The sequence below is a fragment of the Marinomonas sp. PE14-40 genome, from assembly GCF_051623805.1.
In the GTDB taxonomy this organism is placed as follows: Bacteria; Pseudomonadota; Gammaproteobacteria; order Pseudomonadales; family Marinomonadaceae; genus Marinomonas.
The window spans coordinates 865,073-922,743 of the sequence record NZ_CP130700.1 but is presented as its reverse complement, the minus strand read 5'-3'; the positions used below and the strand labels follow the sequence as shown (position 1 = coordinate 922,743).

Below are 57,671 nucleotides of genomic sequence, written 5' to 3'. Positions count from 1 at the left end.
GATATATATGAACTTAATAACTAACATGTTGTATTGTAACCAGAAGCATTTAACTCCGACGGTTGTGCGCAGCGTTATGTGTAATCAAACTTATGAATATAATTAAATTTTTTTGGTTTGTCCCTGGTATTGTATTACTTATAGTTATTTCAATGTGGGTATCTGTTTTCTTAATTCTATTTCCTAGCCCATACTATTTAAGTTGGATTGCACCTTTTGCCTTAGGCGTTAATATAATATTTTTAGTGTATTTATCAATAACTAAAAATCTAATCACCCTATGGAAATCATTACCTATTAGTTTAATAAGCTTTGCTCTATGGTACTTATGGTCTATTCAAACAGCTTAGCAAAAACACACATAACAAGGCCAAGCACTCGGAATCAGCACAAAGCGCCGCTTCGGTGTTGGCAGCGTTAACCCCATGATAATAAAGCAGCCAATAGGCTGTTTTTTTGCCTTAAGAAAACTCAATTTCTTCTAAATAGACAAATGTTAGGTACAGTTATCGCTAAAAACATGCAAATAACACACTCTATTTTCCGCCCGTATACCGCCCGCGGATTTTAGTGCGAGGTATTAAAAGTCATTAATAATCATATGGATAGAGTATTAATTGCCGTTTTGTCAGTAGAAAAGAAAATTGAAGTTTTACGCGCGAGAAGCTTGAAACCCTAGTTGTTAGGGGTTACATTTTGTTCACGCTGTTATTTTTGTGTTTACAGCAACCTACTTTAAAGGGCTCGCAGATTGCGGGCCTTTCTCATTTCTAAGCCCTGCATTCGTGTGGGGCTTTTTCGTTTCTGGGATTCCATATGGGTGATTTAAATTCCTTTCGAGAGCTTTTTGAAGCTCAACGTATAGAGAATAAAGAACAGCTTTCAGAGTTACGCGCTGCCACTAGTGAAATGGCTAAAGCTGTTTCTCAACTAACTGCTCATTTAGCCCGTGTTGAAGAGAGGCATTCGAACCATGACAGTGGCATGAAGCGAATTAGAGTTGTTCTAGATGATCATGAAATCTGGAGTACGTATAATACGACTATTGGAAGAAGGAGGGCATTAACTGTGATTAGTCTATTACTGCGGTTTTAAAGAGTCTCGATAAGACAACTCAGAGCTTACACAACCTAATTTGGCTATTCGAAGTGACTTATATTACTTATGAATGTCTCCTTTTGAGTGATTCGAGGTTTGTATTAAAACTCCCTTCAATTTTAATCTGTTTAAGTGTCCAGCTTAGTTTATCTAGAGCAATGTAAACTTTAAAAATCATATTTCCATGTAACTTCAAGAATTCCCTCATTTTACCTTAGTATGATAGTCTCGAAATCAACTTAGTAACTGATTGTTTTTAAACTAACCTAACTGAAATCTTGAGGCACAAATGAAACTGGAATCTATTGCGCTACACCATGGTTATGAATCTGAAGCGACTACTAAATCTGCTGCAGTCCCTATTTATCAAACAACATCTTATACCTTTGATGATACACAACACGGGGCAGATCTATTTGATCTGGCTGTGCCTGGTAATATCTATACAAGAATTATGAACCCAACGACCAGTGTGTTAGAGCAAAGAGTTGCTGCAATGGAAGGTGGGATAGGGGCATTAGCGGTTGCTTCAGGTATGGCTGCTATTACTTATGCTATTCAGTGTATTTGCCAAGTAGGTTCAAACATTGTCAGTACTAGCCAGCTTTACGGTGGCACTTACAATCTATTTGCCCACACTTTCCCTCGTCAAGGTATTGATGTACGTATGGTGAATGGCGATGATTACGAAGGCTTTGAAGCCGCAATAGATGAAAATACAAAAGCAATTTTTTGTGAATCTATTGGTAACCCGGCAGGTAATATTATCGATATTACTCGTTTGTCTGAAATAGCGCATAAACATGGCATTCCTCTTATCGTTGATAATACGGTGGCAACCCCTGTTTTATGTCGACCGTTTGAGCTAGGTGCAGACATTGTTGTTCACTCATTAACTAAATATATCGGCGGTCATGGCACTTCAATTGGTGGCATTATTGTCGATTCAGGTAAATTTGATTGGGTTGCTAATAAAGAACGTTTTGCTGTGATGAACGAGCCAGATCCTTCATATCATGGTGTTGTTTATACCGAAGCCTTTGCTGAAGCGGCTTATATTGGTCGTTGCCGTGTTGTACCGCTACGTAACACCGGCGCAGCGATATCGCCAATGAATGCATTCCAAATACTTCAAGGTCTTGAAACCCTGTGTCTTCGAATGGAAAGACATTGTGAGAATGCAGAGCAGCTTGCTCAATACCTTTTACAGCACCCTAAAGTGGATTGGGTAAATTATGCCGCATTAGAAACTAGCCCATATCAAGCGACCTGCCAAAAAATTTGCCAAGGTAAAGCGTCTGGCATTTTAAGCTTTGGTATTAAAGGTGGTATTGAGTCTGGTACTAAATTTATCGATGCGTTGGACATGATTCTTAGGTTAGTAAACATAGGTGATGCTAAATCACTTGCTTGCCATCCTGCTTCGACAACTCACAGACAACTCGATGCTAATGAGTTAGCGAAAGCTGGTGTGAGTGAGGATCTTGTTAGAATCTCTGTAGGTATCGAAAATATTAAAGATATTATTGCTGATGTAGAGCAGGCGCTTAATGCTTGCTAAAGCGTAAAAAAGCGTTTGTTAAAAAAACCTGCTACGGCAGGTTTTTTTATGCCAAATGGTTAATCATAATGTGATTTTCGGATAAGAAACTGATATAACAAAATTAGAAAATGAAAGGTAAATAATCGAAGTTAGGCCTGCTCTGCGGTAAGTTTAATGTTTTTATTATCAAAAATTATTTAAAACATAGGCTTACCTGAAAATTAATGCGGGGTAATCTATTAAATGACATAACTTTGATGTATAAGTGTGTTGAGCTATATCAGTTTAATGAATTTTTAAAAGTGCTAAACCAATCCATAAAGTTCACTTTAGAATCTAACTTTCTGCTGGACTAAAGCTGTTTGGGCCTTGTCTACGAAAATTAAAAGGGGGTTATATGTTGGCAAATATGAGTTTCAAACTAAAGTTAATTACCTTATTTGTATCTGCTATTTCAGGTTTTATTATATTAACGCTGGTTGCGTTAGACGGCTTGAAAATGTTGAATGAAGCAAATGCTGAACAAAAAATATTTTCAAATTTACAACTTAAGACTGAGCATGATTATGTTGGAATGATACGTCTTTCTGATCAATTACAAATGCTTGATGAAAGTTCTGCCCAAAGCTTTATCTCATTAATTCAAGAACGGGAAATGTCGCTAAATCTTGACAGTGGTCAGACGGCACAAGCACTGTATTCTGATGCCATGATAGATCAGCTGAACCAAGGCCAAGTATTAAGTCTAAATTACTACCAAGAACTAAAAGCTCTCGTATTGGCTAAACAAGCGTTAGGCTTTAGTCAGACAGCTGGATTAAAAGCCAGTGTTTCCACTCTGAGTGAGCAAATTCACGGTCAAATTAAGTCAGTTAGTTTTGTTCTAGCCAAATTTGATGTGATGAATAAGAAAGCAGTGAGTTATCAGCTTGATTCATCTGCAGAAAACCTAGAAATATTTATAAAATCCTATGATGACTATTTCTCTCGTTTAAAAAACTTTGGTTTATTAAAAAAGTTTGGTGAACTGCCTCCATTATACTTACAAGCCGTTAAAGATTACGGCACTGCGAATATTCAATTAGAGAGTTTGAGCCAACGCTTTATCACGACTAAAAAAGCACTTGATGAACAAAGAGACACGATCTCTATTATGCTTGCTGAGCAAGTGAAAGAGGCTGAAAAATCCTCATCAGAGCAGTCACAGACAGCTAGTTTTAGTTTGATTGTCGCTAGCTTAGTAATCGCTGCTTTTGCTTCTATTATTCTGCTTGCTATTGTGAAGAGTGTTAAATCCAATCTTAAACATCTAAGTGTTGATTTAGCAAAAGTTCAGGCCGGTGATTTAACCGCAAGAGCCAGAATAAATACAAAACGAAATGACGAATTTGATGAGCTAGCTACCTCTCTAAATGGCATGACAGATGGACTTGGACATGTGATATCAAATGTAGTTTTAACTAGCCAAGACGTTAACGCTATGGTTAAAGAGCTGGATAATGCTGTTGCTCATATTAGTGATAGCAATGGTTCAATCAGTAATCAAACAAGTACCTTGGCAACCGCTACTGAAGAAATATCTCAAAGTGTTTCAAGTGTATTTAGTGTGACACAAGATATGAAAGAGCAAGTGCAGCAGACGTATGAATCTGCACAAAATGGCTCTAAAACAATTAAAGAAGTTTTGGGTAACTTGGGTGAGACTGTTTCTATCGTGGGTGAGACAAGTGCACAGCTTGACGAGCTAGGCAAGCTTTCAGCTGATATTGATGGTGTTATCGGCATGATTAATGAACTTGCTGGCCAAACAAACCTACTAGCGCTTAATGCTGCAATTGAAGCCGCTAGGGCAGGGGATGCTGGCCGTGGTTTCTCTGTTGTTGCTGATGAAGTCCGCTCTCTTGCTAGTAAAACTGTGGATGCGACTTCTCAAATATCTTCTATCGTTGGTAGCATACAAACAGCGACAAAAGCTGCAATTGATAAAATGGCCAGCAGTCAGGATAACCTTGATGCTATAGAGAAGTTCAGTGAACAAGCTGAAATAGCCATGCATGATATCGAAACAAGTGCACATAAAGGTTCAAGTGCGAGTATTGAAATGGCGGCGTCTATTGAACAAGTTGCTCAAACAACTACAACGATGAGCCAAGACATGGAGCAAATAGCGACTCAGTTAAAAAATGATACTGGTGCAATCAATCGTATTGAAGATAATGCACGTAATATCAGTGGTAAAGTAAGTTATTTGGCTGAGCAAGCGGAAGTGTTTACCGTTTAAATCAGGTTCAGTTATACCTAACTCGTTGTAATATTAGGTAATACTAAAGATTAGCCATAATGTTTAATCTAATCATGTACAAATTAATTGTCTTTGTACGGTCAAACATTTAGACAGCTCGCCTGTGAGTTGCATGGAAAGCTCAATGAGTATGGAAGATAAATGTTTGATGGATGCAGTGGAGTTAATTAGGCATGCCCTAATTAGGTTTAAATTGTTTATATGTTGATTTGGTTGATTTACTTTTTAGGCACCTGTTTAGGTGCCTTTTTTTATGCCTGCCTGAAATGCCGTCTATCAATAACGAAAAAGTGTCAGCATATTGTATGGTTTATATTTAATAATCATTCTCATTCGTGTTAATCTCTCTTTACTCGTATTCAAAATTACAAATCTTGCTTCGTCATGAATTAAACAAATATTGTCATTATTTGAACTTTATATGACTAAAAAGCAGATTCAAACACACTGATTATCAACTTAAATAAGGTTCATACATGGCAAATTTAAACGTAATTGAACTAAAAACCTTTGTTCCTGCAAAAAGATATTCAGAATCTAAAGCCTTTTATGCAGATGTTGGTTTTACTCAAGCTTCTGATACCCATGGCGTCTCTTTTTTCCATCTTGGGGATGGAGGGGCAAGTTTTTTATTACAAGATTTTTATGAAAAAACTTTAGCTGAGAGTCTTGTTATGCATCTGTTGGTTGAAGATATAGGTGCTTGGCATAAACATTTAATCTCTTCTGGTATTAAAGAAAAATACCAAACTAGCATTACAGAAATTACAGAGCAGCCGTGGGGGATGCAAGATTTTATTATGTTGGATCCTAGCGGTGTAATGTGGCGGATTGCTCAGAATAAATAATGGTTGAAGCCTTAATTAACCCTGAAATTTGATTAGATTCAGTATCATCAGGGTATAAATGACAAGTTATTAAAAAGTCTAAGAATCAGGTTTTAGTGGTGCTATATATTGAAACTTATAAGCATATTAGGAGTGATATTTTAGTTTGAAAAGCAAAAAATTGAGTTTGCTCCATGCAAAAAAGAGCGTTTGATTAATTATTGAAATGGCCAAGAAATAATCAAAATTATAGTATGTTCAGTTTATATATAAATTAAATTGATAAGAATTAATATCGAATTAAGAATAAAAACAAGGAACGTACAATGGTCTCGCGATTAACCTCTTTATTCATCCTCAGTTTCTGTATATTTAGCGTCTCATTATCGGCTGAAACACTGGAAGAGTGGGGTATTAGAAGTCTTACTTTACAAAATAGTTTAGATAATGATGCTCCCCTTAACCAAACTACTTGGCCTGGCACACATAACTCCAATTCGAATAATGACGATGACGATATCCATGGGTTAGTGCTAAATCAAAGTCGTGGTTTAAAAGAACAGTTAGATGAAGGGATAAGATCGCTTGTGTTAGATGTTCATTATACTTGGAGTGAGGTTCGTGTTTGTCATAATAATTTAGATATGTGGGGGGCCTGCATCGAAAACTTTACAGGCAGCCGTAAGTTTGAGAATGCTTTATCAGATATTATTGAGTGGACGCAAGCGAACCCAAACAATGTTGTACTTGTAAAATTAGAGATGATGGCAAGTGCAGACGAAAACATCAATAAAGTCATCAAGAAAGTTAATAATTACGATGAATACTACTATATGCCTAGTTCTTTGGGCGATTCAAGTTTTCCTGATTTGAATGACAATGGCTGTAAAGACCTACCCTCAAAACTCACTAAGTCAAAAGTACTTGCAACAGGCAAAAGGATCATTCTTTACACTGATAAATGTTACGAAAATAGCAAAACCAGTGATCGTATTTTTTCTTTAGGTGATGTTGAAAACGCGAAAGATGAATCCGATATTATCGTTAAAGATAAGTCCTTAGTGATTCGAGTAAAAGATGGTGCTACAAAAGCTGGAGATGTTAATCCAAATATGTTGCCAAGTAATATTTCAAATTATATGGATGAAGGTATAAACATAATCGAAACATATGGTTATGGTGCGACGGGTTCTCAATGGAAGAAAAAGGGTGAATATCCTATTGCTGCGAATGACCTAGTCTGGAGTTGGGACAAGTATGAGCCATTAAGCACTGTCATAGATGGGACAGCTGTTGTTTTATCTAGTGAAACAGATAAGTTTCAAACGGAGCAAACACTGCACCTGCTTAGGCCTGCTTGTCGTAAGTTAGTCGATGAAGAGGGTGATCGAGCCGAATCTAGTTGGATAGTAGGTCCTGATATGGTGAGCTTTGAAAAAGCTGAAAATGCCTGTTTAAGTGCTAGTAATAATGAATATTATTTTGCGACACCGAGAAATAAAAGAGAGCTAAACTCTCTAATCAGTTATCGTAATAAATTCAATGCGACTGATGAAGCTATTTGGCTTAATTATCAAAAACAAGCGGGTGTGTGGGTGGCTGACATTGGTGAAGCTGATGATATGATGAATACACTGTGTCAGAATCAAGTCGCGAATGTTTGTCACAAGCTAGGTGAGTATCTGAACCTTATTAATGACAGTACAGACTTTTAATTCTAGCTTGAAGCTAACCTCGCTTATTTTGATTAAGCGAGGTTAATTTAATGACCACTAGATTATTAATTTAAAACCTTTTTATCTTTTATTTTTGCCAGTATAAAACCACTAAAGTTAGATATGCAGGCACCTATCAGAATCATTACAACAGCAATAATAATATTAATGGTCCAGCTACTTAAGCCCAGTGCAGAGAGGATCATCGCTGTGAACAATGGAGAGCAGTAGCTTAAAGACGATAAGAGTAATTGATTACCTGACTTAAGGGATAGCTGCCATAGGTAAAATGCGCCGCCAACAGGTCCTAAACCTAAAAACAAGGTACCCAATATTTGCTCTGAGTTAAATTGCCATTGGCTTGTCTCTAAAATAAAGTGTGAAGCAAGAGATAGAATACATACAAAAATAGAGAAATATCCAATTTCATGAATACTTTGTGAGAGTGACTCTTTTTGATTATTTATTCTGTGTTTCTTCATGGCCCGGTTTGAAAAATACCAAGAGTAAGAGGACCAAATCAAAGCACAACAGAATGCTAAAAGATAACCCGCTATATCATCCCAATTAAAGCTGAACATTTTTGATGGTGAAAGTATGAAACTAATACCTACAAAGCCAATGACACCACCAACAATTGCTTGTAATTGCTTATCTTTTGTTGCGACAAAAATTGCAAACAATAGGGGCCATAAATAAGCGATCAAACTAACTTCTAATGGCTCAGCATATTTAAGTGCTATAAAATAACAAAAATGAAATCCATAAAGTCCAAATATACCCACCAGCCAATCTCTTAAGCTTAAATCTGTTTTGACTATACGATAATTTCTCGTTACTGCCTTGTAGAGGAGAAATATTAAGCTTGAGATAAAAAAACACATGAATAGTAACTGGAATGCTGGTATTTCTTTAGTAAAAGTACCAAGTAGCGCTAATACTCCCCACATAATGATTGCAATAAAACCGTATAATGTCGCCATAACCCTTACTTCTTTTCTCTTAATTGAAGACATCATGGTATAGATAAAGGATATTTAAAATGTGCTGTAAAGACGGTTTTTAACGTGATAAGGACGTACTTTTTAGCTCGTAAGAGGTGTTCAGATAATTTTAGATAAGGTTTTAGGCGATTGGCCGAAGTAATCTTTAAATTTACGGCTAAAAGCAGAAGCATTTTGATAGCCAACCTTTTCACCTACAAGTTGCACTGGCATATCTGAATGTACGAGTAGGGATTTGGCCTTTTCCATCCTAAGGCTTGTGATATAGCCTTGCACTGTCATTTGAGTATTTTCTTTAAATACTTTTTTAAATTGGGTCAGGCTTAAATAAGCGATTTTACTAAGGTCGTCTAGGTGATGTTCTAAAGCGATGTCTTGGTTAATAAACTGGATGACTTTTTCGATACGCTTATCATAAGTTTTATGACAAACCTGTTGGGCAAGTAAGTTTTCAAATAAGCAAACGCTAGATTTTTCTATTTCGGTATCTACTTGATGCTCAAGTTGGATATCAACAAAGTTTAGAAATGCTAACAAAGGCTTAGAAATGGTAAAAACAGCAGAAGTCGCTTCCATTAAGGGTAGGGGTAAACTATGCAAATCTGCGACAATAAAGCGGGCATTTTCATGCGCTTTAAAGCCATGTATTTCATTTGTTTTGATAATAAGACACTGCCCAATTTCTACAAAACCTTGATGCCGGTTTGTATTAATATCTAACGAACCTCTTAAAGGAAAAACCAGTTGATGATAATCATGGCTATGTTGTTTTAATGTTGGGCTATAGTGTCTGATGGATAACGTATTTTGAAACATAGTTTGATCTATAATGCTCAATAAAATCTTGATTTGATGAAACTACGTTTTAATCTAAGGTGCAAGTTTAAATGGTTCCATAGATATTGCTGTAAATGGGCCCTTTTTATTAAGCTCTTTACATTCTATTCAATTGGCTAAAAGCTCAAACTCTTGGTAACCATAATCGTCACCATTAATTCTGATAGAAATTGCATGTTCCCCCACATGGTACTTCCTTGTTGTGATGACCTTAAAAGAGTGGGCTTTATCAAAGGTTTGTAATTGATTGCTAGCAAGAGTGATACTTTTCCACTTAAATACCTTAGGGGTTAATTGACCATTAGCTTTTTTGTGATGAATTAAATAATCAATAATGAGTTTTTGAGGTTTGCTTGAAAGAGAGCTAAGCGTAATTTCAAAGTTAAGACTATCTCCAATTTTAAGGTGTTTATTTAATATGACAAGATCTGCTAAATGGACATTTGGTTTATGAATGCCAAACGCTTCTAAGGCTCTTGTATGGCCTTGTTTAATTAAGGTACGGCAGGCATGTTTTACTAATTTTTCTCTGTTCTTTTGCGTATTTTCAGTTACTCCACCTTCGTTTATCCATTCGTGAGCGATATCCGCTACAAGTTCAGGATGATCTTTGGCGATATCATTCAAGTGATTCGCAACAGAGCGTCTTACATATTCTTCTTTGTCATCTTTAAGAGCTGATAAAAGAGGAATCATAGGTGAAGGGTCTATAATAAGTTCAGGTATTTGCATTGCCCAAGGTAGCTTAGGTCTGGTGCCTTCACTTAATAATCTACGTACATGATAATCCGGATGATTAACCCAATCAGACATGATAGAGAGAGCTTTAATCTGATCTTTGATAATGAAAGGGCGAACATCAAATTCGCAGCTAAAATATGCTGTCATATCTTTTAATAAACAAAGACTTTTTTCAAAATCAGCCAGTCCATGTTTGGCGACAATAGGGCCTATACACATCATTGCCCAACCGCATAAGCCATTTTCATCACTTTGTTGAGATACTTTTAAGTTAGCGTGTGGGCGAGTATGTAACATACCTCTTATGATTTGATATCTTAATGTTAAATCACTTGGTAGCAATTGATGAATTTCATCTGAAATAAATTCAGCTCTTTGTTTTAGTTCTAGTGCCTCAAGTTTATTGGAAACCCTTTGACAAAACTTGTCTTCATTAAAAGGTGAGAGGCATTCTGAATCATCATTTTCAGTGTTACTTAAAATTAACAAATCGAATTGTTTAGCTAAATGAAAGGCTATGATTTTTACTAAAGACATAGATAGTTTGTTTTTGAATGCGTCCATTAACGACTCTTTATATAAGTTAATAAATTAAGGTTAATGCGGAGCATAAAAATACTCCGCATTTATCAAATCTTACTAGGCTGAATGACTCGATAGAGATTGATAGATAGGCATTGGTGAAGCAAGTTCTTCTTCAGTGAATGACATTAAAGCAAAAAAAGCTTGGCAAACAGGATGATTTTGCTCTTTTTTCATTATCTCGTAGAAACTTTTCTCATCAGTGAACTGTACTATATCAAGGTATTCAGTATCGCTTTTTTTAACGAGCTCTCTTCTCAAAATGCACGCTTCTTGATCGACAAATTCTTTTTGAAAGGTTTCTGATGCGGCTAACAAGTCTGTTTCAGTTACCCCTGGGGCAAGTTTGATTGGCGCGAGTATTGTCACTGGATTTGACATGATATTTTCCTTTTTAAACATGGGTTAGTGTGTCATCTCATTCGCGAATTAAGAGAGCAAATTCAGTTTATCGACAAATAAGACATTTAATGTCATATTTGTTTTATGAAAAGATCAAACACTTTAGAACGACTGCAACGCTTGGATATTTTAAAAGCCAGAATAAATTCAGGTGATGCTATGACGGTTGCTCTGATTGCAGAAGAATTTAATGTTAGTGCTAGAACCATTAGTCGAGATATTCAAATTTTACGTGATCAAGGTTTACCAATTGATGCAGATAGAGGGAGAGGAGGTGGTATTCGATTACAGCAGAATTGGTCAGTTGGTCGAATAAAGCTTACTTATACCGAAGCGGTAGACTTGATGATCAGCCTGGCTATCGCAGAGCAAATGCAATCGCCCATCTTTATGGCAAGTTTAAAGTCTATCCGGCATAAATTGATGGCATCCTTTTCTGCGGATATGAAGCATAAAGTAACAGGGTTAAAAGAAAGAATCAGGATAGGACAGGGTGTATCGTCTATGGTTCTGGCAACTCTGGTCACCAATGAAGTTCATTTAGTCGAACAATTACACCAAGCTTTTTTAATGCAAACTGCTTGTGAGATTGAATATCAGGACCAAGCCGGAAAACTAACAAAACGAACGATTCAGCCACATTATTTATTATTAAATTTTCCAGTTTGGTATGTGCTTGTTTGGGACGAATTAAGACAAGATGTTAGAACCTTAAGATGCGATAGGATTCAAAAGCTGAGCTTAATGGAAGATGAGTTTAAACTTTTACCTATTTCTCACTTTGAGTTTTGTCTTGAAGGTGTTGATGCAATTTAAGGCATGTTTGCTTGAAAGCAACGCCTTGCTGACTGATTATTTATTAAACAAATTTGACTCATTTTCTGCTTTCACGCATTTTATTACTTATGAAGAAATAAATATGAATGAGAGCTAGTTGATAAGCTCTCATTCCATGACTGTTATATGATGACAAGGAATGTACAAGATGATGACTAAGTTTAATCAGTACCCTTTCATGTTTTGTCTTGCTCTAATTTCTCAAGATGCTTTTGCTAATAATGTAGAGCCTGATGATCAGTTGGTTGTTAATAGAAGCCATATTCTTTATGTTCCTAAAACCCCTCATATCAGGGCATTCATCGAGCCAGGAAGCATATTAAAGAAAGTCGAAGTTGATTATTTTGATAGATACAAAGGGCGTTCACGTGTCATAACTCAAGGTGGCATCATGGGTGAGATGAAAAGCCGTGACTTAACCCTATATGACGATATTAGTAAGCCATTAGCCTATTTGAGAAGGCCTCTTAAGTTAGGTGAGTTAAGTTTTAGTCCAAGAGATGTATTTAAATTAGAAATAGTTGAAAACCCTCGAACCTATGAGGACGAATATAAAATTATCTATCCATCTCCATATTACAGTTTTAGAGACAATGCTTATTATGTTGCTCATGACAATCAGGTATACAGTGAAAAAATCTTTAATTACCATTTTAATTTGATTCAAAATTTAGAGCAAAAGCCGCGTTTTCCTTTTTGGCCAGAGCGATCAACAGAGTCAATACAATGGGGATGTGAAGATTCAGAGGAAAATAAAACCCGCATTCACCTTGGTGCCGAAGGCAAGATAAGCACTGGATTTTCACTGTTTAAAATTTTTAATACAGAAGCGAGTGCAACTGCAAATACGGATAAAGAGAGTATCAGAACAAAATTATTAAAAGATGAGAGCTTTTATCACAAAGTATCAAGATGGGTTTTATATGCATCTTACGATAATCGTACTCCCATCCTAGAAATTGCGTTAGAGAAAACCTGGCCTTGTAACAATAACGGTTCTCATGAGTACAATTACACATTACATTTCCAAGAAGAGATGGATATTAATCCTATCGTCATTAATCGTGTTTGGTCGCATAAAAAAGGGATGAGCGATGGCGGGGCGTCTCCTGTGGGTTTACATACGTTAGAAGATTACCGCAAGTTCGAAGAAGCGTTAAAAGATTTCAAATTCCATCATTATATTCAAGGTTACGACATGAGCTATATTCTGAAACATTTTCTCATGCGCTTTACTGTTAACTTATCAACTCCCTAATAAAGTGATTCAAATTGTTTCTAAAGTTTTTAGGAAATGTGAAAAGAAATCACAATCAGCATAATTTAAGCCTAAACAGCGAGCTCAGTGTAGGAATTTCTATAAAAGCCAATTAGGATCAAGATATCTACGCTGTTTATGGCGTCGAAATGATACGAATTGACATAGTGTACTTTACGAACACTGATGTTACTGGACTGCTTGTTAGTGCCGCAATAGGTCATCAGAATTCATTGGTAGAAGTGAAAACCTTGCTGGACGATGACTTAATCGCATTTTCCCTAGATGATATTGATTTGAATAGTGCTAAATACTTATCTCGTCGTATCTTAGATATGGCTAAGAAAATGGCATATTAACAAGCCAATTTTAATCTATATTCAATGGAGCTGATTTTGTCAGTAATTAAAAAATCGTTATTACTACCTGTAATATTATTAATCACAATCAAGGCTGTAGCGGCTCCTAAGGATGAAATAAATCATTTGATTCAATATGTTGCTACAACGGATTGTCAGTATGAAAGGAACGGCACACGGCACAAAGGCAGTGAAGCAGTCGCTCATATCAAGAAAAAATATGATTATTTTCAAGATGAAATTAGTACCGCGGAAGACTTTATAAAGTATGCCGCAATCAAGAGTAGCTTTTCGGGTAAGTACTATAAAGTTCATTGTTCTTCACAAACAACGGTGAAGAGTGAGGATTGGTTAAATGCTGAACTAAAAGCATATCGAGCATCAAAAAATTAGTTTCATCATCTCGTTTTCTGTTGCTTGTGTAGCGTTGAATATCTCAAAACAGTCCACAGATTCTGTGTGTATTTCTTTCAAAGACTGTGGGCTGTTTTTGTGAGGTTTGTTGATAACGCTTAGAAAGACTATCTCAATGCTTAATTCGTAAATAAATTTGCCTAGAAACCATGTAATCAAGCTCGGTTGATTACATGGTTATTGGCTAATCTAGCCATGTTATGCAATGAATTTTGAGGCAAGTTTATTTAAGTTGTCTGCAATGTTAGCTTGTTCATTTGCAACATTAGATACTTCTTGTGCACCTGAGGTGACACTTTCAGACTTAACATCGATGTCACTGATCTTATGGTTAATTTCTTCGGTCACTTTAACCTGTTCGCCAGCGGTTGATGCTATTTGTTCAATCATCAAGCTCACACTCGAAACGGATGTCACTATGCTTTCTAGTGCTAATTCAATCTGTTGCGCACCTTCAATACTATCTGAAGCACGCTTTTGTGTAGCCGATACTTTATTATTTGCAGTATTGGTTTCACCTTGAAGCTTATTAATAATATCTTCTATCTCGATTGTAGAGTCCTGAGTACGTTGTGCTAATGTTCTAACCTCATCTGCTACGACGGCAAAGCCACGGCCTTGTTCTCCCGCTCGTGCAGCCTCAATTGCTGCATTTAATGCAAGTAAATTAGTTTGTTCTGCAATGCCTTTAATTACATCAATAACCTGAGTAATATTTGAGGCTGTTGAGTGTAGGCCGGATATAAGTGTTTCCACTTCCGTGACTTCTGTCACAAGATCATTAATGGTTTTAAGTGCACCACTAACAATTTTTTGACTCTCAACGGTTTTGTTATTTACTTCATGTGTTGAATTCATTGCTTCATCTGTATTTCGGGATACCTCTAGGGTAGTCGCTGACATTTCCTCAACAGCGCTAGCAACTTGAGATGTCTCATGTCTTTGACCTTGCAAACTATCTACATTGCTATTGATAATATTAGTTGATTGGTGAGCAGAAGCGGATAAGGATAGGCTATTGTTTTTAATTTCTGAAATAGCATTAGAGAAGGTGCTAAGTGCTTTATTTAAACCTTTTGCAACGACACCAAGCTCGTCATTACTAAAAACTTCTGTTTTAGCAGTCAAATCAAAATCATTATTGAGACTTTCAACCGTGCAAGACAACGCTTTAAGCTGTTTTAATAAGTTAGATAAAATGCTTGTGATTATGATTGCAGTGAGAATTAAAACTGCCAGTACAATGATGATTTTTACAATGACATCATTATTGGCAGTGTTCAAAGATGATGTTACTTTTCCTTGAATTTCTTTTGTTTGAAAATCTTCAATGCTCTTTAAAAGGTTGATCCGTGTTGTAGCATGTTTAAACCAGACTGAAGCATCTGTATTAAACGGGCCTTGTTGACCAATATCACTAAGGTGCTTTCTCATCTTCTCTACCGCAATAACGCCTGAGTCTGATAAAGTATTTTTAAACGCTGACACCGCTTCAGGTGACGCTTTCACTTCAAACTGCTCTAAATAAGTATTTTGCAATGCAACTAAAGTTGTGAACTTTTGAAAAGCAGCAGGCGAAAACTTATCTTGCACGAAACCACTACTTACAACTGCTCGCTCAATACCCGCACGCTCTTTAGCCTCAAGAAAATTGTAATAAGCGATAAAATTAGTAACCGTTTCTCTAGGACTTAAAGTCGACAATAAGCTGTTTAAACTAATCATTACCTTGTTTTGTGACGTGTAATAACCAATCGCTTCTCCCAACTTTATTGATAAGCTATCAGCTCTACTTCGGATATTATTTAGTTGAGATAGTTTATTTTTAATACCAGAGACTATCTTATTTACTTTTGAATTATCTGTATGAAAATTTTCAAGATAAGTATCAAAATTCTTTTTAGCTTTGTCTGTTAACTTACGCTGCGCTTGTAACTCTGATTTGAATTTAGTGCCATTACTGCCAAGAAATACAGCACTTGCCCCTCTTTCTTTTTGAAGCTCATGAACTAAAGCATTGTTAGCAACCGTTAAGTTCAATAGTTGTTCAATATTTGATAATTGAGTTTGAGACTCTACAAGTAAACTAATCTTTGAGTAGCTGAAGTATAAACTGGCTAGTAGAGGGAAAATTACAAGAAGAATTAATTTCTTTTTAAAAGATAAGTTGTTGAGTAAGTGCATAATCCCTCGCAGATAAGTCATATAAATAAAAATGAATCTAATAATAGCAGTTTAGATAGGTAGACACTGTTTATTCCATATAAGATTTACCGCTATCTAGTTAAAAATTGTAATTAGGTTTTACTGATTGATATCAATAAATTGAATAAAAAGCATTATGTGAAATCGAAGATACGTCAAGTTTTAGTGTTGAAACGTTATGACAATATTGGTGAGTAGTTTAAAAGTGAGTGGTTAAAACTATAAAGAATAGTATTTAGAGCATGGGAGTAAAGAAGTGTAAATTGAGGAGCCTACGAATAAGTCCTCCCGCCTAAGCGTCTGGATAAAAACGCCTAGATTTATGGCAAGAGACGCAACTTAATAATCATTCTATTAATAAGGTACTTAACGTAAAGATAGGGCTTTTAGACCACGCTCTTCGGGTCTTTGAGTAATGCCTAGGCGACATTTCAGAAAAATAACACTCTGCGTTGTCTCTTTTCATAAAGGTACTTACATCACATCAAAGTGTCGCCTTGCTTGATACTTTATCTAATAAGACTGAGAAGAGGTGGCTTAATCACAGGATCCTTAAGTCATTAAATAGGGACTATTTACTTACTTTAGTGAGAGTCTTTACCATCTTGATAAACCGCCGCGATCCTAACAAATTGATCCTCTACTGCAAGAAATGCTTTAACTACGTCTGGATCAAAATGGGTTCCATCACCCTCAAGAATAATACTTTTTGCTTTATCATGACTAAATGCAGGTTTGTAAACGCGTTTAGAAATTAGCGCATCATAAACATCTGCCAGTGCCATTAAGCGCCCTGATAAAGGAATATCTTCTCCAGCAAGTTGGTTTGGGTAACCTGCACCATTCCATTTTTCATGGTGTGTTAAAGAAATTTCTTTAGCAACACGCAAAAAAGAGCTGCTTCCAAGTTGTTTTTCAGCTGTTGAAAGCGCTTCTGCGCCAATTTGTGGATGAGTCTTCATGATTTCAAACTCTTCATCAGTTAGTTTGCCTGGCTTTAATAAAACATTGTCAGGAATCCCCACCTTGCCAACATCATGTAAGGGTGCCGACTTATAAAGCAATTCTATATAGTTTGCAGTAAGAGAAGATGCATATTTATCCGTTAGGCTTAAATGCTCTGCTAATACTTTGACGTATTCCTGCGTTCTAATTATGTGCGCGCCTGTTTCATTATCTCTGGATTCAGCCAAGGCAGACAAACTCACAATAGCGACATCACGGGTTGTTTTTACTTCTGATTGAGCGGATTGAAGGCTATCAAGCATGCTATTTGTGAGTGACGCCATAGAGCCTAGTTCATCATGTGAGAATATCGGTAATCTGACATCAATATTGCCTTGAGTGACTTGTTCTAACGAATACTCTTGGGTTAAGAGAATACGTTTTATAAGCTTACTCCAAAGTAACATGATGCTAATCGCATAACCTGCAAGTACAGCAGACAAAAAGATAAACTCTTTGATAACGCTTATTTTACCACTGCCATCTAATACTCTACCTGGGTTTTGTTCTAACCAAAAAACATCCTTAACAGCAACCATGGTTAGCATGAAAGAAAGGGTAGTAAGAAGAAGCACCACGATCCAAATCATTTGCTTAACAAGAGAGCTTCGCTGACCCACCAGATTGAAATCAAATTTTCCTGATTTATCCATCTCGTCCATCTGTAATAGTTTGCTTGAAAGCTGCAGTATTGTGCCGGTAAAAAAGCCAAATAGCGTCATGCCAAATAGTACTTTCAAATTACTATCTAATGGGAAGCTATAACTAAGGTTGTAATAAAGTGCGACAGGAATGCTTGCTATGAAGAAGAGGCTGCTGTCTAGTTTTGCTAATCGTGTTTCTTTGACAAGAGTATGCTCTTTTAATAAAAAATTACGCGTCAAGAAAAGGGTAGAAAAAATGAAGCTGACTTGGGTGAATATCTCTAATGCAGATAAACTCTCTAAAAACGGGCAAACACGACTGCCGTACAAACCAAAAATAATGCCTGCTATAACATAAAGCTTAAGTGTTAAAGATGGGTTGTAATATGTGTTAACTTTAGATGAGCTCATATAAGAGTCCGTGTTTAGTTTTACAAGAAATAAGATCGATAATTAAAGACTGTTTTAGTATGGAAAATACTTATATGCGTGGTTACATGCCTGCTTCTTCATATCGAAATTATAACAAAAATTAAATTAGCTATTCTGTAAAGACCTCGAATTCTATCTCTAGGTTCCCTCTGAGGATATAAAAAATTTACAAACTGAATGGTAATTCTACTTTTGGTGAGTTTTTGTGTACTTATTGATCAGTTATATTCTTTGTTAATGTCACCATGTCTATTTCTACAAATAATAGAAGCCTTCTATAGTTAGTTAAATGTTGCTCATAAAATTTTGGGTTAGTAATGGTTTTAATCAACCCCTAGGAGGAAGAAATGAGCTTAGTAGATATCGTTCAATCCGGATGGGAGGCGCTAGCCACAGATGACTTCGAAAGTTTAGTGAAAGATTATACTGATGAAATGACATTTGTTATGCCTGGACAAACGGATCAGTTAGAAGGAAAGCAAAACTTCAGAATGGCTTTAAATAGTGTCGACAAGATACTTCCACCGGGCTTTGAAATCATGGGGCTAAGGCATATTGAAGGGCAGGGTGAGGTCGTTTCATTAGTTGAGTGGCGATCAGATAAAGTGACAGAATCTCAATTAGTTGTCCTCTTTAAATTTGATGCCAATAAAATTTTTGAAGAGCGTTGGTTTATCGATACAGAGCAATGGAAGTCTGCTTTTTAATTCTATGGTGTCTGTCTTTACGAATATTGAATCTTAAGGGAACTTTGGGTGCCTTAATGGAATCACTAACTAGATAGATTTCAATGTTAAAACTAATAGGGGACGTTTGATGAGAACAAAACTAGAGTTTTCAAGCCAGGGACAAACACTTGCTGGTTTGCTTGAAAGTCCAGATCAGGCAATTCGTGCTTATGTACTATTTGCCCATTGCTTTACTTGTGGAAAGGATATCGCTGCCGCTTCTCGCATAAGTCGCTACCTAGTACAACATGGGTTTGCTGTTTTTAGATTTGATTTCACCGGTCTCGGTAACAGCGATGGTGATTTTGCCAATACAAATTTCTCATCTAATACTCAAGATCTATTAGCAGCGGCAAGCTTTTTAGAAGAAAATTACCAAGCACCAGAGCTTCTTATTGGCCATAGTCTAGGTGGTGCCGCTGTACTTGCTATGGCGTCAGAGTTACCAAAAGTGAAAGCTGTAGTAACGATAGGCACGCCTCATGAAGCGGGTCATGTGATTCACAATTTTGATGCGCATTTAGAGACCATTGAAAGTACAGGCGAAGCGAAAGTAAGCCTTGGTATGCGTGAATTTACTATAAAAAAACAATTCTTAGATGATCTTAATAATCAAACCACTGAGCATATTAAACATCTAAATAAAGCATTATTAGTTTTACATTCTCCTATCGATCTGACGGTTGATATTAGTGATGCTGAGAAAATTTATAAAGCAGCTAAACACCCAAAAAGCTTTGTGAGTCTTGATACTGCGGACCATTTATTATCTAAACCTGCTGATAGTGAATATGTTGCCCAAACAATTTCGGGATGGGCAAGTCGCTATATTCCTATCGCTGAGACAAAAAGGCCAGATGTAGCGAGTGGTCATGTTAGTGTGGCCGAGTTAGATCATAAATTTCAACAACAGGTCTTTAGTGATCATCATCAATGGTTTGCGGACGAACCAACTAAGGTGGGAGGGCAAAACTCTGGTCCTGACCCTTATGAGCACCTTCTTGCCGCGTTAGGTACATGCACTGCTATGACTATTCGAATGTATGCTAATCATAAAAAGCTGCCACTTGAGCATGTGGAGGTTAGCTTATTCCATGATAGGAATTATTTAGAAGATGCAGACCATGCAGCAGAAAAGGGAAGTCAGATTGAAGCATTAGTCAGGAAAGTTCAGCTAGTTGGCGCTCTAACAGAAGAACAAAAGGTAAGGTTGATGGAAATCGCTGATCGATGTCCTGTTCACAGAACTCTGCATAATAATCCAAAAGTGGTGACTCATTTAATTGAAGAGTAAAAGGCTCTGGTAAACTTTTGAGGTCGTGGCATTATGTGTTCTTGCTGGTTAGGATAACCATAAGCCACTTCTTCAGATTAAATTAGAAATTCATGAATCGTTTTGATCGCGTTACGTCCCTCTTATTGTTATTACAAACCCGTTCAGTCGTAACTGCTCGCTTTTTATCTGAGCATTTTGATGTCTCTGAACGCACTATTTATCGAGATATAAGAACCTTAGAGAATGCCGGCGTCCCTATTGGGGCAGAAGCGGGTGTTGGCTATTTTATTGAACAAGGTTATCGATTACCGCCAGTCAGCTTTACATTAGACGAAGCGGCATCTCTTTTATTAGGAGAAAAGCTTTTAGTCTCAAGCCTTGATAATGATTCCTTAAAAGACTTTAAATTTGCGCTAAATAAGATCAGATCAGTTATTGATAATGCTGATAAAGATTTCTTAAGTGCTTTTGACGGTGATATTGAAGTCTTTCCGACAGGTAGTCAGTTTCCGATGGATGAGATCCAAAAAGCAAACAAAGAAAATAATGCAGAAGTAAATCAAGGAGGCATGTTTGCGAGTGGCGATAAGTGGTTAAGAGAGTGTCGAACTGTCCTTATTCGACGACAAGTTGTAGCAATTGATTATATGGCTTTGAATAGCGATCAAATAACACTTAGAAATATAGAGCCAATTGGTTTGTTTTATTATAACTGGCATTGGCATCTCATTGCTTGGTGTCGACTACGACAAGGGTATCGTGACTTTAGATTAGATCGCGTCAGTGCTTTTCAACCTCAATCAGAGCAATTTGCTAAGCATAGTCGATTGACGTTGCAAGAGTATTTGAATGAGCAACCAGGGCGAGATGAATTAGAAGAAGTAGAGATAATATTTAGTTCTGACATGGCTCGTTTTGTGGGTGAGCAGCGTTATATGTTTGGTTTTATCAGTGAAGAAAAACATGAAAGAGGGGTGTTAATGCGATTTTTAACCCCAGTGCCAGAGTATATGGCCCGTTGGCTCTTACAGTACACCCATGATATTGAGGTAATTAGTGGCGAATCGATTAAATCAGCGCTAAAAGATTTCTCGGCGCAATTATATAAACATTGGCATTCATAAAGGCTACTGACATAGGGTTGTCAGTCGTCAGTGTCACTATTGTATCAACGCAAATATAGCGTGAAGGGTGCGGATGAAAAACTTAAACATCGCATCGATCAATCAACAATAGGAGACTCATCATGCAACGTACGGCTGTTAACCCATGGAACTGGTCACAAGCACTTGGTTATAACCAAGGTGAAATTATTCAAGACGTTAAAAGACAGTTAATCTGCTCAGGGCAAACCAGCGTTGATGATAAAGGCAATCCACAACATCTTGAAAATATGCGTATGCAAATGGATTTAGCGCTAAATAATCTAGACGCTGTATTAAATAATGCAGAGATGACACTGACCAACATTAGTAAGCTATCTATTTTCACTACAGATGTGGATGAAACGATGAAGAACTTTGATATTTTAGGTGCAAAGTTCGGGCAAGTTGGTGCAACTCCAACGATGACATTAGTAGAAGTGACGCGCCTTGCTGTACCTGGTTTGATGTTTGAAGTTGAAGCAATTGCATTCGACTAAATACAAAGTAAAGCTGGTTTCATAACAAAGTAAAACGCACGATAAATATCGTGCGTTTTTAATTAAGCATTATTTAAATTACTTACCTTACAAGCCATCACTAACTTCATTGAAAGGATCAATCTCAGGAGTAACAGACTCTATATCTTCAGCATGCTCTGGTGATTTCTAAGTAATCACGAACAAATTAGCTAAGTAGTGGCAGTAGGGCCTTCATCCGTAAAGTTCACAACAAACAGCTTGAACCATAGTTTGTGCTAACCGCTTGCCAAACATAGTAGTAGCCAAAGACTCTTCAATTTCAATCTCAGTTCCTTTCGCACGCACATCACCCCCTAAAGCTAAATGCTATTAGTTAATCGCAGTGAAAGTGATTTGTTCTGGTCTATAACTGCTTTCTACCCCACAAGCTCACTCATGTGTCGCAACCGATAAAAGGTTTTGTTAAGCCTGCCAAAACTGAGAATAGGGTACTGATTAATAATAACTTTATGCAGGAATGCTAGCGTAGGTTTGAGATCAAAGGGCGTGAATTTTAGCTGGAGGTAGTTAAGCGATTGGCCTGAATAATGGAGAGGATTACAGGAGTTTTATTTGGGGGGCGAGTTAGAGTTATAGGGACAGTAGCGTTAAAAGAGCATGGCTCAATAATATCCAAATCAGGCGTTATTGAACCATAAAGTGATATTGATATAGCTCGAATAAAATCCACCGCCCCATTTAGGGGTGTTTACTGGGATGTTATAGGCAATAGATGAAAGCCTATAACAGCCACTAATAAAAATTTAAAAAGGTTTGATATATGTATGCACAAATAGAGAAAAAAAGTAGGCCGGTAGGTAATTCAGTTTCTCATCAGAAAAGTAATCAAGTAGCACAGCTGGGGAGAACTAAAAAGAACGATAAAAAAGCAAAAATGAATGATAAAAACGCGTTTATTCATGCTCAATCTCTATTATCTGAATTACAAACGGCAGGTGTTGTGATGGGGGGGAATGCGTCCTTAATGAATCAATCAAGTTACATTGCAGCTAGGACAGGGCTTCTCGGTCTGTCTGACAGAAATTCAATAACACTGAGTGATATATCTTCATTATTGTATGATGAATTGACTTGGCTAGGGAATCTTCTGAGGATGCCTGTCGTTCAGGGCATAGCTGTGAGTGCAGGCATCATGAGTGATTTGCTAAGTGCTAGGGAGTCGTTGGCATTGTTGCGCTCTGGAAACCGTATGACTGTAGCTCGGGCATTCGAACTATTTGAAACATTACAATATGGTATGAGGGGGATGGTGAATTTAATTAGCACTTCTCTAACTATTTACCAGGTAATGCGACCTTTATTTGAACCAACTAATGAACAGGAACAAGGTGATAGCAACAATGAAGCAACATATGTTGACTCTACAATAGACCTTCTCAGTACAGCTAACCAGTACCTTACGGTGTTTACTTTTTGGGAGCAGTTTGCACGATCTGTAATTAGTTTTGGATTGTCCTATGTAACAGATGGGCCTAGTTGGATCCAGGAATCGGACTCTGACAGCGACGAGGATGACAATGACATTGAGATGAAACTTCTTCCCAAAAAATGAGTTCATTTATTTCTGAATAACCTTTTAAAGCCCATAACATAACCTAAAAGCCATTGAAAACGTCTTTTAGCCTAATTGTTATAGGCAATAGAAAAAGCCTATAACAAGGAATAAAGCCAAGTTAATGAGGCTTGAGATATGTATACATCGGCGGAGAAGAAAAAATGGTGCGTTAGGTTATTCAGTCAAGTAAAAGAAAGCGTTAATTGTGCTTGCTTAGTTATTTTTGGTGTTGGGTGTTAAGCTGGTGCAATTAATCTTGTGTATGAGGAATCAGTGCACTAAAAATAACCCGGTTAGACCGAGCATAAATATCAGCTTGTAGTATTTAATATGTTTATTTTGATTTCATTTAGGTACAGACCTTTAATTTGGCCAACTTCTAATACCAAGTTCAATTTAGAAATGCATTACACCTTTCATAATCGCTTTCCGCTGTGTTTTGGGTTTTATGATGGATGTATAATTTAATCTCCTTCTTACTTCTGTTTACAAAAACCGATCTTGCCACTTCCTACAATAATGTTAACTATCGCCATTAAATTAGAACTAACTTAACTAAATAACATCCAAGGTTAAATCTGAGCTCTTTAGTGCATTCTAAATTGCGATTGAATGAGATTAATAACTAAGAAAAGGATGTTAGATCTATGATTAAATACATTTCAGCGAGCATTTTGGCTCTCTCACTTTCTTCTGGGCTTATTGCGGATGATCATGGGGCAGGTTTAGTGAGTATTAAAAGTCAGCATACGGTGAATCAAACAGCAGATCGTTTTGAATCTATTCTAAAGAAGAAGGGGATTAATGTATTTGCTAGGGTAGATCATGAGCAAAATGCTGAGAAGGTAGCGCTTAAGTTGGCACCAACTCAGGTAATTATTTTCGGTAACCCTAAAATTGGTACACCCTTAATGCAATGTTCTAAAACCGTTGCAATAGACTTGCCGCAAAAAGCCTTGTTTTGGCAAGATGATAAAGGCCAAACTTGGGTAACTTATAATGCACCTGCTCATCTCACAGAGAGACATGAGATTAAGGGTTGTGATCAAGTAATCACTAAAATTTCTAATGTATTAGCAAACCTTACCCGTGCGGCGGCTAAATAACGGATATCAGTATTTGAAAAGGGCTTAATCAAAAACGCCTGCTCATGTGAGCAGGCGTTTTTAGTTTCAGGATAGTAAGGTTTATCGTTAGCTTTTTGGCTCGTCTTTTTTGTCTGAAAGTGCTTCTTTAGAGTCACCGTTTGAATCTAATGAAACATCATCTTGCGTATCAGGTTCTGATCCTTTAGATGCTTCTTCAGATGCTTCTGTCGCCAGTTTTTCAGATTCAGCGCTTTCTTCTTGATCGAGAGACGCTTCTTCTTCGGATTCAGTTGGCTGGTTATCATCCGAGTCAAGGTCATCACTCACTTCAACGAAAGGATCAATATCAGGAATAACTGCTTCTACATCTTCAGCATGTTCAGGTGCTTTCTCGGCGATCATTTCAACCATATCCGTAATGGTTTGTTCTACATCACCATCATCGGCAAGACGATCGGCATAACGCATTTCTTCAAGGTTAGTTGCCGCGCTCGTTGCGTAAGCTTCTGCGATCTCAACAACCACTTCTGGGTTATCTTCGATAACAGCTTCTGTTGCCGCTTCGATAATTTCCAAACTGTGTTCAGGGTCGGCTTCTGTCATCACAGTAGCAAGTTCTGCAATATCTTCAGACTCCGCTTCTTCAAAGACCATATTGACTAGGTCAGTGGTAGAGTCAGGTGTTGCTGTAATAATGGTTTGAATCAATTCTTGTTGATTATCAAGGTCTTCTCTATTAACCCTTTGATATAGCTCGGTGACATCAACCCCTTCAACCCCAGCCACCGCTTTAGCAATGTCTAGAATATTATCGGGATCCGCTTTAGCTAAGATACTTACCATTTTTAAGGCAAGCTTTGGATCTATCATGGCGATATCGACAGCAGTTTGAGCCTCTGGGCTCAAAGTAACGGTATCAACATATTCAGTACGAGGGTCAAGCTCGGTACTTACCCAACCGGTTGCACCACCTTGTGCGACGAAAGCTTCTTGTTGCTCGGTAGGAATCGAACGTCGAACTCGACTTCGGTAAACAATGAAAAAGGCAAAAACTAGCTGTATTATTGCTAAAGACGTAAAGAAGTAATCAACGCCAATATGCTGCATGACCAAACCGACAGTATAAGGCCCTATGATACCGCCACTTGCATAAATAATAATCATGGCGCCAATGGCGCTTCCCATTTCATTTTGTTGCAAACGGTCGAAGGTTTCGGCAATACCTAGCGGGTACAAACTTGAAACAATGCCACTGCTTAAACTAATTAACACCAAAGACACTATGAATAAATCAAAATCTAAAATGTAAGGCGTTACTAAGGTACATACCATGGAGAAGAGCACGATATTAAGCATGACCTTACGACGCTCAAATCGATCTGCCAAATAGCCTATCGGAAGTTGTAAAACCACACCGCCAATGATCGCAGCACCTACAAGCAAAGATAGGTTAAACCCTGTAATACCTTTAGACCCGGCATAAACAGGTAACATGCTTAATAATGAGCCTAAAACAAAGCCACAAATAAGCACAGCGGTAACACCAACGGGTGACGTTTTAATTAACTTTATTATCGGCATAGGTGCCGTATCTTCGACTTCTGGTGCTGTGGCTTTACCCATAGCAATAGGAACGACGCCACCACAAAGTAAAAGACCGGCAATGATATACAAAGTGGCATCACTGATATCTGCCAAGTTGATCATGAAAGAGCCTAAGAACATGGCTAATAGCACAACAATTTGATTGGTTGCTAATATACGTGCGCGAGTTTCGCTGGTGGCTCTTTCACTTAACCAACCATCAGAAACAATGTTGGTAGAAGCAATACAAAACCCCATGAGAATTCGCATAACAGCCCATACCCACTCATTTAGCCATAGGTAGCATATCAAGATGCTAATAGCAGCAAGTGCAGCACAGGCGCTGTAAACTCGAATGTGACCGACACGAATAATCAATCTACGGGTATAAATACCTCCCAGCAATAAGCCCACAGAAAACATGGACATAATCATACCGATACTACCGGCGCTGGCATTTTCGATACTCAGTCTTAATGGCAACAGGATATTAATTAATCCATGGCTCAAAAAGATGACAAAACCACTGGTAAACAGGGCGAGTAAAGAAAGGAGTGTTGCAGTCATGGGCTAGGGTCTCAACAAGTAATGGGCCGATGGCTTTGGTTGATGGGCTAAAATTTTGGCAAATGTACGCCCTAAAGAATCTCCGAGTCAATCATTAAATTTAACATCAGCTCAGAATAGTCTGAAAGCGACAAAATAACAGTTTTTGATGGCTAAAAAATAGGAAAAATACGTGAATAACTACCTGTTAAATGCACTTTCGTATATGTCACATAAGTGTGAATCATACCATTAAAGGTGAACGCTTAATTAAATTTCTCACTGTAATAAACAGAGGGTGCTTAATGTGAGTTTGATTCACTGTTATCGGCAAAGCAACTTACTTTATAATCTAGATTAGCTGTTTAATATTAAAAATTTCTACAAGGAAGTAAAAGCATGATGGGTACTTCTCTTAAGAGTTTATTTGTTATCTTTTTGGTAGTTTTGTTAGACGCCGTTGTCTACTTTGCATTGTTACAGTCAGAAATAGCCGAGTGGGGCTCAACTCAATCGGAGTTAAATATGACAATGATAGGTGACAGTGAAAAAGAAAAAATCACTTCAACAAGAGCAATCACGATTAATGCCCCTAAAGAGATTGTATGGCAATGGTTGATGCAATTGGGAGCTGATCGTGCAGGTTTTTATAGTTATGACTTTATAGAATTAGCTTTAGGATATGAAACACGATTTCCAAATATGCAATACCCTAACTTTGATAGTCTTAAGGTTGGTGATTTAGTTCGGGGGTCAATTAACGAAGCCAAAAGTATTATTCCTTACAATTTTGAAGTTCTGATGCTTGTACCAGAAGAAACGTTTGTTCTATCAAATTGGGGGAGCTTTTTAATTACAGATATCGATGAAACTCAGTCACGCCTTGTGATTAGAACGCAGGAACCAGTAAAAACAGAGAGGTTTGGTTATATTAAGCATTCTCTGGCTTTGCCATTTCACTTTATTATGGAGAGAAGGACTTTATATGGTATTAAAATGAAGGCGGAAAACCAGCTTGAACAAGGCTTTTCTCATTTTAAAGATCAAATATGGTTTGTCAGTATTGTAATGACTTGGTTCATGATCTTCATTCTCTCATTCATCCTAAAAAAAGTTAAACGTCGTGTTCTAATTTCCGCAAGTTTAGGTTGTATTTGGCTTACAACGCTTTTTATATTGCCTCCATTACCAATTTTTAGCGTGAGTTTTTTAGTTGTTGTAGGTTTATTTCTTATATTAGCTTTAAAGCATTCATTTATGGCGGCTAAACAAACCTAAGTTTAAAGCAAGTTTTGTAGAAAATTATTAACTAGCTCAAGACTAAATACGCTAGAATGCGCGGCAATTATTTTAGCTTTGAGCCCTTTATCTTAATGAACACAACAGTCGCCACTAAGTTTACCGATCTAAACCTTATTCAACCTTTGCTTGATAGATTGAAGGAGCTTGATTATAAGCTGCCAACACCGATACAGGCTCAGGCGATTCCTAGCGTCATGCAAGGGCATGATTTGATTGCTGGAGCGAATACTGGGTCAGGTAAAACAGCTAGCTTTGCGTTACCTTTACTTCAACAGGTTTATGAGCTTAAAAAAGATAAAGCTGATAACACGTCAAATAAAGGCAATTTTGTAAAAGGACTGATTTTAGTTCCTACTCGTGAGCTTGCTAAACAAGTGTCTGATAGCATTAAATCATATGCTAATCATCTAAATGGTGCGGTAAAAACTGTCTGTGTTTTTGGCGGTGTGTCAATTAATCCGCAAATGTTAGCACTTAGAGGTGGGGCGGATATTGTAGTCGCGACACCTGGTCGTTTATTAGACTTAATTTCGTCCAATGCGGTTAAACTAGATAAGGTTAAAACCTTAGTGCTTGATGAAGCTGATCGCATGTTAAGTCTAGGTTTTACAGATGAGATAAATGAATTATTGGCACTTTTGCCTAAATCAAAACAAACCTTACTCTTTTCTGCAACGTTTCCTGAACAAGTTAAAGCCCTAACAAAAGAGCTGCTGAAAGATCCTATTGAAATTCAATTGCAAAGCGCGGATGCTAGCTCATTAGTCCAGCGTGTTTTTACCGTTAATCAAGGCCAGAAAACGGCATTATTGGCCCATCTAATTAAAGAGCATCAATGGCAACAAGCACTCATTTTTGTTAATGCCAAAAATGGTTGTGAACATCTAGCTGATAAACTCTCAAAACGGGGCGTTTTTGTTGACGTATTTCATGGTGATAAAGGACAAGGTGCGCGTAATCGTGTGCTGGATGCTTTTAAGGCTGGTGAAATCGATGTTTTGATTGCTACTGATATTGCCGCTCGTGGTCTTGATATTGAAAAACTGCCTGTTGTCATAAACTACGATTTACCTCGTAGTCCCTCAGATTATATGCATCGCATCGGTCGAAGTGGTCGTGCCGGTGAAGTGGGTTTAGCTTTGTCCTTAATTGATCATGAAGACTACCATCATTTTAAAGTCATTGAGAAAAAGAACAAGATTCGATTAGAAAGAGAAGAAGTAGAGGGGTTTGAAGTAGATCAAAGCCTCATCCCTAAGTTAGATAAGCCAATGGCAAAACCAGAAGGGACAGGTAAAAAGAAACGTAAAAAGAAATCAGATCAAACACCAGATGTTTGGTTAAATGGAACAGATTCAGAGTAATAAATTCTTAAATATAAAAAAGGGAATAGGAGTTTAATCCTATTCCCTTTTTTATAGCAGAGGTTTCAAACCACAAACTTACTGGTTTCTTGCTGTAAGTTTGACGATAAACGGTTTAGTTCATCTACTTGGCTTTCGGTTGAGACGGCTTCTTCTGAAAGCTTGTCTGCAAGGTCCCTAATGTTGTTTGTACGTATGCTTATATCATCACGAACTCGTACCTGATCTTGAGTTGCAAGTGATATTTTCTGTGTCATTTGTTCAATTTCTTGAACCGATATCATAATGCCATCAATCATTTTTTGTGCTTGATCTGCTTCACTCACACTGCCTGTTGCTAACTCAGCACTGTCGCGCATTAATTCAGCTGCCTTCATAGATGACTGCTGTACGTTTGCAATCATGGTTTGAATTTCTGTGGTTGAATCACTGGTTCTACTTGAAAGGCTACGTACCTCATCTGCAACGACAGCAAATCCACGTCCTGCTTCACCCGCTCTGGCAGCTTCAATCGCAGCGTTAAGTGCTAATAAATTGGTTTGTTCTGCAATATCATCGATAGTCGATACAATGCCTGCAATACTTTGCGCTTGTGTATTTAACTGGGTGACAACTTCGTTAGCATCAGTCAGCTTATTTGCTAGGTGATTTATGGACTGTTGGCTAGATTTCATCTGCACAATCCCTTTTTCACTTAGTAGTAGTGTGCTTGAGATTTGCTGAGTGGTTGTTTCAACATTATCACTAATGAGGTTAGTTGATTCATTGAGTGTTTCTGCTGCATTGGAAGCTTCATGGGTATTTTGCATTTGTTGCTGGATATGCTGACGATTCTCAATGACTGAATGGGAAAGGGAGTCTGCTTGTCCTGTTACGCCCTTAGCAACTTCACCTAAGTGTTGAATGATCTGATGTACATTGTCAGTAAATCGGTTGAAATCGTTAGCAACTAAACCAACTTCATCACGGCTTTTAATATTAATTCTACGTGTTAAATCACCATCACCATTGGCGATATCGTTTAGTGCTTTACGTAGAGAAAATAAATCTCTAAATAAAATATTGACGATCCAGTTAACCATAAAGACTGCAATCAGTGTAAAAGAGATGCTGATAAGCATAAGGGTGTAAAAGGTTTCCCAGTATTCAGCTAATTCAGTTGCTTGATCTGCTTCTACGCCAAGCACCCAAGAAGAATCCTTTATGGGTAAAAAGTGAAGTATCTTGTTACCTGTTTGGCTGCTCAATGTTAAATAAGAGGCTTGTTCAAGTGCCGTTAGGTAATTCTCTTTGGAAAAAGCATCATATAAATCTGCCACTTCTTTCTGAATCAGTTCTTTTTGCTTGTGTGCAATTACTTGTCCATTACCATTGAGTAAAAAGATATGACTGTTTTTTCCTGTTTCTACATTGGTAATAGCTGAGAATAAGTCCTTTATTTTTAAATCCACTCCCATAACACCTTGGACAGAACCTGCATCATAGATAGGTCTAGCAATGGTGAAGGTCATTTCTTGTGTATTCACGTCTTTATAGGGACCAATGAGCTCAATTTCACCGGAAGCGCTCACCTTTTTGTACCATGGACGCTGGCGAGGGTCATAATTATTGACGAACTTGGTAAAACCATTTGTACCCACTCGGGTTCCGTCGTTCAAACCTGCATAAATAGATGAAAAATTACCTGCGGTAATTGCCATGGTTAACTGTTTAACAAATACTCCTTCATCTAGCGGTTGTTCCGCTAACGAACTTAATATCTGATGTTTAGAGTTAATCCAAGTTTCAACACTGTCACTTACTGTATTAGAAATGCTTCCAATACGTTGGTACATACTGTGTTCCATGGCAGCAGAAAGTTTTTGAGTAGAAAATAGTGTGAGTACAACACTGGTTAATAGAACGGCAGCAGTTGCGATTAAACTAATTTTTATTTTTAAAGAATGGCTAAACATATTTCTCTCTAAATTGATCTTGGAGGGAAAGATATAAATAGACCTAATTCACCTTAGAAAAAGTTAATAACCTATTTTACGGTTGAAAGAGAGTAAATTTAAGCTTTCCTTAGATTAAACTTATTTTGTAAGACATGGACTTTATCGGCGATTTATTACTATTCTTTTTGACTAGAATAACCCTATAAATAAAGCGTCATTTCAGCTAGCTGCCATACTTTATTGTATTAAATTATCTAAATCTACATGATTTCCATAAAATTATAATAAAAGTTATAAGCAACTAAAAAAGAAAGGAATTAGACGATTTTAAGCTAAATTATGTAATTTATAGGCTCAATTATTAATTTTAGAATGAATTGAGTTCAGTTATGTTTGGTTGCAAATTTGTGTTGATATATATCAATATAATATGAATTTAATAAGGTTGCAGAGATTATGTCTAACCTTTATAGCATCAAGTTTTAAAGCCTGTCGTCAGATATATATTAAATTTAGTTCAAACCTAATTAGTTTTTGGAGCTAGCTAACTAAGGGTTTGATTTAAGTAATATATTGTAAGGCGTAAGAAGTAACCCTAGTTTAAGAGCCAGTAATAGAGTGATTAATGCTGAGTCATATTAATAATGCATAAACCCTAGGAAACCTGCGAATAAGTCCTCCCGCCTCAGCGTGTGGATAAAAGCCGCTAGATTTATTGCGAGGAGCGCAACTTAATATTCTTCTATTGATAAGCTCTTCAACGTAAAGATAGGGCTTTTAGAACACGCCCTTTGGGTCTTTCAGAGAAAGTAACACCCTGTGTTGTCACTTCTCTAAAGGTACCTACATTACTTCAAAGTAACGCCTTGTGTGATACTTTTTCTGAAAAGACTGAGAAGAGGTGACTTAATCGCAGGTTCCCTAGATAAAATGCTCGATTAGTTAATTCGAGTATCTTTGATTCCTAGATTATTTTTAACCGAGTTAGGGAAGCTCACATTTTGCCAAAGTTGCTGACAGATATCTTTAGTGTTGTGCCATTCTTTGCCTGCAATCCAATCAATTAACTGATCTGGATTGGACTGAAATTCAACCACCTCAGGCCTGTCTTCAATGAGCCACTTTTTAAGATAAGTTTCATCCAGTGTTGGCATGGTATGACAAAGCCCCATTTTTTCAAGTGTCACTATGTTTGAATATTGTTCAAACTGGCCATGCAATGGCTTAATTAACAGCTTTTTACCCAATTTTAAGCATTCGCTGGATAATTCGAACCCGCCATTCGCAATGACTCCGCCGCATGAGTTAAGTTTTTTATGAAAACCTTCTTTGCTGGTTTTACGCCAATGGATATGACCTTGATCAAAATCTTGTTTGAGTTCAGGGTGAAAGCAATGGAACCGATATTCGGTGAAAGGTTTCAGTAATCTGCGAATTTCCTTAAGGTTTTCGAATGGGAAATAAACAAGTATGTCTTTTTCGGAATTTGCCTCAGTAGCTAAATCATCTACAAAAGGCGGCATGATAGGGTGGTCAAAGTGATAATAATGAACACCTAGTTTGATGTCGCAAGGTGCAAAGTGTTTTAGAAGTAATTGGCTGTATAAAAAATTACCTTTTTGCGGAATCGGGTTTAAGAATGCAGCCTGATGGCTGATTGCAATTGATGGAATGTTTTGCCTTTTTGCTGCCCATGCACTGATAGGTTCAAAATCATTCAATACAAGGTCATAGCCTGATAGATCTAATGCTTTAACGTCATTAAAAAATAATTTAGGCTTAAAAGATAGTAGTGTTTTCCATTTAGCAATGGTGCCATTTTCAGTTTTAAAACTTAGGCCTTGTCGTGTTTGGTAACTCCCAAAAACTTGCATGTCAAAATATTGGTCAGCATTACGGCCTGTGAAAAGGTAATCAACTTGCATGTCATTTCTTTGGTTGAAGGCTTTCGCGAGTACTCTCGCACGACTAATGTGACCATTTCCTGTGCCTTGAACACCATAAAAAATTTTCATATATCTCCGTGATTAAGTCAGGATTACAAATAAGTTAAGACCTGCTGCAGACATACTAAAACCAAGCGCTGCACCTGCTAAAATATCAGTTGGATAATGTACGCCTAACAAGATGCGTGATAATCCGATTAGGCTTGCCCAGGTGTAAACTAAATAGGTAACTGATGGATAATAATGCGCTAGTAAATAGGCCATTAAAAAAGCCGCTGCAGTATGGCCAGAAGGCAGGCTAAATTTATCCGAAGGGGAGATGTGTGCACTAAGGTTTGCTAAGCTGTCACAAGGCCTATCTCTTTTGAAGCATTTTTTTAAGATTAGATATAAGGGTAGCTCTAGTGCATAAGCTAAAAGTGCTGTGTAAAGAAAAATAGCACCATCTTCTTGCTCAAAGAACCAAAGCACTATACCTAATATTAAATAGTAGTGCCCATCACCAGTATGAGAAATCGCTCTCACTAGGGTGCAATTTTTATGGTTCGTTTTTTTAAATAACCAGTGAAACAGGTGTATATCTGTACGGCTGAAAATATTCATAACCTGTCCTATCTTCTCGTTCATATTTGTATATTAGAAAGACAATATGAATAAAAAGTGACAGTTCTAAGAAGGGTTTATGACAGCCTAAAAAAGCTGACGCCTTTTAAAATAAGCGTCTATAGTTAAGGAACCTGAGAATAAGTCCTCCCGCCTCAGCGTGTGGATAAAAGCAGCTAGATTTATTGCGAGGAGCGTAACTTAATAGTTATTCTATTAATAAGATTCTCAATGTAAAGATAGGGCTTTTAGACCACGCCCTTCGGGTCTTTCAGAAAAAGTAACACCCGTGTTGTCACTTCTCGAAAGGTAACTACATTACGTCAAAGTAACGCCTTGTGTGATACTTTTTCTGAAAAGACTGAGAAGAGGTGACTTAATCACAGGTTCCTTAAAAGCTTACAAATAAAAATAATAGTTTAACTAACCCAAGGATAAGACGATGTCATTACGTATTAACGATCAAGCGCCAAACTTTAAAGTAGATACAACCCATGGAATGATTGATTTTCATGAGTGGGTTGGTGATCAGTGGGCGGTTCTATTTTCACACCCTAAGGACTTTACACCAGTGTGTACGACAGAGCTTGGTTATATGGCTAATATTCAGGAAGAGTTTAGCAAACGTAATACTAAAATTATTGCGCTAAGTATCGACTCAAAAGAAGATCATGAAAAATGGCTAAAAGATGTGGAAGATGTTGGTGGTGCTGGGGTCAAGTACCCAGTTATCGCAGATACAGATCTAAGTGTGGCCAAGTTATATAACATGTTTCCTGCTGATGAAGCTGGATCTGCTGAAGGTCGTACAGCCATGACAAATGCCACTGTGCGGGCCGTTTATGTTGTTGGGCCGGATAAAAACATTAAGTTAATGCTGATTTATCCTATGACTACGGGCCGTAACTTTGACGAAATTTTGAGAGTAATAGACTCAATGCAATTAACCGCAAAACACAAAGTGGCAACTCCTGTTAACTGGCAACAGGGTGAAGATGTCATCATTGTGCCAGCTATAAATAATGAAGAGGCAGCAAAAATTTATCCAAATGGATGGGAAACGGTTAAACCTTATTTAAGGAAGGTAAAACAGCCTGATTAAGCCTATAAAAAATGAGATGTAATTAAAAAAGGTCGCCTTGTGAGCGACCTTTTTTATGAAGTTTTTAACGTCCTGTTTAAACTTAAAAACTTGTTATGCTACCAAGCATTCTTTTTTACCTTGTTAACCTTTTAGATTAAGCCGGTGATAGTTTTTAAGCATTGTTCCTAAAGGCAAATGTCATTGTAAGTAACAGATAACCTAGGCAACATTTTGAGCTTTATTAGCAATTGTGTATTGGTTAACAGTTGCAATTAATGCTTGCATAGATGCAGATACGATATCTTCATCTATCGCGACACCGTTATAACGTTTGCCATTAATGTTAGTTTGAACATAGGTGATAGCTTGAGAGTCAGTGCTACCAGTTAATGCATGCTCTTGGTATTGAACAACATCTAACTTAAGGTTGAAATGTGTGCTCAATGCTTGACTGAAAGCCGATAGAGCGCCATTACCTTGGCCATGAATACTGATGATCTCACCTTCGATTGCCAAATCAGCGCGAACGGTATCTAGGCCATCTTTTTGTAACTCATACTTACCTAATTGATAAGGTGAGTTACCGGTTAGATAAGTGTCTTCGAATAGTTGTTTCATTGTATCGCCATTGACAACACCGCCATCCTTCTCAGCAAACACTTGTACAACAGGGCTGAACTCAACTTGTAACCAGCGAGGTAATGCAAGTCCATGTTCTTGCTCAAGCGTATAAGCAACGCCGCCTTTACCTGATTGGCTGTTTACACGAATCACTTCTTGATAAGTGCGACCTAAGTCTGTTGGATCAATTGGTAGGTAAGCAACATCCCAAGGTTTATCTGCTGTTTGATTAGCCAAACACTTATTGATAGCGTCTTGGTGTGAGCCTGAGAATGCAGTGAAAACAAGTTCGCCGGCATAAGCATGTCTAGGGTGGACAGGTAAATTAGTGACGGATTTAACCACACTCACAATGCGATCCATATCACCAAGCTGTAATTCTGGGTTTACACCTTGGCTATACATATTCATAGCCATGGTAACGACATCCATATTACCTGTACGTTCGCCATTACCTAACAAGGTGCCTTCAATTCGATCAGCGCCAGCCATCATGCCAAGCTCTGCTGCAGCGACACCACAACCGCGGTCATTATGTGTATGAAGACTTACATACATGCAGTCACGTTTAGCTACATTACGGCAGAACCATTCAATTTGATCTGCGTAACGATTAGGTGTTGATACTTCAACCGTCGCAGGAAGGTTAATGATTATTTTGTTGTCTGGTGTTGGTTGCCATACCTCGGTTACGGCATCCACAACTTCAACAGCGTAATCCATTTCTGTACCTGTAAAGCTTTCGGGAGAATATTGGAATACCCATTCCGTCTCAGGATACTTGGCAGCAAACTCTTTAACACATTTTGCGCCATTAACAGCGATATTTTTTACACCTTCTTTATCCATACGGAACACTTGATCGCGCTGAGTCGTCGATGTTGAATTGTAAACATGTACTATTGCGCGTCGGGCACCAATCAAAGATTCATAAGTACGTTCAATTAACTCAGGGCGAGCCTGCGTTAGTACTTGTAAAGTAACATCAGCAGGAACTTGATCTTCTTCTATCAACCAGCGGCAGAAATCAAAATCTAACTGAGAAGCCGCAGGGAAACCAATTTCGATTTCTTTAAAGCCAACATCAACCAATAATTTAAACAGTTCTTTTTTCTGTTCTACCGTCATAGGTTCTACAAGTGCCTGGTTGCCATCACGCAGATCAACACTGGTCCAGATTGGAGCTTTAGTGATGGTTTTGTCAGGCCAAGTACGGTCAGGCAAACTGACTGGTGTAAACGGACGGTATTTTGTGTGGTCGAAGTTACTCATTGTTTTTCCTTTATCCCTTTAGATAGTCATTCTGGAGATGGATAATCTCTTTAAACTCATATGCTTATGTTGTGAGTGCTAGTTTAACCTTTTTTAATGGATAAAAAATTGCGTATTTAGAAAAATAATAGTTATTTTAGCAATAATATTGCGGTATATTTTGATAAATTGATATTTTATGGTGTTAACATATGTTGGATGCAATAGATATACGAATACTTGAGGTACTTCAGCAAGATTCTAGCTTAACAAATCAAGAGCTTGCGGATAATGTTGGTTTGTCTCCATCACCTTGTTTGAGGCGCGTTAAAGCCCTCGAAGAGTCTGGTATAATCACCAAATCAGTTACTTTGCTTGATCAGAGAATGTTAGGCCTTAAGTTGACTGCTTATATTCAAGTCAGTATGGATAGACATACGCCAGATAGGTTTGAACTGTTTCAGTCTAGTTTGACCTCTTATCCAGAAGTAAAGTCACTAAGCCTTGTGACAGGGCACTCGGCTGACTATCTAGTAGAAGTTGTGGTGGAAGATATGGATAAGTATCAGGAATTTTTACTAGTTAGATTGTTACGTATTCCTGGTGTAACAGATGTGCATTCAAGTTTTTTAATGCAAAAAATTATAGATAGAACCAGTTTGCCTTTAGAACACCTAACGAATACAAGTAAGGCAACTTCTTAGCTTAATTGGATTAAACAGCCTCTTTAGTAGAGGTTAAGCCTTTATAATGACAAGTTAAAATTAAATTACGACTTTAAAAAGTAAAAATGAACCCCATTATGCCTTCATTAGATTAATTGCATGTCATGGCAATCAAGGTAGAGATGTATATATGAGTGAGTTGAAAGAAAGACGTCGAGTCGTCATTCCCGTCCGTGCAGGTGATGTCATGGCCGAGTTTATTTCCTTTTCTGGTGATGAGACAGGTAAAGAACATATTGCTATTCATTTTAATGGCAAAGAAAAAAGCAACGAAACCCCGTTAGTGAGAATTCATTCAGAATGCCTGACTGGCGATGTCTTTGGCTCAGGTCGTTGTGATTGTGGCGAACAATTAGACGAAGCAATTGATAAAATTGATATTGAAGCCGGTTACATACTGTATTTACGACAGGAAGGGCGAGGCATAGGTTTATACGCAAAACTAGACGCTTATGACCTACAAGATCAAGGCTATGACACTTATCAAGCCAACGAAATGTTGCATTTGCCACAAGATGACAGGGACTTTGCGATAGCGGCTGAAATGCTTAAAGCTGTTGGGGTTACTAAGATTCGTCTTTTAACCAATAATCCTGATAAAGCGAAACAAATGGCAGAGAATGGTATTGATGTGGTAGAGATTTTACCAACGGGTGTTCATGTAAATGATCATAATCGTCAATATCTTGAGACTAAAGCTCAGAAGATGAATCACACACTTGATTCTGAAAAGTTAAAGAAATAAGTTAAAAGTTTAATTTCTTACAATATATAAAAAAGGCATTCAATCTCAATTGAATGCCTTTTTTATATTTCTGAATCTTTGTTTGTATCGGATAAATTAATCTTCGCTTTTTACAAAAAGCGAATCAGTTTGCTCTAGCAAGGTTTCGACACTGCTCTTGATTCCAGTTAGATATAACTTCTTCTTGATGTTTTTGATACCAGTCTGACTGACTGATTTTTAGCATTTCATATCGAGTTGAGTCAATAATGTCTTTATCCGTTTTACGGCTGTAGGCAGCCCATAAAGGGTTAGCAAATTCATTTATAGTGAAATTATGTTTAAGTCGCTCACTTGGATAGCCGCTACGACAAAGAGTCCCTTTTGCTAAAAACTCTGTTAGTGGTAAGAAATCGATACGTCCAGCAAACAACATTTTTATCGCGATTAAATAATGGGGGACGGGATAAAGTTGCTCATCAAGCATGTCTAAGTCATTCGAAACATAATTTTGCAACTGACTACCTGATTGGATTGCTAGTATTCGATGGGAATGAACAAGTTCATCCCAACTACTAAGTGTTTGATCCACAGATGGTTTATTTGTTTTTGATAGAGAGAAAATAGCTTGACGATAAGGTGAGACTTCAGCAATCCAATTAAATTGCTTCTCCCTTTTTTCAGTTCTGGATAATGAAAAAAAGAGAGTGTTTTTTTCATTAGTAGCGATTTGCAACGCTCGTCGCCAAGGAAAAAACTCAATGTTACCTAATTCAATATTGTGTTTTTTTAGTAATATGGGTTTAATTTTATTTAATAAATCGACCACATAACCTTGAGCCTTGTCGTTACCATACTGAAGCGGAGCAAACTGCGAAGTCACTAAACGCACCTTTGTTGCTTCTGCGTGAACTTCTACTGTTAATAAGAATGATAAACAAATAACTAAATAACGAATCATGGCATTAGATCAAATAGGTGGCGAGAATGAGACTACATTCTCGCTTACGATTAATGATTAATCCTTCAGCGCTTTCTTCATTTTTTGAAGATTGATTTTACGCTGAATCTTGCGTTGCTTTTTCTCTTCCGCGGTTGCCGCTGCTTTTACTGCTTTTTTATCAAGCTTTGGTGCTTTTTTCTTTTTGCTTTTAGCTGCAGGTGAACGGACTTTTGTTTTTGCTTCTAAGCCTTCAATGCGACCAAACTTAATCGATGATTGCATATAGCGTTGAATTTTTTCCATCATTGCTAGATCAGTGCTGTCGACTAAAGAAACACACGTGCCTGGGTTTCCATCACGAGATGCTCGACCCGCTCTATGAACATAAGAATCTGATTTTTGAGGTAAACGTAAATTAATAACAGTATTAATCTCTGGTAAATCAATACCACGTGCAGCCACATCTGTTGCAACTAGAACTTGAAGTCGTCCTTTTTGCATTTGTTTCATATGTTCACTACGATCGCCTTGTTTCATTTCACCATGCAAACCACTACACATGATGTGTAATGCACGGATTTTATTAACCCAAACATCAACATGGTCACGGTTCGAAACAAAAAGTAAGGCCTGTTGTACACCTTCCTGTTTTAGTAGGTGTTTAACAATAGCTTCTTTGTGTGCGTCATCATCAACACGGTAAGCAACTTGTTTTATTTGTGAGGGGACAGTGCGTGTTGAATCATTGATCTGAAGCGTTTCAGGTTCTTGTTGAAAAATTTTCTCAGCAAGTTGACCTAGTTTATCGCCATCTAGAGTTGCCGATAGCATTGCTGTTTGGCGGTTTTTTGGCAGTTCTTTTACCAGAGCGGTAATTGTGTCTGCAAATCCCATATCAAGCATACGGTCAGCTTCATCAATGACAAAGTAGCTTACATCACTCAGATCAAGCCATTGCTTGTCATCAAGCTCTTTTAAACGCCCTGGTGTTGCGACCAAGATGTCACAATCTTCGCTAAGTTGCTGCTGTTGCATTCCATAAGGTGTACCACCAACAATTAATTGTGGCTGAATGCGAGTATGTATCAATAGTTCACGAACCAAGTTGTATATTTGGCGAGCTAGTTCACGACTGGGTGCGAGAATTAATACTTTAGGCGCATTAGTAGAGGCTTCGTCACGATCAAGAATATGCTGTACCGCAGGTGCACAAAAAGACAAGGTTTTACCTGTTCCTGTTGGTGCACTTGCTAATAAATCTTCTCCGTCCATTAATACAGGAATTGCTTGGTTTTGAATTTCTGTCGGTTCTTTAAAGCCAAGTTGAATGATGGCTTGCTCAATGGTTGGATCTAATTCTAATTCTGAAAAGGACATTAATGGTCTCTATAATGGTTTGATCTGGCTAAATAAGGTTGCGGATAATACCCTTTTTTTTGGGCTAAATCAGCATATCTAATGTAAATGAGACACCAGAGCTTATTATTATATTAAAACAGTGTAATTGTTTGAAAGATTATTAGACCCATGCAGGACAAATCCACTAAAATGCCCACATAATTGTTAGAGGTAATGAAATGCAAAACTCAGATGAGTTGGTAAGCAAGCAAACATTAAAATGGGTAACATCTTTTATCGTTGATCTTAATGTGTGTCCTTTTGCTAAACGTGAAGTAGAGCGCGATTCTATTCGTCTATCTGTTGTTAGGTCTAAAAAGACAGGTATTGCTCTTGAAGAACTCATGGCCGAAATTGCTTGGTTAGATGAGAATCCTGAGACAGAAACAAGCTTGGTGGTTTTCCCGACTTTGTTTAATGATTTTGAAAGCTACCTGGATTTTGTAGCAATGACAGAAGACATCATGTTTGAACAAGGCTGTGAAGGCGTTTACCAAGTGGCGACTTTCCATCCAGATTATTGTTTTGATGGTGTTGAGCAAGATGATGTTTCAAATTATACCAATCGCTCGCCTTACCCAATGATTCATTTGCTGCGAGAGGCAAGTGTTGAGAAAGCCATAGAGTTTTACGGCGACACTACCACTATTCCTGATGATAACATTGCTTTAATGGAAGAGATGGGACTCGAGAAAGTAGAGACCATTTTACAGTCTTGTTTAAAGCCTGAAAGCGCAGAGTAAACGATTAATTGATTGCTAATGAGCAATCAAAATAGGTTTAAATTTTTATAAAATGCCGGAGTATTCATGGCTGCTACAATAGGTCGTCAACAGACATTGACCGTAATAAGAGAAAAAGATTTTGGTATGTATCTAGATGCCCACCAGTTTGGTGACGTATTGCTTCCAAAAAGATATGTACCTCAAGGCACTAAAGTTGGGGACGAATTAGAAGTTTTCATCTACCTTGACTCTGAAGATGAATTAATCGCCACCACTCTTGTGCCTAAAGCGCAAGTTGGTGAGTTTGCTGCACTAACTTGCGTTGCAAATAACCGTGTAGGTGCATTTTTTGATTGGGGTTTACCTAAAGATTTATTGGTTCCATTTAGCCAACAGAAGAACACAATAGAAGAGGGTGATACCCACTTAATGTTTGTTTACCTTGACCAAAACACCAATCGTTTGGTCGGAACAACACGTGTAGATGCTTTATTAAACCGCGAAGAGCCGCCTTATCGAGCTGGCGAAAAAGTTCAAGCAATTATTGGCGATAAAACAAACATTGGCTTTAAATGCGTTATTGATAACCGTTTTTGGGGTGTTTTGTTTTTTGAAGATGCTTTTCGCCAATTACGTAAAGGTGAAAAGGTTACTGCATTTATCAAGCGTGTTCGAGATGATGGTAAAATTGATATCAGTCTACAAGAAGTTGGCTATAAAAAGGTGACGGGTATTTTAGGTGACATTCTTCAATACCTTGATGATCACAATGGCGAGATGCCAATTACGGATAAAAGTAGCCCAGAAGCGATTTACGCCGTATTTAAAGTAAGTAAAGCGACCTTTAAAAAAGCGTTAGGGGCACTTTATAAGGACAAGAAAATATTACTGACTAAAGAAAAGGTAACTAAGCTTTAACTCAGTTTTAGGCTAATAAAAAAGGCTATGTTGTGATGACATAGCCTTTTTTAATGCGAAGGTTTTGTAACTAACGTTTGTGATTGTATTCATCTAGTGCAACTTCAAGGTGACTAGCTGTATCTACAAGAACTGCCTTGGAGTTTATTATGTCATTCATGTTTTGTAGGCAAGATTCAGATCTTTCTTGAATTTGCTTAACATCATGGTACATCTTATCTGATGCTTCTCGTTGAGCGGTTGCTGAGCGTGCGCTTTCACTGTTTAAATCTGCCAAGGTTTTAATAAGTTCAGTCATCTGAGTCAATTTGCTTTTAGAGCCATTTACATTATCAGATATGTGTTGAACTTCTTTAGCGCCACTTTCGACTTTATGAACCAGCTCTTCAGATGTTTTTTCCAAATTCTCAATCATACTTTGAATTTCAATCGTTGCTTCTTGTGTTCTAACAGATAACCCACGAACTTCATCAGCAACAACGGCAAAGCCTCGACCCGCTTCACCAGCACGTGCAGCTTCTATAGCAGCATTTAATGCCAGTAAATTCGTTTGCTCTGAAATACCATTAATCACATCTAGCACTGATTTGACTTCATGAGAGGTGTTTCTTAACTCGTTACTTGCTTTAGATGAACTTTGCATTTCAATGCTTAATTGCACCATTAATTTAATGAGCTCTTCAGATTGAGTGTTAACTTCTTGCATATTGCCGTGTAAATTTTGAGCCACTTCGTCTGCTTTCTCTGAATACTCTGCTGAGTCATTCGCTGTTTGAGTGGATTGTAGAACAGCATCAGAGCAGCGTACTAATTCTTCATGTTGTCCAGAAAGGTGGCTCTGTGATGAATTTGAAAGCCGATCAATTTCTTTCGTTTGGTTCGCGACCTGCTTGGAGGCGATGGAAACAGACTCAATTAATTTCACAAGTTTATTTATCGTGCTATCAACAGCGCCACCAATTAACCCAAAGGCATCGCTACCAGAAAAACCTATTCTTTGATTCAGATCGCCAGCTTCAATTTGCTGCATCACACGAATGATATGTTGCAATAGAGGCATAATATTTTGAGCAATGGATATTGCCAGTAAAAAGATAAAAACGATCGCTACAGTACTAAGTATGATAAGGCTTGATGATGACATTGCATCATAGGCTATTTGGTTTTCCTGAAGTAGTGATTCTAGTTGGTAGTGTTGGTAAAGTTGGAAGAGTGTCAATAATAATGCGCAGATGGAAGGTAAAATGAATTTAGTTTCTAAACTAATATTCATTAAAATGCGGTCTCTCCACCCAATTTTTACGTCAGCCATAAATCTATTTCAACCTATTCTAAATATTCTTATCGGTAGTAAATCAAAGTTGTCTTGCTACAGACTTGCACTAAGATTTACTAACTCTAAATAGACCTATGCTTTTTATCAATTAATAAAGACGAATATACGGTATTAAAATTTCACTATGTGACATTTGAAATAAATTGCTCGCATTCTGAACTGAATTGTTGTTATCAATCGATTCAACAGATGTTTGTTTTAGTTACTAAAAGGTGATGAGTTTATCGAATTCATCGAGTTTATTATTGTGGTCGTATCTTTTCTTAATACAAACATGCAAAAAGGACTGTATAGGGAGTTGTATTTGGGATTTATCTGCTTCATTGATCAGAAAACCACTAATGTAGTCAATTTCGGTTTGGCGATGGGAAGAAAAGTCTTGCAACATAGATGATCTGTTTTTACTGGTATTCTTTACCACTAGATCGATTAATCCTGACAGCTCTAACTGATTAAATTTTTTTGTTGCTAAAAAGCGACAAACTTCATCGCGACAAGCTAAATAGTAGGGTGCAAACTTGTCATCCGCTAAATTACCATTTTTGATATCAAAAAAAGCAGTTAGTGGATTAATGACAGCATTAACAGCGAGTTTGGAATAAAGTTTAGTTCCGATATCTGCATGATAAAATGATAAAAAAGGTTTGGGAGGTAATTCAGAGTGATCCAGAGCTCCAATATGAATATCACCTGAGCCTGTTTTCTTAATTTGATTGACACCGAGCTTTAATGCTCCCTCGCTTGTTGTGCCTATAAATAGGGTCTGAGTCTTATTAATTAACATAGCAAGTTGTTGTTGTGCGCCCATGCCATTACATAGCGTGAATATTATGGCGTCATGACTAATTTTGCTGATGTTCTCTTGATAGGCACTGATAAGGTCAAAAGATTTTGTGCAAAACAAAATGCGATTAAATGAGTTGTGGGTAGGGGGAGCCATTCTGCTAAAAGTAGAATTAAGAATCTTATCACTCTGTTCTTGGAGTGGATAATGTCTAACATCATTCCCGTCTTCGACAGTCAATGACTCAAGCTTTTGATTATTTCTATGTAATAGCGTGACATTGATTTTAAGGTCAGCAAGTTTGCTATACCAGAGTAAACCAATTGCACCAGCACCTATGATCAACCAATTTTCGTTGTCGACATTCAAAGTTAATAATCCTGTATAAATCACTGTAATTAATAAGATTTACTGGTATTATCGCCGCAATTAATAAGATTTAAAATGACAGGAGTGAAAAATGCCTTCTTTTGATGTGGTAAATGAACTTGATTGGCACGAAGTGTCAAATGCTGTAGATCAAGCTAACCGTGAGCTTGGTACCCGTTATGACTTTAAGGGTGTAGAGGCTAAGTTTGTTGTCAAAGACAAATCAATTGTGATGGAAGCGCAATTTGAACCGCAGCTTCAGCAAATGTTTGAAATGCTTTTTCAAAAAATGGTTAAGCGTGGAATTGACCTTAAATCCCTTGAAAGAGGTGATGCAACTTTAGGTAATATGCGTGTTAGCCAGCCAATCACTGTTAAAGAGGGAATCGAAGCCCCTGCAGCAAAAAAAATGGTTAAAATGATTAAAGACGCAAAGATAAAGGTTCAAGCTCAAATTCAAGGTGAGCAGTTGCGTGTTACAGGTAAAAAGCGTGACGATTTACAACAAGTGATGGCGTTACTTAAAGGTGCAGAACTTGATGTGCCAGTACAGTTCACTAACTTCAGAGACTAAGTTGTTGTGACCTGAATAAAAACGCACCTTGTAGGTGCGTTTTTTTATATCTTAATTAAGTATGGGTAAAAAAGAGCACTAAGCTTTTTTAATCTTTTGCCCTTTTATTAGCCAGCCTTCCTCCTCAAGATGGGCTTTTTGTCTGTTGTAAGCGTCAGAGTCTTGTTCAAAAGCGATCTCAAAGTTAGATTTAACGACTCTAAACCAGGGTAGCTCTGTGTCTTTAGGTAGCATTTTGAGTATCCTGCCAACTTGCCTCGCATAATTAGCTTGCCCTGAACGTTTTGCTAGACCACCATAAGTAATTAACTCACCTTTAGGTATGTGATGTAATTGAGTGAATAATATTAATTTAAACTGCTCCATTGCTTGATTACTCATGGTTCGGCCTTACATAGAAATAAAGAATGTTTAAGAGAAGGTAAATATGCGAATTGCACTGATTGTTTTTATATTATTTCCAATTATCGAAATGATGCTTTTAATCGAAGTGGGAAGTCAAATTGGAACGCTAACAACAATTGCTTTAGTTTTCTTAACCGCCATTTTAGGCGTCAATCTTATTCGAAAGCAAGGTGCGCAAACCATGATGCGTGCTCAAGAAAAAATTCGCCAAGGTGCGTTGCCAGCTAATGAAATGTTAGAAGGGCTTATGCTTGGTCTGGCTGGTGTCTGTTTGCTTGTTCCTGGCTTTGTTTCAGATACGATAGGTGCTCTATTATTATTGCCTATGTTCCGTAAAAGTATCGCAGCTATATTTTTGGTTAAATTCATCAGTAGTCGTGTCAATATGCATGCTGCTTGGAATAAAAACGGTTCAGCTTTCGATCAAGGTGGTGACACCTTTGAAGGTGAATACCGTAATGAAGACAAAGACATGCTAGATAAAAAATAATTTTAGTTATGGGGTTGAAAAGTATTTTGACAGCCTCATTATCAAAAACAGTAACAAACTCCTGCTTTTAGGTAGGCTTTAAAAAAACCAGGGTAACTTGGTATTGATTTAATATTGGAGAAAAAGATCAATGAATATTCGTCCGTTACACGATCGTGTTGTTGTCCGTCGTAAAGAAGAAGAAACAACAACAGCTTCTGGTATTGTTTTACCAGGTTCAGCAACTGAAAAACCAACACAAGGTGAAGTTGTTGCAGTAGGTACTGGTCGTATTCAATCAAATGGTGAAGTTGCTGCACTAGCTGTTAGCGTGGGCGAAACTGTTGTTTTTGGTCAGTACTCAGGTCAAACCATCAAACTAGATGGTGAAGAACTTTTGATCATGAAAGAAGAAGAGATCTACGGCATTATTGGCTAAGTTTTAAGCCTAATACGTAAATAAATAATAAATAACCGAATTTTAGGAAATAAAAAAGATGTCTGCTAAAGAAGTTAAGTTTAGTGATAGCGCTCGCCAGCAAATGCTTAAAGGCGTAAATGTTTTGGCTGATGCCGTAAAAGTTACTCTTGGACCAAAAGGCCGTAACGTAGTAATCGAAAAATCTTTCGGCGCGCCTCTAGTAACCAAAGATGGTGTATCTGTAGCGAAAGAAATCGAATTAGAGAACCGTTTTGAGAACATGGGCGCTCAAATGGTTAAAGAAGTTGCTTCACAAGCGAATGATGTTGCTGGTGATGGTACAACTACTGCGACTGTTCTAGCTCAAGCGCTTGTTACTGAAGGTCTCAAATCTGTTGCTGCGGGTCGTAACCCAATGGATCTTAAGCGTGGTATCGATAAAGCAACTCAAGCCGTTGTAGCGCAAATTGCTTCACAATCTCAGCCATGTGCAGATACTAAAGCAGTAGAGCAAGTTGGTACTATCTCTGCAAACTCTGATTCAAGCGTTGGTAAAATTATTGCTGAAGCAATGGAGCGTGTTGGTAAAGAAGGTGTTATTACTGTAGAAGAAGGTTCTGGCTTTGATGATGAGTTAGATGTTGTTGAAGGTATGCAGTTTGATCGCGGTTATTTGTCTCCTTACTTCATCAACAACCAAGAAACTATGAGTGCTGATTTGGAAAACCCATTCATCCTTATGGTCGACAAAAAAATCACTAACATCCGTGATCTACTTCCTATTCTAGAAGGCGTGGCTAAAGCATCTCGCCCTCTATTGATCGTTGCAGAAGATGTTGAAGGTGAAGCGTTAGCAACCCTAGTTGTAAACAGCATGCGCGGTATTGTTAAAGTTGCAGCAGTTAAAGCGCCTGGCTTTGGTGATCGTCGTAAAGCAATGCTACAAGATATCGCTATCTTAACAGGTGGTGAAGTGATTTCTGAAGAAGTTGGCATGAGCTTAGAAACAGCGACTCTAGAGCAACTAGGTACAGCTAAACGTGTTACTTTGACCAAAGAAAGCACAACGATTGTTGACGGTGCTGGTAACGAAGCGACAATTCAAGGTCGTGTAGCTCAAATTCGTGCTGAAATTGAATCTTCTACTTCTGAATACGATAAAGAGAAGCTTCAAGAGCGTGTTGCTAAGCTTGCTGGTGGTGTTGCTGTTATCAAGATTGGTGCAGCGACTGAAATTGCAATGAAAGAGAAAAAAGCACGTGTTGATGATGCTCTTCATGCAACTCGCGCAGCAGTTGAAGAAGGTGTTGTTGCTGGTGGTGGTGTTGCACTTGTTCGCGCACTTTCAACTGTTTCTGCTATCGAAACTGACAACGAAGACCAAGATGTTGGTGTTCAACTAGCGCTTCGCGCTATGGAAGCGCCTATGCGTCAGATTGCAACAAACGCAGGTGATGAAGCCTCTGTTGTAGTTGATAAAGTTAAGCAAGGCGAAGGTAACTATGGTTACAATGCTGCAACTGGTAACTACGGTGACATGCTAGAAATGGGTATCCTAGATCCAGCTAAAGTTACTCGTTCAGCGCTTCAAGCTGCATCTTCTGTTGCTGGTCTTATGATCACAACTGAAGCTATGATCGCTGATATCCCGAAAGAAGAAGCTGCTGCTATGCCTGATATGGGTGGCATGGGCGGAATGGGTGGTATGGGCGGCATGATGTAATTCATCTCCCCAAACTAGCTATCTAAGAAAGGCCTCGCAACTAGTTGCGGGGCCTTTTTTGTGAAGTGCAATTTTTTCGTCACTTAAGTGTGGTAGTAGGTGAAGCTTATAGGTTATCAAAGCGTTCGCATTGATGTTGCAAGCAACTTATGACGAAGGAAACAGGATGGAATATTCACCATGTTATAGAACGTCATAAAGGTGGAGTGAAAAAATGGATAATCTGGTGTTGTTGCACTCAAATTTCCATCGACAATTGCACTGCAGGTGAAAATATGCACTTGAAAAATATAGAAATGTCTATATTTATGTTCTTAAGAAAGTAAGGAGCGTTTTCTTATTCCCCTTGGAGCGGACCCTTTTCTATATATTAAGGGCGGAGGTTTGTTGTCTTGCAAAATCAAAACTTAGAATTGTTACTAAAGGTTTATAATAAAGAAGATTTTGAAGTTGAAATGGAGTTGTTACTTATTAATGAGTTAATTTCTTCAGGATATCTGTTTAAACAAAGTGATAGTTATTTTGATATCACGGTTGCTGGCAGAAATGCTCTTCGAAAAAATCAGTGAATCTTAAGTAAAGAAGATGTGACGTTGGATAGGGTCCAAGAGTTCGTCAATAATTGGGATGATCTTCGTAAAATCTGTTCAAGAGATGAAGTGTTCTTATTATCTGATGTTGGTCTTATTAATTTTATCGAAGATAGAAGTGTAAAATTGTTAGGAAGTCTAACAGTCTTTTCTCTTCGTAAAGATCTTAATTCTTGGAAGTCAGCGCTGCTGGTCTAATGTTTTTTTAGACTTATAAAGGCTTGAGCTGTATGCGGGGAAACTCGCAAGTACAGTTCTTAGGGGAGGGGGAGTCAGCAATGGCTTCTTCTTACCCGACAGAGGTAACACTCTTACTTCTTAACCCGAAGCCTTATAAAAGCCCGAATATTTGTATTCGGTTTTTTTTATGCCTATAAAACTAATTTATTTTGTTTTTTTTGCTTGGGATATGAAATCCTTAAGGTAGTTAATATGCTGCTCATCTTTACGGATACCAACAAAGATTTGCTTATTGATCCCTTTTTCTCCAAAACGAATGCTTTTAATGGGCATTGATTTAGCGTATTCATCTACTAGCCAGCCTGGGAGTGCGCAAACACCTCGACCTGCTGCGACCATCTGTAACATGATTTCGGTTGTTTCAATGTATTTATGCTTTTTTACTGTGCACTTTGCAGGACTGAGAAACTGGCTGAAAACATCAAGTCTTTCAGGTTCGACAGGGTAGCTAAATAAAACGTCTTGAGTTAGTTGCTCGGGCAAAACATATGCTTGATTTGCAAGTTTGTGAGACTCACTCACAACAAGCTTATGTTCATAGTCAAAGACAGGTATGTATTCTACTTTGGGTTTATAGAGAGGATCTGGTGTAATAAGTACATCAATTTCGTAACTTAGCAATGCTCCTAAAGCGCAAAATTGAAATTCTTGTTTAACATCCATATCTATATCAGGCCATTGCTCCAAATAGGGCTGTATAACTCTTAATAGCCATTGGTAGCAAGGGTGGCATTCCATACCAATACGCAATGCGCCGGCTTCACCTTTAGCAATTTGTTTGAGTAATAGCTCAGTGTAGGAGAATTGCGGTAACACTCTATTGGCGAGGGTTTGAATTCGATCTCCGGCTGGCGTTAGGCGTAAGCTACGACCATCTTTCTTCCAGATAGGGGTTTCTATCTGACCTTCTAGCTTTTTAATGCTATGACTTAAGGCGGACTGAGATAGGTGTAAAGTATCTGCCGCTTTAGTTAATGTGCCGTGCTCTTTTATTGCTGTTAGTATCTCTAAGTGGATTCTTTCGAGCACTTTTAGCTCCAATTTAATGTATTATTATGAGTATTATTCATCGATATCATAAATAGTATCATTAATTTCATTTTGATTTTAGCTTAGTGCTTTATTTTCTGCTTATAATGTATCGGTGACTTGTCCTGAGTAAGGTGGTCACTTTGAGGAAGGTTTGAAGGTTGAAGAGTTAAGGGCTTATTCTAAATTCACAAAAGTAAGCCCCATATATTGATTTATTAATTAATGGTAGATAAAAGCTCTTTTCTTATTATTTCAGTTCCAGCACTCAATGCTGCCAATTTGCCTCTAGCGATTTGCCTGGATAAAGGCGCCATACCACAGTTTGTGGAAGGGTAGAGCTTATCTGCATCGACGTGTTTAAGTGCTTTACGAAGGGTATGAGCGACTTCCTCTGGTGTTTCAATAATACTAGTTGCAACATCAATGGCACCTACCATGACTTTCTTTCCGCGAATAAGCTCAAGTAACTCGATTGGAACCTGTGAGTTGTGGCACTCTAATGAAATAATATCAATATTTGATGCCTGTAGTTTTGGGAATACTTCTTCATATTGGCGCCATTCTGATCCTAATGTATTTTTCCAATCGGTATTGGCTTTAATGCCGTAGCCATAACAGATATGAACAGCCGTTTCACATTTGAGCCCTTCTATCGCTCTTTCTAAACAGGTGACTCCCCAATCATTCACCTCTTCAAAAAATACATTAAACGCAGGTTCATCAAATTGGATAATATCAACACCAGCGGCTGCTAGCTCTTTTGCTTCTTGGTTAAGTATCTTTGCAAACTCCCAGGCTAGCTTCTCACGGCTGTGATAATGATCGTCATACAAGGTATCTACCATTGTCATTGGACCAGGTAGTGCCCATTTAATGGGTTTGCTGGTTTGCTTTCGCAAAAGTTTAGCATCTTCAATAAATACAGATTTAGGTCTAGACACTTCACCTACAACAGTGGGGACGCTAGCCTCATACCGATCACGAATTTTTACGATTTGACGATTTTCAAAATCTACACCCGTTAAACTTTCAATAAATGTGGTAACGAAATGCTGACGAGTCTGCTCGCCATCACTCACTATATCAATGCCAGCTTGTTGCTGCTCATGTAATGAGATGCGTAAAGCATCATGTTTACCATCAGTTAATTCTTTATTTGCTAGTTTCCAAGGTGACCATAATGTTTCTGGTTGAGCTAACCATGATGGTTTAGGTAAGCTGCCCGCAGTCGAGGTCGGTAACAGTGTTCTGTGTGTGTTATTTTTCATAATAAATACAACTAAATTTGAATAGATTAAAGGGCGTAATTAGCTGACCATTGCTCAAGTTTTGATTTAAATGGTTTGATGAAGTGCTCTTCAGCGAACTTTCCTTGTTTAATTGCCAATTTATTTCTCTCTTCACGGTCATAAATAATTTGAGTTAATGAATGATCTAAATTATTTAAGTTTGGTTGGTAACAGCTTCCCGCAACAGCATTGGCATTATAGATTTCAGGTCGATAAATTTTTTGAAATGTTTCCATTGTGCTGATTGTGCTTATCAACTCCAGATTGGAATAGTCGTTAAGTAAATCACCAACGAAGTAGAATGCTAACGGTGCAACGCTGTTTGGTGGCATAAAATAACGAACTTGTAAGCCCATTTTTTTGAAGTATTGCTCAGTTAAAGATGTTTCATTGGCCTGGTATTCAAAGCCTAAAAGAGGGTGTTGGTTTTCAGTTCTATGGTAGGTTTTGTTATCTGAAACACTTAAGCATATAACCGGTGCTTTGTTGAAGTGCTGTTTATAAGTGTTTGAGTTCACAAAACACTTAAAGAGTTGACCGTGTAGTTCACCAAAATTATTTGGGATGCTAAATTTGCTTTGAGTTTTATTGTGATCGAGCAATAAAACACTAAAGTCATAATCTCTCACGTAAGAAGAGAAGTTGTTTCCTACTATGCCTTCAGTCCGTTCGTTTGTCTGATTATCTAGAATATTCGTTTTTAATACTTCAATAGATGGGAAGCTTTTATCGCTGCTATCAATATTTATATCCACGGAAATAATTTCAAGCTCGATAGAATAGCGAACGCCTTTTGGATTATCCCAATAAGCTAAGGAATTAAATCTGCTATCTATCATACTTAAGGCTTTACGCAAATTCTGCTGTCGGTGATCCCCTCTTGCTAAGTTTGCAAAGTTGGTTGTTAGGCGTGTTTTGTCAGATGGTTGGTAATTCTCATCTAGATAAATGCTCTTAATGGTAAAATTTAACTCTTTATTAATCTTCATTAGATATCCAATTCTTTCTAGGTGGCCCTAATTTTTGCTTTTAAAACATAAGTAGTATCTTGGTTAAACATGTACTGCTTTTTGTCTTGTTTGGAGTGATGTGTAATTTATAAATGTTTCTAAGTATTAAAAAAATCGATTTTATTTCATCGATTTATGATTAACGCTCATGGGTTTGTAGTTGAACTGTTTGAAAGATAATTTTTTAAATTAAGGGTTGGAGGTTGTGAAAGGGGATACAGCTTGTTGAAAATTGCTTTGTGACATTTTGATATTGTGTATGACGGGATGTTGTAGGACGAATATAAACATCGAGATAGAAAGCATTAACTTTTTGACCTAACTTATCATGCTTGTGAATAGCGGAGCTTTTTTTGTGAGAATGAGTGTCATTAAGGTAAGTGTTTGTTACTATCTATAAGGATAGAATATTGATTTAGTTGGGATTTTGGATGAGTTCATTAAGTAATCAGTTGGTGTTGGATCTGTTGCAGAATAAGCGTTACGGGGTTGAATATCAGCCTATCGTTTGTGTTTCAACAGATGAAATTATTGCTTATGAAGCGTTATCAAGATTTTATACTGCAACAGGCGAGTCTTTAAGGCCAGATCTAGTCTATGCTTCATTGCATCATAATCTCCTGAGTCTTTATCAAGTGGAATATGAGCAAAAAAAGATTCAACTTGAGCATGCTCCATTAGATAAGACAATCTTTGTTAATTTGGATCAGGACGCTTTTTTTGCAAGTGGTGTGACAGGGATAGAAAACCCATTTGTTCAGTTGATACGCTCTCATAAACACAATCAAGTGATGGTGGAGTTAATTGAAAACTCAGAGCTTAATGATGCCTTAATGAGTTTGTCTATGATTGAAACCTTAGCTGCTTATGATATTGGGACTGCAATTGATGATTTGTGTAATCCAAAATCTATGATATCTGTTTCTGTGATGCAGTTAGTCGATGTTATTAAATTGGATAAGCATGTAGTAAAAAAAGCGGATGATGAGCGCTTTATGCTTTTTACCAAAAAAATGATCGAGTTTGGACGACAATCAGATAAGAAAATTGTATTAGAAGGGATAGAGACTGAGAGCGATCTCGCTTTTGCTAGAGAGTTAGGTGTCGATTATGTGCAAGGTTTTTTATACAAACCTCAGTTTATTCAGCGACCTTGATTAAAATATCAACAATCAGGCGAAAAAAAGAATGGAAACTGGCTTGTATTTGCCCAATCGCAAAGATTAGCCAAACCATTGATTCTAAAGCTATTGATAAATCCCTATCCCTGTAAGATACTTATGATACTTTTGATTAGTAGTTTGGTGAAATAAGGGAAGCTTATGCTCAAGAAGACGCTCGTTAGTATCGCTGTGGCAAGCACACTATCCATTACGTCGGCACATGCTCTAGAACTTGGCGAGCTAACCGCCATATCTAAGGCAGATGAGCCTTTTAAAGCTGAAATCCAATTATTAGATGTAAATGCGCTAAAACCAAACGAAGTCCGTATTCGGCTTGGAAGTGAAAGTGAATTTAGACAAGCTGAAATTGTTCCTAATAGAATTCTATCTCGCCTAAGATTCCAGGTAAGACAACCATCAAATGGTAAATTAGTTATTGATGTTGTTAGTCGCGATAAACTTGATGTCGAAAACCTAGACTTTGTTCTTTCTGCTAGATGGCCAAGCGGTAAAGTGGTGCGCGGCTACAAGGTACCTTTAAAAGAAAGTGTGTTGGTGGAGAGTAGTGGTGGTGAAGTTGTGCAATCTAGTAAGGTTGCCAAAGCTAACAATACGATAAATAGAACGACTTTTGTTGATGCCCGTAGTTTGCTTGAATCCATGCCTACAGAAGGGACTTACACTACATCTCAAGGCAATACTCTTTGGTCACTAGCTGATCGAAATAAACCAAATAATCAATTAACGGTTTATCAAACCATGATGGCGATTCAAGCATTAAATGAAGATGCTTTTTACGCCAATAACATTAATTTGATGAAAGAGGGGGCTATCTTAAGGCTTCCTACAAAAGAACAGATAGCGTTATTCAATAAAGCTATGTCCAAGCAAGAGTTTGAAAAACAAAATCAAGCTTGGATGGACTTAAAAAGAAATGGACGTATAGCAAAGCAAATTGAGTCTGCTCAATTAAATACTCAAGCTAACTCTAAGCCTGCTAGCAAAGTTCGTGGGATTTCTGAAGATACTTTATCTTTGATCGCCGGTGCTAGCGTATTACCAGAAGGTGCTGCAAGCTCCAATGATGGAAGCTCTGAGAAAATCTCTCAATTAGAGCAAGAGCTATCGTCAACCAAAGAAAATCTAGATAAAGAAAGCCGCGAAAAAGTAGAGTTGGGGCAAAAGTTAAATGATTTAAACTCTCAACTAGCCACGCTTGAAGAACTCATTAGTTTGAAAGATGCTCAACTTGCTGAGTTACAACAGCAGTTTATGTCTGCACAAAATGCACTACAAGAACAAAAGAATACCGTTGATCAGCTGTTAGAAGCTGATCAATTAAGACGCGAAAAAGAAATGGCTGAAGAGGCATCTTTTGTTAATCGCTTCTTTGGGAATCCGATTTTTGTGTCTATAGCCTCCGTACTTCTACTCTTATTTGGTTTCCTAATAGGCTTCTTAATAAAGAAGTCAGGAAAAAAAAAGGAAGAGGGTGACGAGCTAAGTGATTTTGATTTAGCTAGCGAATCACTTGCACCTGTTGCTCTTGCAGAGGCTGTGGCTCCTGAAATGACTCCGACACCTGAAAAAGAAGAGGAAGATGACGATCCTTTCTCTTTCGATTTTGATGGTGCTGTAGATGATGATGCAAGCATTGATTCAGATTTGGATATGGATATTGCCGATGATCCATTTGCTGAAGACCTAGACGCTAATGAGGCTGTTGAAGAAACGCCTGTCGAAGAAGAAGCCTTCGGGGATGAAGCCTTTGGGGATGATATCTTTGACGATAGTGCTTTTTCAGATGATCTTGATCTAGATGATGTGAAAGAAGAAATTGAAGAAGATTTTGGTTTAGATCTAGATGAAGTCGACGATCTTGAAGTGGTTGATGAAGAAGATATCCCGACAATTGAGCCTGAGCCCGAATTAGAAGAGAATATCTTTGAAGAAGCTGTAGACATTCTTGAAGAAGATGATGTTGAAGACTCAGAAGAAGCTGATTTCGTTAATAATTTGTTAAATGATACAGAAGAACAAGACGATATTGATGAAACTGCTATTTTCGATGAAGATCCAAATGAAAGTTTAGCGAACAGCATTGAAGAGTCTTTAACTGAAGCTCAAAGTGATCTTGACGATGACTTAGCTGTCCCAAGCTTTACTGAAGAAGATGCTAAAGAAGACGATGAAGCCAGTGATGAAGAAGAGGAATTTGATTTCTTTGATGCCAGTGGTGATGAAGTTGCAACAAAATTAGACCTAGCAAGAGCCTATATGGATATGGGTGATGAAGAAGGTGCTCGAGTTATTCTTGAAGATGTCCTTACCTCAGGCAATGAAGCCCAAGTTTCAGAGTCTCAAAGTATGATAGATCGGATGTCACCAAGTGAGTAAAAAGAAAGTCGCGTTAGTTGTTGAATATAAAGGAACTGAATATAAAGGATGGCAAGCTCAAAAATACGATGTACCAACAGTACAAAAATATCTTGAAACTGCGCTATCTAAAATAGCTGCACATACGGTAAAGGTAGTATGTGCAGGAAGAACCGATGCCAGTGTGCATGCTAGTGCACAAGTGGTACATTTTGAAACAGACGCTGAGCGTAGTGAGAAAGCTTGGACGTTAGGTGTAAATTCTAATCTACCAAAAGATATCGCTGTTGTTGCAGCAGCGAATATGCATTCAAGTTTTCACGCTCGTTTTAGTGCTGTCAGTCGTCGTTATCGCTATGTTATCTATTCTAGTCCTCTTCGTCCTGCCATTATGTCCAAAGAAGTTACTTGGACTCATAAGTCGCTTGATATTTCTAAGATGCAACAGGCAGCTAAGGTATTTGTCGGTAAGCACGACTTTAGTTCATTCAGAGCGGTTGGATGTCAGGCACATACCCCTGTTCGAACTATCTTAAATTTCGAGATTTATCAATCTGGTCAATACATAGTTTTAGATATTAGAGCGAATGCTTTTTTACATCATATGATACGTAACTTTGCAGGTGTCTTAATGACTATTGGTGCTGGTGAAGAAGAGGTATCATGGGCTAGAAAAGTATTGGAGGCGAGAGATAGGACTAAGGGAGGAATTACTGGTCCACCTGAAGGATTGTATTTTGTCGACGCCGAGTACCCAGAAGAATTTAAAGTTCCTAAAGTAGCATTAGGGCCACATTTTTTACCTTATTTTGAAGAGCCTAGTTATGAATTGCCGAGTTAAAATTTGTGGTATTACTAATTTAGAAGATGCTTTGCATGCATGCGAGCAAGGTGCAGATGCTTTAGGTTTTGTTTTTTATGAAAAGTCACCAAGGTATATTGAACCAGCAAAAGCGAACGAAATAGTTAATCAACTTCCTCCCTTTGTTGTTCCAGTTGCTTTATTCGTAAATGCAGAAAAGCAGCTAATCCAATCAGTAATCGGCGACAATAAACGATGGGTTATCCAGTTTCATGGTGATGAAACTAATGAAGAGTGCCTAAGTTATGAGCTGACATTTATTAAAGCACTTAGAGTTAAGCCTAATGACGATATTAACAAAGAGTTAACTAAGTACCCTGATGCTAGCGCTATTCTTTTAGATGCTTATAAAGCAGGCGTTCCAGGCGGTACAGGTGAAAGTTTTAATTGGGAGTTGGTACCGAATAATACCAATAAATCTATCATATTAGCAGGCGGATTAACGGTAAATAATATTCGTCAAGCTGTAGAACAAGTACAACCTTATGCGGTCGACGTCAGTGGGGGCGTTGAGTTATCAAAAGGCATTAAGGATCATAATAAAGTACAACAATTTATTACTGGAGCTAAACGTGGACAATAAAATAGCTGATAACCTACCGGATCAAAATGGTCGTTTTGGTCAATATGGTGGTGTTTTTGTATCTGAAACGCTAATGGCTGCGTTGGAAGATTTAACTGAACTTTATGAAAAAATGTCAAAAGATGAAGAGTTTCAGTCAGCTTTTGATAAAGATCTTGCTCACTATGTTGGTCGTCCATCACCTTTATATTTTGCTGAACGACTAACTCAAAAAGCTGGCGGCGCAAAAATTTATTTA

The 57,671-nt window shown here is 37.7% G+C and carries 52 protein-coding genes (2 of these 52 running past the window's edge); 33 read left to right on the top strand and 19 right to left on the bottom strand.

Features of this window, described 5'->3' with window-relative positions; genetic code table 11:
- The 6 genes from Q0A08_RS04245 to Q0A08_RS04220 form a co-directional block, all read left to right on the top strand.
- On the top strand, positions 1-24 hold the final stretch of the coding sequence (locus tag Q0A08_RS04245; RefSeq protein ID WP_438465112.1) for a hypothetical protein. Its footprint begins 258 nt before the window's first position; only the last 24 of its 282 coding nucleotides appear in the window; the start codon falls outside the window, past its left edge; it ends in the stop codon at positions 22-24.
- Positions 25-816: 792 nt separating this feature from the next.
- Positions 817-1,095, top strand: a complete 279-nt coding sequence (locus tag Q0A08_RS04240) for a hypothetical protein (RefSeq protein ID WP_438465111.1) — start codon at positions 817-819, stop codon at positions 1,093-1,095.
- A 292-nt stretch (positions 1,096-1,387) separates the two neighbouring features.
- Positions 1,388-2,659: an O-acetylhomoserine aminocarboxypropyltransferase/cysteine synthase family protein gene (locus tag Q0A08_RS04235; RefSeq protein ID WP_438465110.1), complete on the top strand. Its 1,272-nt coding sequence runs from the start codon at positions 1,388-1,390 to the stop codon at positions 2,657-2,659.
- Between the two features lie 379 nt (positions 2,660-3,038).
- A complete protein-coding gene (locus Q0A08_RS04230) occupies positions 3,039-4,922 on the top strand; it encodes a methyl-accepting chemotaxis protein (protein WP_438465108.1) in 1,884 nt (627 codons plus the stop codon).
- Between the two features lie 497 nt (positions 4,923-5,419).
- Entirely contained in the window at positions 5,420-5,791 is a 372-nt protein-coding gene (locus Q0A08_RS04225) for a VOC family protein (protein ID WP_438465107.1), read from the top strand.
- Between the two features lie 305 nt (positions 5,792-6,096).
- Positions 6,097-7,485: a hypothetical protein gene (locus tag Q0A08_RS04220; RefSeq protein ID WP_438465105.1), complete on the top strand. Its 1,389-nt coding sequence runs from the start codon at positions 6,097-6,099 to the stop codon at positions 7,483-7,485.
- A 65-nt stretch (positions 7,486-7,550) separates the two neighbouring features.
- Here Q0A08_RS04220 and Q0A08_RS04215 read toward each other — a convergent pair whose 3' ends face one another.
- From Q0A08_RS04215 to Q0A08_RS04200, 4 genes are all read right to left on the bottom strand, one after another.
- Positions 7,551-8,504 carry a DMT family transporter gene (locus tag Q0A08_RS04215; protein ID WP_438465103.1) on the bottom strand — a complete coding sequence of 318 codons (954 nt, stop codon included), beginning with the start codon at positions 8,502-8,504 and terminating at the stop codon, positions 7,551-7,553.
- 84 nt (positions 8,505-8,588) lie between these two features.
- Positions 8,589-9,305: an AraC family transcriptional regulator gene (locus Q0A08_RS04210; protein ID WP_438465101.1), complete on the bottom strand. Its 717-nt coding sequence runs from the start codon at positions 9,303-9,305 to the stop codon at positions 8,589-8,591.
- 129 nt (positions 9,306-9,434) lie between these two features.
- A complete protein-coding gene (locus tag Q0A08_RS04205; RefSeq protein WP_438465100.1) occupies positions 9,435-10,631 on the bottom strand; it encodes a DNA alkylation repair protein in 1,197 nt (398 codons plus the stop codon).
- A gap of 75 nt (positions 10,632-10,706) precedes the next feature.
- Positions 10,707-11,030, bottom strand: a complete 324-nt coding sequence (locus tag Q0A08_RS04200; RefSeq protein ID WP_438465098.1) for a hypothetical protein — start codon at positions 11,028-11,030, stop codon at positions 10,707-10,709.
- A gap of 105 nt (positions 11,031-11,135) precedes the next feature.
- Between Q0A08_RS04200 and Q0A08_RS04195 the strand changes: the two genes are divergently transcribed.
- The 4 genes from Q0A08_RS04195 to Q0A08_RS04180 all read left to right on the top strand — a co-directional run bounded on the left by Q0A08_RS04195 (position 11,136) and on the right by Q0A08_RS04180 (position 13,898).
- Entirely contained in the window at positions 11,136-11,867 is a 732-nt protein-coding gene (locus tag Q0A08_RS04195) for a helix-turn-helix transcriptional regulator (RefSeq protein WP_438465097.1), read from the top strand.
- A 169-nt stretch (positions 11,868-12,036) separates the two neighbouring features.
- A complete protein-coding gene (locus tag Q0A08_RS04190; protein ID WP_438465096.1) occupies positions 12,037-13,146 on the top strand; it encodes a hypothetical protein in 1,110 nt (369 codons plus the stop codon).
- A gap of 149 nt (positions 13,147-13,295) precedes the next feature.
- Positions 13,296-13,505 (top strand): hypothetical protein, encoded by a 210-nt coding sequence (locus Q0A08_RS04185; protein ID WP_438465094.1) that lies wholly within the window; start codon positions 13,296-13,298, stop codon positions 13,503-13,505.
- Positions 13,506-13,541: 36 nt separating this feature from the next.
- Positions 13,542-13,898 (top strand): DUF5329 family protein, encoded by a 357-nt coding sequence (locus Q0A08_RS04180; RefSeq protein WP_438465092.1) that lies wholly within the window; start codon positions 13,542-13,544, stop codon positions 13,896-13,898.
- Positions 13,899-14,117: 219 nt separating this feature from the next.
- On the opposite strand, the gene Q0A08_RS04175 is transcribed toward Q0A08_RS04180, so the two are convergent.
- Both Q0A08_RS04175 and Q0A08_RS04170 read right to left on the bottom strand, forming a co-directional pair.
- Complete coding sequence (locus tag Q0A08_RS04175; RefSeq protein WP_438465090.1) at positions 14,118-16,103, bottom strand: methyl-accepting chemotaxis protein; 1,986 nt, start codon at positions 16,101-16,103, stop codon at positions 14,118-14,120.
- A 605-nt stretch (positions 16,104-16,708) separates the two neighbouring features.
- Positions 16,709-18,184, bottom strand: coding sequence for an HD domain-containing phosphohydrolase (locus tag Q0A08_RS04170; RefSeq protein WP_438465088.1), 1,476 nt, complete (start codon positions 18,182-18,184; stop codon positions 16,709-16,711).
- A 368-nt stretch (positions 18,185-18,552) separates the two neighbouring features.
- Between Q0A08_RS04170 and Q0A08_RS04165 the strand changes: the two genes are divergently transcribed.
- From Q0A08_RS04165 to Q0A08_RS04140, 6 genes are all read left to right on the top strand, one after another.
- Positions 18,553-18,912 carry a nuclear transport factor 2 family protein gene (locus tag Q0A08_RS04165; protein WP_438465086.1) on the top strand — a complete coding sequence of 120 codons (360 nt, stop codon included), beginning with the start codon at positions 18,553-18,555 and terminating at the stop codon, positions 18,910-18,912.
- Positions 18,913-19,021: 109 nt separating this feature from the next.
- Positions 19,022-20,227 (top strand): bifunctional alpha/beta hydrolase/OsmC family protein, encoded by a 1,206-nt coding sequence (locus tag Q0A08_RS04160; protein ID WP_438465084.1) that lies wholly within the window; start codon positions 19,022-19,024, stop codon positions 20,225-20,227.
- Positions 20,228-20,319: 92 nt separating this feature from the next.
- Entirely contained in the window at positions 20,320-21,333 is a 1,014-nt protein-coding gene (locus Q0A08_RS04155; protein ID WP_438465082.1) for a helix-turn-helix transcriptional regulator, read from the top strand.
- A 122-nt stretch (positions 21,334-21,455) separates the two neighbouring features.
- Complete coding sequence (locus tag Q0A08_RS04150) at positions 21,456-21,851, top strand: RidA family protein (protein ID WP_438465080.1); 396 nt, start codon at positions 21,456-21,458, stop codon at positions 21,849-21,851.
- Positions 21,852-22,653: 802 nt separating this feature from the next.
- Positions 22,654-23,445: a hypothetical protein gene (locus Q0A08_RS04145; protein ID WP_438465079.1), complete on the top strand. Its 792-nt coding sequence runs from the start codon at positions 22,654-22,656 to the stop codon at positions 23,443-23,445.
- Between the two features lie 650 nt (positions 23,446-24,095).
- On the top strand, positions 24,096-24,554 hold the full coding sequence (locus tag Q0A08_RS04140) for a DUF302 domain-containing protein (RefSeq protein WP_438465077.1): 459 nt from the start codon (positions 24,096-24,098) through the stop codon (positions 24,552-24,554).
- Between the two features lie 87 nt (positions 24,555-24,641).
- Here Q0A08_RS04140 and Q0A08_RS04135 read toward each other — a convergent pair whose 3' ends face one another.
- Complete coding sequence (locus Q0A08_RS04135; protein ID WP_438465075.1) at positions 24,642-26,687, bottom strand: MFS transporter; 2,046 nt, start codon at positions 26,685-26,687, stop codon at positions 24,642-24,644.
- 378 nt (positions 26,688-27,065) lie between these two features.
- Between Q0A08_RS04135 and Q0A08_RS04130 the strand changes: the two genes are divergently transcribed.
- Positions 27,066-27,944 (top strand): hypothetical protein, encoded by an 879-nt coding sequence (locus Q0A08_RS04130; RefSeq protein WP_438465074.1) that lies wholly within the window; start codon positions 27,066-27,068, stop codon positions 27,942-27,944.
- A gap of 95 nt (positions 27,945-28,039) precedes the next feature.
- Complete coding sequence (locus Q0A08_RS04125) at positions 28,040-29,332, top strand: DEAD/DEAH box helicase (RefSeq protein ID WP_438465072.1); 1,293 nt, start codon at positions 28,040-28,042, stop codon at positions 29,330-29,332.
- Between the two features lie 65 nt (positions 29,333-29,397).
- Here Q0A08_RS04125 and Q0A08_RS04120 read toward each other — a convergent pair whose 3' ends face one another.
- From Q0A08_RS04120 to Q0A08_RS04110, 3 genes are all read right to left on the bottom strand, one after another.
- The gene (locus Q0A08_RS04120; protein ID WP_438465071.1) at positions 29,398-31,287 is read right to left on the bottom strand and encodes a methyl-accepting chemotaxis protein; all 1,890 of its coding nucleotides are present in this window, start codon (positions 31,285-31,287) and stop codon (positions 29,398-29,400) included.
- 920 nt (positions 31,288-32,207) lie between these two features.
- Positions 32,208-33,284, bottom strand: a complete 1,077-nt coding sequence (locus tag Q0A08_RS04115; protein WP_438465069.1) for an MJ1255/VC2487 family glycosyltransferase — start codon at positions 33,282-33,284, stop codon at positions 32,208-32,210.
- Positions 33,285-33,296: 12 nt separating this feature from the next.
- The gene (locus Q0A08_RS04110; RefSeq protein ID WP_438465068.1) at positions 33,297-33,818 is read right to left on the bottom strand and encodes a phosphatase PAP2 family protein; all 522 of its coding nucleotides are present in this window, start codon (positions 33,816-33,818) and stop codon (positions 33,297-33,299) included.
- A gap of 442 nt (positions 33,819-34,260) precedes the next feature.
- Here Q0A08_RS04110 and Q0A08_RS04105 point away from each other — a divergent pair, with 442 nt between their 5' ends.
- Complete coding sequence (locus tag Q0A08_RS04105; RefSeq protein WP_438465067.1) at positions 34,261-34,920, top strand: peroxiredoxin; 660 nt, start codon at positions 34,261-34,263, stop codon at positions 34,918-34,920.
- A 201-nt stretch (positions 34,921-35,121) separates the two neighbouring features.
- Here the strand turns inward: Q0A08_RS04105 and leuA are convergent, their stop codons facing one another.
- A complete protein-coding gene (leuA, locus tag Q0A08_RS04100) occupies positions 35,122-36,795 on the bottom strand; it encodes a 2-isopropylmalate synthase (protein ID WP_438465065.1) in 1,674 nt (557 codons plus the stop codon).
- A gap of 191 nt (positions 36,796-36,986) precedes the next feature.
- On the opposite strand from leuA, the gene Q0A08_RS04095 reads away from it, so the two are divergent.
- The gene (locus Q0A08_RS04095) at positions 36,987-37,478 is read left to right on the top strand and encodes an Lrp/AsnC family transcriptional regulator (protein WP_438465063.1); all 492 of its coding nucleotides are present in this window, start codon (positions 36,987-36,989) and stop codon (positions 37,476-37,478) included.
- 151 nt (positions 37,479-37,629) lie between these two features.
- Positions 37,630-38,244: a GTP cyclohydrolase II gene (gene ribA / locus Q0A08_RS04090; protein ID WP_438465061.1), complete on the top strand. Its 615-nt coding sequence runs from the start codon at positions 37,630-37,632 to the stop codon at positions 38,242-38,244.
- 124 nt (positions 38,245-38,368) lie between these two features.
- Here the strand turns inward: ribA and Q0A08_RS04085 are convergent, their stop codons facing one another.
- A complete protein-coding gene (locus Q0A08_RS04085) occupies positions 38,369-39,184 on the bottom strand; it encodes a substrate-binding periplasmic protein (protein WP_438465059.1) in 816 nt (271 codons plus the stop codon).
- Between the two features lie 57 nt (positions 39,185-39,241).
- The gene (locus Q0A08_RS04080) at positions 39,242-40,543 is read right to left on the bottom strand and encodes a DEAD/DEAH box helicase (RefSeq protein ID WP_438465057.1); all 1,302 of its coding nucleotides are present in this window, start codon (positions 40,541-40,543) and stop codon (positions 39,242-39,244) included.
- Between the two features lie 200 nt (positions 40,544-40,743).
- Between Q0A08_RS04080 and Q0A08_RS04075 the strand changes: the two genes are divergently transcribed.
- Together Q0A08_RS04075 and Q0A08_RS04070 are read left to right on the top strand one after the other, a co-directional pair.
- On the top strand, positions 40,744-41,307 hold the full coding sequence (locus Q0A08_RS04075; protein ID WP_438465055.1) for a DUF1415 domain-containing protein: 564 nt from the start codon (positions 40,744-40,746) through the stop codon (positions 41,305-41,307).
- 66 nt (positions 41,308-41,373) lie between these two features.
- Complete coding sequence (locus tag Q0A08_RS04070) at positions 41,374-42,207, top strand: CvfB family protein (protein WP_438465054.1); 834 nt, start codon at positions 41,374-41,376, stop codon at positions 42,205-42,207.
- 70 nt (positions 42,208-42,277) lie between these two features.
- Here the strand turns inward: Q0A08_RS04070 and Q0A08_RS04065 are convergent, their stop codons facing one another.
- Positions 42,278-43,480, bottom strand: coding sequence for a methyl-accepting chemotaxis protein (locus tag Q0A08_RS04065; protein ID WP_438465052.1), 1,203 nt, complete (start codon positions 43,478-43,480; stop codon positions 42,278-42,280).
- 268 nt (positions 43,481-43,748) lie between these two features.
- Entirely contained in the window at positions 43,749-44,696 is a 948-nt protein-coding gene (locus tag Q0A08_RS04060) for a ketopantoate reductase family protein (RefSeq protein ID WP_438465050.1), read from the bottom strand.
- 91 nt (positions 44,697-44,787) lie between these two features.
- On the opposite strand from Q0A08_RS04060, the gene Q0A08_RS04055 reads away from it, so the two are divergent.
- On the top strand, positions 44,788-45,270 hold the full coding sequence (locus Q0A08_RS04055; RefSeq protein WP_438465049.1) for a YajQ family cyclic di-GMP-binding protein: 483 nt from the start codon (positions 44,788-44,790) through the stop codon (positions 45,268-45,270).
- A 78-nt stretch (positions 45,271-45,348) separates the two neighbouring features.
- Here Q0A08_RS04055 and Q0A08_RS04050 read toward each other — a convergent pair whose 3' ends face one another.
- On the bottom strand, positions 45,349-45,651 hold the full coding sequence (locus Q0A08_RS04050; RefSeq protein WP_052702124.1) for an MGMT family protein: 303 nt from the start codon (positions 45,649-45,651) through the stop codon (positions 45,349-45,351).
- A 46-nt stretch (positions 45,652-45,697) separates the two neighbouring features.
- Here Q0A08_RS04050 and Q0A08_RS04045 point away from each other — a divergent pair, with 46 nt between their 5' ends.
- From Q0A08_RS04045 to Q0A08_RS04030, 4 genes are all read left to right on the top strand, one after another.
- On the top strand, positions 45,698-46,165 hold the full coding sequence (locus tag Q0A08_RS04045; RefSeq protein ID WP_438465048.1) for an FxsA family protein: 468 nt from the start codon (positions 45,698-45,700) through the stop codon (positions 46,163-46,165).
- Positions 46,166-46,295: 130 nt separating this feature from the next.
- Entirely contained in the window at positions 46,296-46,583 is a 288-nt protein-coding gene (locus tag Q0A08_RS04040; protein ID WP_046017362.1) for a co-chaperone GroES, read from the top strand.
- 58 nt (positions 46,584-46,641) lie between these two features.
- Positions 46,642-48,288, top strand: a complete 1,647-nt coding sequence (gene groL, locus Q0A08_RS04035; protein WP_438465046.1) for a chaperonin GroEL — start codon at positions 46,642-46,644, stop codon at positions 48,286-48,288.
- Positions 48,289-48,680: 392 nt separating this feature from the next.
- On the top strand, positions 48,681-48,857 hold the full coding sequence (locus Q0A08_RS04030; RefSeq protein ID WP_438465045.1) for a hypothetical protein: 177 nt from the start codon (positions 48,681-48,683) through the stop codon (positions 48,855-48,857).
- Positions 48,858-49,262: 405 nt separating this feature from the next.
- Here the strand turns inward: Q0A08_RS04030 and Q0A08_RS04025 are convergent, their stop codons facing one another.
- From Q0A08_RS04025 to Q0A08_RS04015, 3 genes are all read right to left on the bottom strand, one after another.
- A complete protein-coding gene (locus Q0A08_RS04025; protein WP_438465044.1) occupies positions 49,263-50,147 on the bottom strand; it encodes a LysR family transcriptional regulator in 885 nt (294 codons plus the stop codon).
- Positions 50,148-50,365: 218 nt separating this feature from the next.
- Positions 50,366-51,418, bottom strand: coding sequence for a methionine synthase (locus tag Q0A08_RS04020; RefSeq protein WP_438465043.1), 1,053 nt, complete (start codon positions 51,416-51,418; stop codon positions 50,366-50,368).
- 26 nt (positions 51,419-51,444) lie between these two features.
- Complete coding sequence (locus tag Q0A08_RS04015) at positions 51,445-52,428, bottom strand: DUF1852 domain-containing protein (RefSeq protein WP_438465041.1); 984 nt, start codon at positions 52,426-52,428, stop codon at positions 51,445-51,447.
- 452 nt (positions 52,429-52,880) lie between these two features.
- On the opposite strand from Q0A08_RS04015, the gene Q0A08_RS04010 reads away from it, so the two are divergent.
- The 5 genes from Q0A08_RS04010 to trpB form a co-directional block, all read left to right on the top strand.
- On the top strand, positions 52,881-53,606 hold the full coding sequence (locus Q0A08_RS04010) for an EAL domain-containing protein (RefSeq protein WP_438465040.1): 726 nt from the start codon (positions 52,881-52,883) through the stop codon (positions 53,604-53,606).
- Positions 53,607-53,771: 165 nt separating this feature from the next.
- Complete coding sequence (locus tag Q0A08_RS04005) at positions 53,772-56,009, top strand: FimV/HubP family polar landmark protein (RefSeq protein ID WP_438465038.1); 2,238 nt, start codon at positions 53,772-53,774, stop codon at positions 56,007-56,009.
- Positions 56,002-56,829 carry a tRNA pseudouridine(38-40) synthase TruA gene (gene truA / locus Q0A08_RS04000; protein ID WP_438465037.1) on the top strand — a complete coding sequence of 276 codons (828 nt, stop codon included), beginning with the start codon at positions 56,002-56,004 and terminating at the stop codon, positions 56,827-56,829. The genes Q0A08_RS04005 and truA overlap by 8 nt, the downstream gene beginning before the upstream one ends.
- Positions 56,813-57,433, top strand: coding sequence for a phosphoribosylanthranilate isomerase (locus Q0A08_RS03995; protein ID WP_438465035.1), 621 nt, complete (start codon positions 56,813-56,815; stop codon positions 57,431-57,433). The genes truA and Q0A08_RS03995 overlap by 17 nt, the downstream gene beginning before the upstream one ends.
- Positions 57,423-57,671, top strand: the start of a protein-coding gene (gene trpB, locus Q0A08_RS03990; protein WP_438465033.1) for a tryptophan synthase subunit beta. 960 nt of this gene lie beyond the right edge of the window; the window shows 249 of its 1,209 coding nt (coding positions 1-249); the start codon lies at positions 57,423-57,425; its stop codon lies off the right edge, out of view. The genes Q0A08_RS03995 and trpB overlap by 11 nt, the downstream gene beginning before the upstream one ends.

What these genes read in the sequence shown, in the direction of transcription:
- Q0A08_RS04230 (WP_438465108.1), top strand. Translation starts at nt 3,039, where the DNA reads ATGTTGGCAAATATGAGTTTCAAACTAAAGTTAATTACCTTATTTGTA.
- Q0A08_RS04235 (WP_438465110.1), top strand. Translation starts at nt 1,388, where the DNA reads ATGAAACTGGAATCTATTGCGCTACACCATGGTTATGAATCTGAAGCG.
- Q0A08_RS04005 (WP_438465038.1), top strand. Translation starts at nt 53,772, where the DNA reads ATGCTCAAGAAGACGCTCGTTAGTATCGCTGTGGCAAGCACACTATCC.
- Q0A08_RS04220 (WP_438465105.1), top strand. Translation starts at nt 6,097, where the DNA reads ATGGTCTCGCGATTAACCTCTTTATTCATCCTCAGTTTCTGTATATTT.
- Q0A08_RS04145 (WP_438465079.1), top strand. Translation starts at nt 22,654, where the DNA reads ATGTATGCACAAATAGAGAAAAAAAGTAGGCCGGTAGGTAATTCAGTT.
- Q0A08_RS04175 (WP_438465090.1), bottom strand. Translation starts at nt 16,103, where the DNA reads ATGCACTTACTCAACAACTTATCTTTTAAAAAGAAATTAATTCTTCTT.
- Q0A08_RS04080 (WP_438465057.1), bottom strand. Translation starts at nt 40,543, where the DNA reads ATGTCCTTTTCAGAATTAGAATTAGATCCAACCATTGAGCAAGCCATC.
- Q0A08_RS04120 (WP_438465071.1), bottom strand. Translation starts at nt 31,287, where the DNA reads ATGTTTAGCCATTCTTTAAAAATAAAAATTAGTTTAATCGCAACTGCT.
- Q0A08_RS04240 (WP_438465111.1), top strand. Translation starts at nt 817, where the DNA reads ATGGGTGATTTAAATTCCTTTCGAGAGCTTTTTGAAGCTCAACGTATA.
- Q0A08_RS04095 (WP_438465063.1), top strand. Translation starts at nt 36,987, where the DNA reads ATGTTGGATGCAATAGATATACGAATACTTGAGGTACTTCAGCAAGAT.
- groL (WP_438465046.1), top strand. Translation starts at nt 46,642, where the DNA reads ATGTCTGCTAAAGAAGTTAAGTTTAGTGATAGCGCTCGCCAGCAAATG.
- Q0A08_RS04205 (WP_438465100.1), bottom strand. Translation starts at nt 10,631, where the DNA reads ATGGACGCATTCAAAAACAAACTATCTATGTCTTTAGTAAAAATCATA.
- Q0A08_RS04135 (WP_438465075.1), bottom strand. Translation starts at nt 26,687, where the DNA reads ATGACTGCAACACTCCTTTCTTTACTCGCCCTGTTTACCAGTGGTTTT.
- Q0A08_RS04210 (WP_438465101.1), bottom strand. Translation starts at nt 9,305, where the DNA reads ATGTTTCAAAATACGTTATCCATCAGACACTATAGCCCAACATTAAAA.
- Q0A08_RS04215 (WP_438465103.1), bottom strand. Translation starts at nt 8,504, where the DNA reads ATGATGTCTTCAATTAAGAGAAAAGAAGTAAGGGTTATGGCGACATTA.
- Q0A08_RS04110 (WP_438465068.1), bottom strand. Translation starts at nt 33,818, where the DNA reads ATGAATATTTTCAGCCGTACAGATATACACCTGTTTCACTGGTTATTT.
- Q0A08_RS04140 (WP_438465077.1), top strand. Translation starts at nt 24,096, where the DNA reads ATGATTAAATACATTTCAGCGAGCATTTTGGCTCTCTCACTTTCTTCT.
- Q0A08_RS04055 (WP_438465049.1), top strand. Translation starts at nt 44,788, where the DNA reads ATGCCTTCTTTTGATGTGGTAAATGAACTTGATTGGCACGAAGTGTCA.
- Q0A08_RS04225 (WP_438465107.1), top strand. Translation starts at nt 5,420, where the DNA reads ATGGCAAATTTAAACGTAATTGAACTAAAAACCTTTGTTCCTGCAAAA.
- Q0A08_RS04050 (WP_052702124.1), bottom strand. Translation starts at nt 45,651, where the DNA reads ATGAGTAATCAAGCAATGGAGCAGTTTAAATTAATATTATTCACTCAA.
- ribA (WP_438465061.1), top strand. Translation starts at nt 37,630, where the DNA reads ATGAGTGAGTTGAAAGAAAGACGTCGAGTCGTCATTCCCGTCCGTGCA.
- Q0A08_RS04065 (WP_438465052.1), bottom strand. Translation starts at nt 43,480, where the DNA reads ATGAATATTAGTTTAGAAACTAAATTCATTTTACCTTCCATCTGCGCA.
- Q0A08_RS04040 (WP_046017362.1), top strand. Translation starts at nt 46,296, where the DNA reads ATGAATATTCGTCCGTTACACGATCGTGTTGTTGTCCGTCGTAAAGAA.
- Q0A08_RS04070 (WP_438465054.1), top strand. Translation starts at nt 41,374, where the DNA reads ATGGCTGCTACAATAGGTCGTCAACAGACATTGACCGTAATAAGAGAA.
- Q0A08_RS04165 (WP_438465086.1), top strand. Translation starts at nt 18,553, where the DNA reads ATGAGCTTAGTAGATATCGTTCAATCCGGATGGGAGGCGCTAGCCACA.
- Q0A08_RS04125 (WP_438465072.1), top strand. Translation starts at nt 28,040, where the DNA reads ATGAACACAACAGTCGCCACTAAGTTTACCGATCTAAACCTTATTCAA.
- Q0A08_RS04010 (WP_438465040.1), top strand. Translation starts at nt 52,881, where the DNA reads ATGAGTTCATTAAGTAATCAGTTGGTGTTGGATCTGTTGCAGAATAAG.
- Q0A08_RS04085 (WP_438465059.1), bottom strand. Translation starts at nt 39,184, where the DNA reads ATGATTCGTTATTTAGTTATTTGTTTATCATTCTTATTAACAGTAGAA.
- Q0A08_RS04020 (WP_438465043.1), bottom strand. Translation starts at nt 51,418, where the DNA reads ATGAAAAATAACACACACAGAACACTGTTACCGACCTCGACTGCGGGC.
- Q0A08_RS04015 (WP_438465041.1), bottom strand. Translation starts at nt 52,428, where the DNA reads ATGAAGATTAATAAAGAGTTAAATTTTACCATTAAGAGCATTTATCTA.
- Q0A08_RS04150 (WP_438465080.1), top strand. Translation starts at nt 21,456, where the DNA reads ATGCAACGTACGGCTGTTAACCCATGGAACTGGTCACAAGCACTTGGT.
- leuA (WP_438465065.1), bottom strand. Translation starts at nt 36,795, where the DNA reads ATGAGTAACTTCGACCACACAAAATACCGTCCGTTTACACCAGTCAGT.
- Q0A08_RS04170 (WP_438465088.1), bottom strand. Translation starts at nt 18,184, where the DNA reads ATGAGCTCATCTAAAGTTAACACATATTACAACCCATCTTTAACACTT.
- Q0A08_RS03995 (WP_438465035.1), top strand. Translation starts at nt 56,813, where the DNA reads ATGAATTGCCGAGTTAAAATTTGTGGTATTACTAATTTAGAAGATGCT.
- Q0A08_RS04185 (WP_438465094.1), top strand. Translation starts at nt 13,296, where the DNA reads ATGATACGAATTGACATAGTGTACTTTACGAACACTGATGTTACTGGA.
- Q0A08_RS04115 (WP_438465069.1), bottom strand. Translation starts at nt 33,284, where the DNA reads ATGAAAATTTTTTATGGTGTTCAAGGCACAGGAAATGGTCACATTAGT.
- Q0A08_RS04130 (WP_438465074.1), top strand. Translation starts at nt 27,066, where the DNA reads ATGATGGGTACTTCTCTTAAGAGTTTATTTGTTATCTTTTTGGTAGTT.
- Q0A08_RS04160 (WP_438465084.1), top strand. Translation starts at nt 19,022, where the DNA reads ATGAGAACAAAACTAGAGTTTTCAAGCCAGGGACAAACACTTGCTGGT.
- Q0A08_RS04045 (WP_438465048.1), top strand. Translation starts at nt 45,698, where the DNA reads ATGCGAATTGCACTGATTGTTTTTATATTATTTCCAATTATCGAAATG.
- Q0A08_RS04105 (WP_438465067.1), top strand. Translation starts at nt 34,261, where the DNA reads ATGTCATTACGTATTAACGATCAAGCGCCAAACTTTAAAGTAGATACA.
- Q0A08_RS04190 (WP_438465096.1), top strand. Translation starts at nt 12,037, where the DNA reads ATGATGACTAAGTTTAATCAGTACCCTTTCATGTTTTGTCTTGCTCTA.
- Q0A08_RS04075 (WP_438465055.1), top strand. Translation starts at nt 40,744, where the DNA reads ATGCAAAACTCAGATGAGTTGGTAAGCAAGCAAACATTAAAATGGGTA.
- Q0A08_RS04155 (WP_438465082.1), top strand. Translation starts at nt 20,320, where the DNA reads ATGAATCGTTTTGATCGCGTTACGTCCCTCTTATTGTTATTACAAACC.
- Q0A08_RS04195 (WP_438465097.1), top strand. Translation starts at nt 11,136, where the DNA reads ATGAAAAGATCAAACACTTTAGAACGACTGCAACGCTTGGATATTTTA.
- Q0A08_RS04200 (WP_438465098.1), bottom strand. Translation starts at nt 11,030, where the DNA reads ATGTCAAATCCAGTGACAATACTCGCGCCAATCAAACTTGCCCCAGGG.